At 69.7% G+C, this 40,745-nt stretch carries 33 protein-coding genes and 2 pseudogenes; 19 read left to right on the plus strand and 16 right to left on the minus strand.

Features of this window, described 5'->3' with window-relative positions; genetic code table 11:
* Positions 1-9 precede the first annotated feature (9 nt).
* The 3 genes and pseudogenes from BZY54_RS04590 to BZY54_RS04600 all read left to right on the plus strand — a co-directional run bounded on the left by BZY54_RS04590 (position 10) and on the right by BZY54_RS04600 (position 2,269).
* Positions 10-1,104, plus strand: coding sequence for an O-antigen ligase family protein (locus tag BZY54_RS04590; RefSeq protein ID WP_244216964.1), 1,095 nt, complete (start codon positions 10-12; stop codon positions 1,102-1,104).
* A 259-nt stretch (positions 1,105-1,363) separates the two neighbouring features.
* Positions 1,364-1,553 (plus strand): annotated as a pseudogene (locus BZY54_RS04595) (transposase); the annotation flags it as partial.
* Between the two features lie 332 nt (positions 1,554-1,885).
* On the plus strand, positions 1,886-2,269 hold the full coding sequence (locus BZY54_RS04600) for a hypothetical protein (protein ID WP_086723249.1): 384 nt from the start codon (positions 1,886-1,888) through the stop codon (positions 2,267-2,269).
* A gap of 904 nt (positions 2,270-3,173) precedes the next feature.
* Here the strand turns inward: BZY54_RS04600 and BZY54_RS04605 are convergent.
* Positions 3,174-3,749 carry a TetR/AcrR family transcriptional regulator gene (locus tag BZY54_RS04605; RefSeq protein WP_158103811.1) on the minus strand — a complete coding sequence of 192 codons (576 nt, stop codon included), beginning with the start codon at positions 3,747-3,749 and terminating at the stop codon, positions 3,174-3,176.
* A gap of 137 nt (positions 3,750-3,886) precedes the next feature.
* Between BZY54_RS04605 and BZY54_RS04610 the strand changes: the two genes are divergently transcribed.
* Together BZY54_RS04610 and BZY54_RS04615 are read left to right on the plus strand one after the other, a co-directional pair.
* Complete coding sequence (locus tag BZY54_RS04610; RefSeq protein WP_086723251.1) at positions 3,887-4,501, plus strand: LmeA family phospholipid-binding protein; 615 nt, start codon at positions 3,887-3,889, stop codon at positions 4,499-4,501.
* A gap of 85 nt (positions 4,502-4,586) precedes the next feature.
* A complete protein-coding gene (locus BZY54_RS04615) occupies positions 4,587-6,836 on the plus strand; it encodes an MMPL family transporter (RefSeq protein WP_086723252.1) in 2,250 nt (749 codons plus the stop codon).
* A 77-nt stretch (positions 6,837-6,913) separates the two neighbouring features.
* On the opposite strand, the gene BZY54_RS04620 is transcribed toward BZY54_RS04615, so the two are convergent.
* Positions 6,914-8,098 carry a serine hydrolase domain-containing protein gene (locus tag BZY54_RS04620; protein WP_086723253.1) on the minus strand — a complete coding sequence of 395 codons (1,185 nt, stop codon included), beginning with the start codon at positions 8,096-8,098 and terminating at the stop codon, positions 6,914-6,916.
* Positions 8,099-8,261: 163 nt separating this feature from the next.
* Between BZY54_RS04620 and BZY54_RS04625 the strand changes: the two genes are divergently transcribed.
* Positions 8,262-9,584, plus strand: a complete 1,323-nt coding sequence (locus tag BZY54_RS04625) for an MFS transporter (protein WP_086723254.1) — start codon at positions 8,262-8,264, stop codon at positions 9,582-9,584.
* A 20-nt stretch (positions 9,585-9,604) separates the two neighbouring features.
* Here BZY54_RS04625 and BZY54_RS04630 read toward each other — a convergent pair whose 3' ends face one another.
* Positions 9,605-10,201: a TetR/AcrR family transcriptional regulator gene (locus BZY54_RS04630; protein ID WP_086723255.1), complete on the minus strand. Its 597-nt coding sequence runs from the start codon at positions 10,199-10,201 to the stop codon at positions 9,605-9,607.
* Positions 10,202-10,366: 165 nt separating this feature from the next.
* Between BZY54_RS04630 and BZY54_RS04635 the strand changes: the two genes are divergently transcribed.
* The 3 genes from BZY54_RS04635 to BZY54_RS04645 are packed head-to-tail and all read left to right on the plus strand — an operon-like array spanning position 10,367 to position 13,380.
* Positions 10,367-11,941: a class I adenylate-forming enzyme family protein gene (locus BZY54_RS04635; RefSeq protein WP_086723256.1), complete on the plus strand. Its 1,575-nt coding sequence runs from the start codon at positions 10,367-10,369 to the stop codon at positions 11,939-11,941.
* A gap of 25 nt (positions 11,942-11,966) precedes the next feature.
* A complete protein-coding gene (locus tag BZY54_RS04640; protein WP_086723257.1) occupies positions 11,967-13,163 on the plus strand; it encodes an acyl-CoA dehydrogenase family protein in 1,197 nt (398 codons plus the stop codon).
* Between the two features lie 25 nt (positions 13,164-13,188).
* The gene (locus BZY54_RS04645) at positions 13,189-13,380 is read left to right on the plus strand and encodes a hypothetical protein (protein WP_086723258.1); all 192 of its coding nucleotides are present in this window, start codon (positions 13,189-13,191) and stop codon (positions 13,378-13,380) included.
* A gap of 294 nt (positions 13,381-13,674) precedes the next feature.
* On the opposite strand, the gene BZY54_RS55290 is transcribed toward BZY54_RS04645, so the two are convergent.
* Positions 13,675-13,881 carry an AsnC family protein gene (locus BZY54_RS55290; RefSeq protein WP_425276260.1) on the minus strand — a complete coding sequence of 69 codons (207 nt, stop codon included), beginning with the start codon at positions 13,879-13,881 and terminating at the stop codon, positions 13,675-13,677.
* Here BZY54_RS55290 and BZY54_RS52795 point away from each other — a divergent pair.
* Entirely contained in the window at positions 13,807-14,139 is a 333-nt protein-coding gene (locus BZY54_RS52795) for a hypothetical protein (protein WP_341868668.1), read from the plus strand. The genes BZY54_RS55290 and BZY54_RS52795 overlap by 75 nt on opposite strands.
* A gap of 99 nt (positions 14,140-14,238) precedes the next feature.
* Here BZY54_RS52795 and BZY54_RS04655 read toward each other — a convergent pair whose 3' ends face one another.
* The 4 genes from BZY54_RS04655 to BZY54_RS04670 all read right to left on the minus strand — a co-directional run bounded on the left by BZY54_RS04655 (position 14,239) and on the right by BZY54_RS04670 (position 20,443).
* Positions 14,239-15,774 carry a sensor histidine kinase gene (locus tag BZY54_RS04655; protein ID WP_086723260.1) on the minus strand — a complete coding sequence of 512 codons (1,536 nt, stop codon included), beginning with the start codon at positions 15,772-15,774 and terminating at the stop codon, positions 14,239-14,241.
* On the minus strand, positions 15,771-16,511 hold the full coding sequence (locus tag BZY54_RS04660) for a response regulator transcription factor (RefSeq protein WP_086723277.1): 741 nt from the start codon (positions 16,509-16,511) through the stop codon (positions 15,771-15,773). Before BZY54_RS04660 ends, BZY54_RS04655 begins: the two co-directional genes overlap by 4 nt.
* Before the next feature lie 62 nt (positions 16,512-16,573).
* Positions 16,574-18,088, minus strand: coding sequence for a streptophobe family protein (locus tag BZY54_RS04665; protein WP_279634645.1), 1,515 nt, complete (start codon positions 18,086-18,088; stop codon positions 16,574-16,576).
* Between the two features lie 111 nt (positions 18,089-18,199).
* Entirely contained in the window at positions 18,200-20,443 is a 2,244-nt protein-coding gene (locus BZY54_RS04670; RefSeq protein WP_086723262.1) for an MMPL family transporter, read from the minus strand.
* A gap of 362 nt (positions 20,444-20,805) precedes the next feature.
* Between BZY54_RS04670 and BZY54_RS04675 the strand changes: the two genes are divergently transcribed.
* On the plus strand, positions 20,806-21,198 hold the full coding sequence (locus BZY54_RS04675; RefSeq protein WP_086723263.1) for a hypothetical protein: 393 nt from the start codon (positions 20,806-20,808) through the stop codon (positions 21,196-21,198).
* A 356-nt stretch (positions 21,199-21,554) separates the two neighbouring features.
* Positions 21,555-22,607, plus strand: a complete 1,053-nt coding sequence (locus BZY54_RS04680; protein ID WP_244216960.1) for a PP2C family protein-serine/threonine phosphatase — start codon at positions 21,555-21,557, stop codon at positions 22,605-22,607.
* Between the two features lie 531 nt (positions 22,608-23,138).
* Here the strand turns inward: BZY54_RS04680 and BZY54_RS04685 are convergent.
* From BZY54_RS04685 to BZY54_RS52800, 5 genes are all read right to left on the minus strand, one after another.
* Positions 23,139-24,041 carry a bile acid:sodium symporter family protein gene (locus tag BZY54_RS04685; protein ID WP_086723265.1) on the minus strand — a complete coding sequence of 301 codons (903 nt, stop codon included), beginning with the start codon at positions 24,039-24,041 and terminating at the stop codon, positions 23,139-23,141.
* Positions 24,042-24,103: 62 nt separating this feature from the next.
* A complete protein-coding gene (locus tag BZY54_RS04690) occupies positions 24,104-25,063 on the minus strand; it encodes a Dyp-type peroxidase (RefSeq protein WP_244216961.1) in 960 nt (319 codons plus the stop codon).
* A 560-nt stretch (positions 25,064-25,623) separates the two neighbouring features.
* Positions 25,624-27,393 (minus strand): flavin-containing monooxygenase, encoded by a 1,770-nt coding sequence (locus BZY54_RS04695; RefSeq protein ID WP_086723266.1) that lies wholly within the window; start codon positions 27,391-27,393, stop codon positions 25,624-25,626.
* Between the two features lie 168 nt (positions 27,394-27,561).
* Entirely contained in the window at positions 27,562-28,311 is a 750-nt protein-coding gene (locus tag BZY54_RS04700; RefSeq protein ID WP_086723267.1) for an SDR family NAD(P)-dependent oxidoreductase, read from the minus strand.
* A gap of 139 nt (positions 28,312-28,450) precedes the next feature.
* Positions 28,451-28,792: a helix-turn-helix domain-containing protein gene (locus BZY54_RS52800; protein ID WP_244216962.1), complete on the minus strand. Its 342-nt coding sequence runs from the start codon at positions 28,790-28,792 to the stop codon at positions 28,451-28,453.
* A gap of 136 nt (positions 28,793-28,928) precedes the next feature.
* On the opposite strand from BZY54_RS52800, the gene BZY54_RS04710 reads away from it, so the two are divergent.
* From BZY54_RS04710 to BZY54_RS04735, 6 genes are all read left to right on the plus strand, one after another.
* Entirely contained in the window at positions 28,929-30,182 is a 1,254-nt protein-coding gene (locus tag BZY54_RS04710) for an aspartate aminotransferase family protein (RefSeq protein WP_086723268.1), read from the plus strand.
* A 67-nt stretch (positions 30,183-30,249) separates the two neighbouring features.
* Positions 30,250-31,134: a fumarylacetoacetate hydrolase family protein gene (locus BZY54_RS04715; protein WP_086723269.1), complete on the plus strand. Its 885-nt coding sequence runs from the start codon at positions 30,250-30,252 to the stop codon at positions 31,132-31,134.
* Positions 31,135-31,257: 123 nt separating this feature from the next.
* Complete coding sequence (locus BZY54_RS04720; protein WP_086723270.1) at positions 31,258-32,787, plus strand: aldehyde dehydrogenase family protein; 1,530 nt, start codon at positions 31,258-31,260, stop codon at positions 32,785-32,787.
* Between the two features lie 29 nt (positions 32,788-32,816).
* Complete coding sequence (locus BZY54_RS04725; protein ID WP_086723271.1) at positions 32,817-34,646, plus strand: sigma-54-dependent Fis family transcriptional regulator; 1,830 nt, start codon at positions 32,817-32,819, stop codon at positions 34,644-34,646.
* Between the two features lie 81 nt (positions 34,647-34,727).
* A complete protein-coding gene (locus BZY54_RS04730) occupies positions 34,728-36,332 on the plus strand; it encodes an APC family permease (protein ID WP_158103813.1) in 1,605 nt (534 codons plus the stop codon).
* A gap of 51 nt (positions 36,333-36,383) precedes the next feature.
* Positions 36,384-37,325 carry a C-terminal binding protein gene (locus tag BZY54_RS04735; protein ID WP_086723273.1) on the plus strand — a complete coding sequence of 314 codons (942 nt, stop codon included), beginning with the start codon at positions 36,384-36,386 and terminating at the stop codon, positions 37,323-37,325.
* Between the two features lie 350 nt (positions 37,326-37,675).
* Here BZY54_RS04735 and BZY54_RS04740 read toward each other — a convergent pair whose 3' ends face one another.
* Complete coding sequence (locus BZY54_RS04740; RefSeq protein ID WP_086723274.1) at positions 37,676-38,218, minus strand: hypothetical protein; 543 nt, start codon at positions 38,216-38,218, stop codon at positions 37,676-37,678.
* A 105-nt stretch (positions 38,219-38,323) separates the two neighbouring features.
* Positions 38,324-39,109, minus strand: a complete 786-nt coding sequence (locus BZY54_RS04745) for a glutamate racemase (RefSeq protein WP_086723275.1) — start codon at positions 39,107-39,109, stop codon at positions 38,324-38,326.
* A 57-nt stretch (positions 39,110-39,166) separates the two neighbouring features.
* Here BZY54_RS04745 and BZY54_RS04750 point away from each other — a divergent pair, with 57 nt between their 5' ends.
* Positions 39,167-40,348, plus strand: coding sequence for a glycosyltransferase (locus BZY54_RS04750; protein ID WP_244216963.1), 1,182 nt, complete (start codon positions 39,167-39,169; stop codon positions 40,346-40,348).
* Between the two features lie 39 nt (positions 40,349-40,387).
* Here BZY54_RS04750 and BZY54_RS04755 read toward each other — a convergent pair.
* A pseudogene (locus BZY54_RS04755) lies at positions 40,388-40,745 on the minus strand (Tellurium resistance); the annotation flags it as partial.

Consider the following 40,745-nt stretch of genomic DNA (forward strand, 5'->3'; position numbering starts at 1 on the left):
GGGCGATGGGTGCGGTCCAGCGAGGTGACGTCCGTGGGCGGGGCGGACGGCGGAAGACGCGCGCACGACGAGCGGCGCAACGTTTCTGATGCCGCCGGTGTGGTGGTGCTGGGCGCCTGCGCCACCTGGTCGCTGGTCACGGGCACCCTGAACGAGGGCCGGCCCGAGGGCGTGCTGCTCGCCGTGCTGGCCGTGGCCGCCGGGTACGCGGCGGGCCGTATGGGCGGCGCGCTGCTGCCGGTGGCCGCGCCCTGCGCCGGGGCGCTGGCCGGTCCGGCGCTGGTGGTGGCCGTCCCCGGGCTGGCCGCGGGGCCGCGGTTCGCCGCCCCGCTGGGTCACGCCGGTGCCACCGCCGGCCTGCTGGCCCTGTCCGTGGGTGCCGCCTGCTGCGCCGCCTGGGCCGCGTCCGCCCCGGCCCTGCGGATCGCGCTGCGCGCCTTGGCCGTCGCGATCGTGCTGACGGCGGCCGTGCTCGGCTCGAGCAGCGGGGTGGTCTGCTGCACAGTTGTGCTGCTCTGCTCGCTCGCCGCGGGCCGGATGCGCCGACGCGGCCCCGGCATCGCGGGCCTCGCCCTCGTGGCGGCCGCGGTCACCGGGACTAGTTGGGCTCTTGCCGCCCGGATCCTGCCCGACGGGCTCACCGAGTCCCTGGAGGGCTGGCTGACCCCGCGCCGCGTCGAGCTGTGGCGGGACGCCCTGCGCCTCGCCCACCGAAACGCGGGCCTGGGTGCCGGACCGGACCGCTTCGGGGAGTTCAGTCCGACGGCGGCGCAGGCCCTGCAACCCGACGGCAAGCCGCACTCGGCGCTGTTCCAGCAGGCGGCCGAGCAGGGGCTGATCGGTGTGGGGCTGCTGGCGTTGGCGTACGGCTGGATGCTCTACGCGCTGTTGCGCACCGCGCGGCCTACGCCGCTCGCCCTCACCGCGGGCGCGGCGCTGACGGCGCTGGCGGTGATCGCCACGGTCGGTGACGCGCTGAGCTTCACCGCCGTCTCCGTGGGCGCGGGCCTCCTGGCCGGGATGGCCACGGCACACCCGCTGGCCGACGAGGCCGGCGCGACGGTGACGCGGGAACGGCCCGGGCGCGACCGGATGACGCCGTGACGAACCCCGGGCTGCGGTCACCAACTCCGCGATCATGAACGGTCGTGACCGACGACCAGGGTGTGCCTGCCCGCAGTCGGCGAGCCGGCCGCGGCTGCGGTGACGTCGTACCCCTCGTGTCGGGGGGAACACCCCCGGCCGGGGCAAGTCCCCGACACGGAAGGTCCCGAGCAGGCCTCCCCTGTCCTGCGCCCGCTGCGCCTTGAGAGTCCAGCGCGTGGTCCGCACGCCCGCTTCGAGCACCCCCTGCTCCGCACCTTATCTGCTCGGCTTCTCCACCCGCCGGGTCGAGAAGCTGGCTGACTCCCTCGGTGTCCCAGGTCAGCGCGATGGCCAAGCACCTGGACGAGCAGGTCACCGTGTTCCGCAACCGGCCGTTGGACGCCGGACCATACACGTTCGTCTGGATGGACGCGCTGACCCAGAAGGTGCGGGAGGGCGGCCGGATCAGGACCAGCCTAGTGCGGAGCGAAGTCCTCGTACCGGGGCGAGGCTTGGCTACAGCCTCACGCACGGACACGGTCACCGTCTCTCCGAACGCGCTCTTGACCGTGCTCTACCCGATCGGGCGGTACGTCCGACGGCCGGCCCGTCAGACCGCCCGCTCGCCACCGCCGTCGGCACTGCCAGCGCAGGATGTGGCCGACTACGCGACCGCCTCTGAGCCCAAGGGTCCGGCGGGCGGTTCGCGACCCAGGGCGGGGTTATCCACAGCCTCCCGCGCGAAGAGCCGCAGGGCCGTACGGTGCTGCTCCACTGATCACAAGCACGGGGGTGTGGCATGCCGTACCGGGTTGATCTCGCGTTCCAGGTCGAGGAGACGCTCGAGGAGCTTCCGGAGGAAGGGCGGCAGGAGGTCATGCAGACGATCGCCGCGGCGCTCGTCGAGACCGAGTCGCGGCAGGCGCCGGGCGGGCTGGATGGCGCGCTGCAGCACAGTTCGCCGGGCTCGCGCTTCACCAGATCCTTGCCCTTGCGATCGCGGACATCTGCGTCAAACGCGCACGATGACTGCGCTCCAGCTCCGGGCAGGCCGTCGCACGAGGTCAGGGCGCTGGCGACAACGTGGTCGATCGGTGTGCCGCCCGGTCAGCGTCGGCAACCCCGGCATATGGCGTACTTCGTGCGCTGGAGGGGCTTGGTTCAGGGATGTCGACGAACGTGATGCGGTGATGCCGCGGAACCTCCGTCACTTGTGCGGAGGACTGGCCGCGGGACAGCGGGAGCAGGCACGTGGCGGCCATTCCGGCCAGGATGAGGGCGCAGCTGGCCCATGCCGGAAGCGGCAGGTGCTCGTGCAGGAAGAGCATGCCTATAGGGCCGCTGCCAGTGGTTCGGCGAGGCTGAGGGTCCCGGCGGTGGTCGCCCGCACGCGGCTGAGGCCAGCGGTGAACAGCCATTACGCTCCCCGGTGCACGACAGCACCACCATCGCGTTGGTCACCTGGCTGGGGCTGGCCACCACCGCCGCCGTAGCAGGTGCCGGCAGCCACGCCAAGGAAGGCCAGGACGGGGCGTCTTGCTGAGTCTTGCTGACCTGCGAGGACAGCACCACCCAGAATGAACCAGCACGCCCGATCAAGGATTCGATTCCACTCCCGAACGCCTTCCAGTCGATGACCCTGCCGGTCGCCGCAACGGTGAGGTCGGGGATCCGTCACGTGCGTCGAACACGATCATCCGCGCCCTTCCATCTCGTTGCTGGCTCGGTGCCGAGTCGCGTGGAGCCCGGGCCACGGCTCGGTCACTCGTCCAGGCAGCATCGAGGCTTCGACAGGTTCACGCCGTGCCGCCAGGCGCTCCGGTACCCGAGGAGCGTTGTGCGCCGTGATGTCTTGCAGCTGGTCAAGTCCCCGGTCACGCTCCTCCATACGCGCCCGATGCGTGAGCGACTGCCCGGCGCAGGCCATCATGAGCGGGCCAAGCAGGAAGCCACGCGGCGCTGAGGCGCCAGGCGGCCCGCCGGTATCAGCCCGGTCTGCGGGATGCGGATGCGCGGCCGGTGGGGACCGGGTCGGCGGAGGTGGCCGGCTCGGCCTGAACGTGGAGGCAGCAGAGCAGGACGTCCCGTCACACTCCGCCGCTGGGCAGAACGGCGAACGCCTCGTGCAGGACTTGTGCGAAGTCCTCGACCGAGGGCGGCGGCCCGGTCGGCGCGCCGTCGCGGGTGGTAAAGGCGATCAGGGCACTGCGTATGGCGGCGACCGAGGCACGGGCCAGGACGGAGGCGTGCAGGGCGCGGGTGCGTGCCAGTTCGTCCGGTGACCGGCGTGCGAGACGGTCGGCGAGTGCTTCGGCTATGCCGTCCTCGAAGTCGGCGAGCACGCTGGTGCGCCGTGCGCCGGTGGACAGGGCGCGGGGCGGCGCGCCGACGAAGAGGATGCCAAGACCGCCGTCAAGGTCCTGGGCGGCAGCAAGCAGGCCATTGAGGACGGCGGTGTAAGGCGGCTCACTCGACGGGCGGCCGGCGATCTCCTTCGCGAGCAGCGGTACGAAGTCGAGGACCTCGGCGAAGACCAGGTCCTCCTTCGAGGGGAAGTAGCGGAAGAAGGTGCGTTCGGTCACACCGGCCGCCGCGGCGATGTCCTTGACCGTCGTCTCCTGGTAGCCGCGCTCCGCGAACATTCGGGTGGCTGCACGCAGCAAGCTCCCGCGTGTGGCGGCCTTTTTCCGGTCTCGCCTGCCCGTCTCCTGCACGTCCTGCTCCTCCACGCATTCATCCTGGCATGCCCGCCATCCGGGCTCGGCAGCACACTCACGAAAAGTGTCAGTCATGACAGTATGTGTATCGTGTCAGTCATGACACTTTCTGGTGGGCTGGTCTCCAGGCTGCGCTTGCGGCGCCGGCCTTACGGCAGAGGCAGTGGTCCAGGACCGGATCGCCGGTCGGCTCGCCGACCCTGGCCGGGAAGCGCCTCGGCACGAGACCGGCGGTCGGGCTTGGCGGCACGCCCGCGCTGTTGCAACTGGAGCGCGGCAGCCTCCCGGATGTCGAGCTGACGGCGCACGGGGTGTCCGCCCGGCACATGACCGGCCTCGGCATCGAGGCCCACCTCCGTAAGGTGCGCCGGAGCGGGAAGGGAAGCGTGGTCGATTCGTCCACCGTGACCGTCGACGTCAACTCCGCCTCCCTGGCCGGCGCCGGCGCGAGTCGCCCGAACAGCGTGGTGGTGCCCGGCCCCGTGAACGGACGGCTGGTCGTGCATCTCGGCCATGGCCATGCCGGTGCCCTGGCCGTCCCCGTCTCGCCTGTCCTGGACGGCCGGACGATCCGCGTCACGACCGGTCGGCCCACGTTCACAGGAAGTCCCCTCCCCGACGCCCTGACGAAGAAGATCACGGCCAAGGTCGCCCGCGCCGTGGCCCTGAGCGGCGGCCCTGCCGCCTTCCGTGCCTGACCCCGTACCGCCCGGCCCCGTACGCCGGTTCCTCGCCGGACGTGCCGCTCAACCCTGCAAGTCACCCTCAAGGAGCACTTTTTCCATGGCTTCCCTCCTCTACCGGCTCGGCCGCGGTGCCTTCCGGCATCGCCGGGCGGTGCTGGCCGCCTGGCTGCTGGTGCTGACCGCGGTGGTCACCTGCGTGATCACGTTCGGCGGCACGACCGACGACGAGTTCACCGTCCCGGGCTCACCGGCCCAGACCGCGATGGACACCCTCAAGAAGGAGCTGCCCTCGGCGGCCGGGACCAGCGCCCAGGTCGTCTTCGTCGCCCCCAAGGGCCACAAGATCACCGAGCCGCAGTACGCGAAGGCGGTCAGCGCCACCATGGCGAAGGCCGACAAGGCTCCGCAGGTCGTCGGCGTCACCGACCCCGTGCAGAGCAAGGTCATATCGCCTGACCGCACAGCCGCGCTCGGCCAGGTTCGCTACCAAGTCAGCCGCGCCGGCCTGCACGACGACAGCCTCACCTCGCTGGAGAAGACCACCCAGCCCGCAAAGGATGCCGGGCTGACGGTTGAGGTCGGCGGATCCGCGTACGGCAGCAGCAAGAGCACGGGCCACACCAAGGAACTGATGGGCGTGGCCGTCGCCCTCGTCGTCCTCACGATCACTTTCGGCTCGCTGTTCGCGGCCGGCATGCCGCTGCTGACGGCGATCACCAGTGTGGCCGTCACCCTGCTCGGCCTCTCGGCCCTCACCGGGGTGCTGACCATCTCCAGCACCGCGCCTTCCCTGGCCTCGATGCTGGGCCTTGCGGTCGGTATCGACTATGCCCTGTTCATCCTCTCCCGCCACCGCTCCCAGCTCGCCACCGGCATGGATACCGAGGAGTCCGCCGCCCGGGCCACCGCCACCGCGGGCAGCGCGGTCGTCTTCGCCGGCTTGACGGTGATCATCGCGCTGTGCGGGCTGGCCGTCGTCCGCATTCCGTTCCTGACCGTGATGGGTCTGGGCGGCGCCGGTGCCGTCCTCATCGCGGTGGGCGTCTCCACCACGCTCCTGCCGGCCTTGATGGGCTTCGCAGGTGAACGGCTGCGGCCCAGGCCGGGCTCGCGCGCCGCCCGCCGCGAGCAGGCCGCGCACGGCACCGGGCACGGCGGACGCCGCACGATGGGCGAGCGCTGGGGCAGGGTCGCTATCCGCCGGCCGCTGCTGACCCTGCTGGCCGTCCTGATCGGTCTGCTCGCCGTCGCGGTCCCGGCCAGGGATCTCCAACTGGCCCTGCCCGACAACGGATCCGCCCCCACGAGCAGCAGCCAGCGGCAGGCGTACGACACCATCTCCGAGAAGTTCGGGCCCGGCTTCAACGGGCCGCTCCTCGTACACGCCGACACCTCCCGCGCCACGGACCCGCAAGCGGCCGCCGCCACGCTCGTCAAGGACCTGAAGGCCGCCGACGGGGTCGCCGCAGTCGGCAAGCCTCAGGTCATCGACCACGGGGACGCGGCCGTCATCCAGGTGGTACCGAAGACCGGACCCTCGGACCAGAAGACGAAGGACCTCGTCCAGCACATCCGCGACGAGGCACCCACCTGGCAGCAGCAGACACAGGCCGAAGTCTCGGTGACCGGTACGACCGCCGTGAACATCGACGTCTCCGACCGGCTGGCGAGCTCTCTGATCCCCTTCGCACTCGTTGTCGTCGGCCTGTCACTGGTGTTGTTGCTGCTGGTCTTCCGCTCGGTGGTTGTCCCGTTGAAGGCCAGCCTGGGCTTCCTGCTGTCGGTGGCCGCCACCTTCGGCGCGGTCGTGGCCGTGTTCCAGTGGGGCTGGCTCGCGAGCGCGCTCGGCGTCGCGGAGACCGGTCCGGTGGTCAGTATCCTGCCCATCCTGGTGATGGCGGTGTTGTTCGGACTCGCCATGGACTACGAGGTGTTCATGGTCAGCCGCATGCGCGAGGCACATGTCCATGGCGCCGCACCGCGAGAGGCCGTGCTGGCCGGCTCGCGCCACGCCTCCCGCGTGGTCACCGCCGCCGCCCTCATCATGTTCGCGGTGTTCGCGAGCTTCTTCCCCGGCGGCAGCACCATGCTCAAGCCGATCGCCTTCGCCCTCGCCGTCGGCGTCTTCATCGACGCCTTCCTGGTCCGCATGACCCTGGTCCCGGCGGTCCTCGCGCTTGTGGGCAGGGCGGGCTGGTGGCTGCCGAAGTGGCTGGACCGGCTGCTGCCCGACCTCGACATCGAGGGCGAACGGCTGGCGGCGGATCGGCAGAAGGACCGCACCGACGGGCACGGTCCCGGTCTGCCCGTCGCGGTCGGCGGGGCCTTGCAGGAGGACCCGCACTGACAGAGCGGACGGCGCTGAGCCGACCGGAGTCCGTGGCCGTCACCCGGTCACGGACTCCGCTGTTTTCGGTGCTCGCTTTACGAGTTGAGGTGGACTCCGATGCGCACGAACGCCTGCACGAGCGGGACCGGCGGTACCACGGGTGACATGACCTGCGAGCCGAAGTGGACGATGACGAGGTCCAGGCCCGGCGAGACGAAGAGCCGCTGGCCGTGGATGCCGCTGGCCATGTAGGAGTCGTAAGGGTCGTTCAGGATCCACCACAGGTCGTGGTAGGAGAGCGTGGCCGGTGAGGCGGGAGGTGCGGCCGGGAAGCGGACCCGGCGGGGGTAGCCGTCGGGTACGCCGCTGGTGATCGTGCCGGCCACTTCCGCTGGGACCACCTGCCGGTCCCCCACCGCCCCGCCGCAGCGCAGCATCTCACCGAGCCGGGCCACATCGCGCGCCGTCGCGCTGAAGCCTCCGCAGGCGGCTTCGACGCCGTCGCCGTCCAGGATGTAGTACGCGTCCTCCTCCGCGCCGATCTTGGCCCACAGGAGGTCGCTGAGCAGGGCTGATGTGGTCAGGCCCGTGACCCGGCGAAGGACTTCCGCCAGGGTCTCCACGTTGCCGTTCTCGTAGCAGAACTCCTCTCCCGGGGCCCCGGTGGCGCGGGCCGTCAGGAGGTGCTCGCGAATGGTCGTAGGACCGCTGTAGCCGAACGGCCGCAGCTGAGAGGCGATCACCGCGTGATAACGCTGGGCCTCCATCGCCTTGTCGAAGCGGCGGCCCGCATAGCTCACCCGGGTGCCCATGTGCAGCAGGTCCTGCACCCGGGCGTCCCCGAAGGCAGTCCCAGCCAGTTCGGGGACATAGGCGGCGGCCGGGACGTTACGGTCCAGCAGCCCCCGGTGTGCCAGCGTCGCCGCGGCGAGGCCGAGGTAGGACTTGGCCGCCGAGGCGTTGAAGTGGGGCGTGTGCGCGTCGGCGCCGTGCAAGTAGCGCTCGTAGACCACCTGGCCGCGGTGCATCACCAGGAACGCGTCCGTCTGGACCGCGGCGAACAGGTCGGCGAGCTTGAGTGCGCCGGCGTCGGTGGTGACGAGGTCGAGGGCGTCGAGGTCGGCTTCACCGCGCGGCAGGGGACGTGCAGGCGCCTCGCCCCGCCAGACCCGTCGGCTAGGGGAGAGTTCGCGGCCCTGGGACGTGAAACGGCGAATCCAGCCCGGATCCGTATAGCCGCGGGTCCACATCAGATCACTCAGCGGGGCTGTCTCGGGCATGGGTCACTCCTGTTTCGGATCAGGTTTTGCGAGCGCGGTGCTCGTCGAGGCGTTGACCTCGCGGCTGTCCGGCGCCTAGGTTGCCAAATCAATCGATCGCTACCAGACAGCCTGTACGAGAACGTACTCCCATTTCAATACTCGAGAGCCGCAGGAGTGCCCGATGGTCAAGCCGCAGTTCCGACCCGCCCTCCGCCTGGATGCCGCCGGGCCGCCACCGGATCCGCGGACCGGCCGTCGACGGGCCTGGGCGGTCGCCGCGCTGATCGTGGCGTTCATGCTGGTCAACTACGCGGACAAGTCCGTCCTGGGACTCGCGGCCGTGCCGATCATGAATGAGCTGCACATCAGCAACAGCACGTACGGCCTGATATCGAGTTCGTTCGCCCTGCTGTTCAGCGTCTCCGGGCTGGTCGTCGGGTTCGTCTCCGCGCGGGCCTCCTGCCGGGTGCTGCTGTTCGTCATGGCCGGCGTGTGGGCGGTGGCGCAGCTGCCCGTGCTCTTGGTGGCGTCCGTGCCGGCGCTCGTGGCCGGGCGGGTGCTGCTGGGTGCGGCAGAGGGGCCGGCGGCGTCGATGTCCATGCACGCGTTGTACAAGTGGTTCCCGGAGGACCGGCGGGGCCTGCCGTCGGCGTTGCAGATCAGTGGCGCCGCGCTGGGCACGCTGATCGCCGCGCCGGCCGTGACCTGGCTGATCAGCGCCTTCGGCTGGCGCTCGGCCTTTGCCGCGCTGGCCGCGACCAGCGTGGTGTGGAGCCTGCTGTGGTGGCGGGCGGGGCACGACGGGCCGTACGGCCATGAGCCCGCGCACGGCGCCGCGTCCGGCACCGGAGAGGCGACCCGGCCGCCGTACCGCGCCCTGCTGCTGAACGGCACGGTGCTGGGGAGTATCGCGGGGGCCTTCGGCGCCTCCTGGGCCCTGGCCCTGAGCCAGGCGTGGCTGCCCGTCTACCTGCGCACACAGCTCGGCATGTCACCGGGCCGGGCGGCCACCCTCATCAGCGGCGTCTCGGCGTTCAGCTTCGTGCTGCTGCTGGCGGTGTCCCCGCTGGTGGACGCACTGAAGCGGCGCGGGGTGTCGAGCCGCTGGTCGAGCGGTGCGCCGCAGGGGATCGCGGTCGCCGTCGCCGCGCTGGCCATGGGGGCCTTCCCCTTCGCCGACGCCCGGCCGCTGCTCCTGGTGCTGCTTACGGTGGCGTTCGGCGCGCACGCGATCGCCTTCCCGCTGCACTACATGACGACGGCCGCCGTCGTGCCGCCCGCGCAGCGCGGAGCGGTGTTCGGCATCGTCGCCGCGACCGGCACCCTGCCCGGACTGATCACGCCGTATCTGACCGGACGCCTGCTGGACTCGGCACCCACACAGAGCACCGGATACACCCATGCGTTCCTGGTGTCCGCCGCCGTGATGCTGGTCTGCGGGCTGGTCGCCCTGACCGCGATCCGGCCCGATCGGGACGTACGGCGGCTGGGCCGGACGCGCTGAACCAGTGGGTGGGTGCGGGCTCAGGCCAGCGACTCGAAGCCGCTGGCCCAGTACCGGCCGTGCAGCGCCAGGTCGAGCAGCATGCGGACGACCTCCTCCGCCGGCAGGGTTGGGGTGTCCTGCTCGACCCACCAGCGCAGCACCGCGATCTGCTCCCCGACCCACACGCGGGCCAGCAGCTCGGGGTCGATGCGCGGCTGGACAGCGTTGCGTTCCGCACGGGCGCGGAACTCCTCGGCCGTGGCCCTGGCGCAGGCATCCACGAACATCTGCAGTGGCTTGCCGTCGCCCTCGCCGCGCAGCACGATCCGGTACAGATCACGCTCCTCACGCGCGTGCCGCAGCATCTCCAGCACCGGCTTGCCGGTGAAGCCGATCGCACTGTCGGCCACCGCGGGCGCCAGACGCTCGGACAGCTCGGCGAGCAGGTCCGCGGTCACGCACGCGAACAGGTCCTCCTTGTCACGGAAGTGCGCATAAAAGGTCGCGCGTGCCACATCCGCGCGCTCGGTGATGTCCTCCACCGTCAGCGCCGTGAAGCCCCGCTCCAGAACCAGCTCCACCAGGGCTGCCCCCAGCACCCGCCGTGAGCGTCTGGTCCGCCTGTCCTCCGCCATGCACCCTCCTCGCCTGTCACGCACGGTCATCGCGCTGTGTGCGCGCCCAGTCTAAGAGACCCTTGACACGTTAGAAGTTATTGAACAACCTGTCTGAAACTGAGCGAGATGTAAATCTAAAATCTACGGACGTGTCTTCGGACCTCATCTACTGAGTAGGCCCTCATGAACCTCGGCATCTATCTGGCGCGCAGCGCTCGCCACTGGCCCCAGGCTCCCGCCCTCGTCTGCGGGGACCGCTCCTGGACCTTCACCGACCTGGACCGGGCGGCCAACCGCCTCGCCTCTGCCCTGACCGCCCGGGGCTTCGGCCCCGGCGACGCCGTGGCCTCCCTCGCGTGGAACCGCGGCGAGCTGGTGGAGGTCGAATTCGCCCTGTACACGGCGGGATTGACGCGTGCGCCCATCAACGCCCGGCTCGGCCGCGGCGAGATCGAGCACATCCTGCGCTACGCCCCTGTACGTGTCCTCGTCTACGACGCCGCCCACCGCGAGGACGCCCTTGCCGCGATCGCCGCAGCCGGCACGGACTGCCTGCCCGTCCTGCTCGACGGACCGGACGCACCGGACGTTGCACAGTCGGGTGAGCTCTCGTACAGCGCCCTGCTGGCCGAGGGTGACGAGGCAACGGTCCGCGTCGAGGTCGACGAGGACGCTCCCTGCGTCCTGAACTTCACCTCCGGCTCCACCGGCGCGCTCAAGGCCGCCGTGCAGACAGTCGGCAACCGCCTCGCCAACATGCGCAAACAGCTGATGGCCGACGAGTCCCGCCCCCGTCCCGGCACCCGCTACCTCGCCTGCGGCCCCATCACCCACGCCACCGGCATGGGCCTGCTGGCCGGGGTTTTCGGCGGCTCCACGACCTACGTCCTGCCGGCCTGGAGCCCGCAGGCCTTCCTGGAGACGGTCGAGAAGGAACGCATCACCGCGACCTTCCTGGTGCCGGCCATGCTGAACATGGTCCTCGCCCACCCCGGCGCCGCCGGCCACGACCTGTCCTCGCTGACGAGCGTGCGCATCGGCGGCGCGCCCATCTCACCCCAGCGCCTACGGGACACGGTGGAGTTCTTCGGACCGGTCGTCGCCCAGGGCTACGGGCTCGGCGAGACCACCAGCGTGGTCGCGGGCCTGAGCAGCGAGGAGATCGCCCGGGCGGTGAAAGAAGACCCGGAGCTGCTCCAGTCCTGCGGACGGGCGTCGTACGACACCGAGATACGCGTCGTGGACGAACCGGGCCGGGAACTGGGGCCGCGCGAGGTCGGCGAGGTCATCGTGCGCGGCCCGGACTGCGTACGGGAGTACTGGCAGGAGCCGGAGCTGTCCGCGGAGACCTTCCGCGACGGCTGGGTGCACACCGGCGACCTGGCCTGGATGCGGGAGGACGGCTACCTCTTCCTGGTCGACCGCAAGAAAGACATGATCATCTCCGGCGGCTTCAACATCTACTGCACCGAGGTCGAGGCCGCCCTGTACGAACACCCCGCCGTGCAGGAAGCCTGCGTGGTCGGTGTGCCCGACGAGCAGTGGGGCGAGGCCGTCAAGGCCGTCGTCGTCACCCACGCCGGCACGACCGCCACGGCCGACGAGCTGATCGCCTTCTGCGCCGGTCGGCTGGACCGCTTCAAGAAGCCCCGCTCGGTCGACTTCGTTCCCGAGTTGCCCCACAACCGCAACGGCAAGCTCGACCGCAAGGCCGTACGCGAACCGTTCTGGGCGAACACCGCCCGCCGCGTCAACTGATCACATTCTGTTCGGAGCCCCCGCCGTGACCTTCTCCCTCCGCCCCACCTACGACGACCCGCGCACCGCCGAGCTGGTCGACCGCCTGCGCGACTACCTCGACGGCGAACTCGCCGACCACGAACGCGAACGCGGCCTCACCCACGCCACCCGCCTCACCCGCGCCGACCTCGAACAGGTCTGGCGCCGCAGCCGCGAACTCGGCTTCTACGGCATCCACCTCCCCCAGGAGTACGGCGGCCAGAACCTCACCTACGCCCAACTCGCCGCTCTGAAGGAGGAGATCGGCGCCAGTGGCCGCGTCCTCGCGCACAGCGTGCTCGGCGACATGGGCGGCCCGCTGCGGGCGGGCGACATCCTCAAGCACGCCACCGAGTACCAACTGGACAAGTACCTGCTGCCGCTCATCCGGGGCGAGCGGGCGTGCTGCTTCTCCCTCACCGAGACCGACGCCGGCTCGGACGTCCGCTCCATGCGGACCGTCGCCGTACACGACGGCGACGGCTATCGGCTGACCGGGCACAAGGTCTTCTCCTCCGCCGGCCCCTTCGCCGACTTCGCGATCGTGGTCGCCCGCATGGCCGGAACCGGCGAACAGGAAGGCGACAAGCCACAGTTCTCCGCCTTCCTCGTGGACCTGGACAGCCCCGGCTGCCGGGCCGAGGACGGGGCGACCCCGATGTCCGGCGAGCACATCGAGAGCGACATCGTCCTGGACGACTGCTACGTCCCCGCCGCGAACCTCCTCGGCGAGGAGGGCAAGGGCATGCGCATCGCACTCGGCCGGGTGACCACCAACCGGCTCCTGCACTGCCCCACCGTGCTCGGCGCCACCCGCCGCGCCCTCGCCCTCACCCTGGACCGCACCCGGACCCGCAAGGTGGCCGGCGGGCAGCCCCTCCTCATGCTCCAGGCCATCCAGCACAAGGTCGCCGACATGGCCACCGAGTTCTACGCCGCCCGCTCCATGACCTACGCCGCGCTGGCAGCCCTGGACGCAGGGCGCGAGGCGCACGCGGAAGCCTTCATGTGCAAGCTGTTCGTCGCCGAGTCCGCCTTCCGCATCCTCGACGAGGCCGTCCAGATCCACGGCAAAGAGGGGCTGACCCAGGGCAACGAGATCGAGTACCTCTTCCGCAAGATCCGCATGTTCCGTATCCTCACCGGCACCTCCGAGATCCAGCGCAACGGCATCGCGAAACTCCTGGCCTTCAACCACTGACCCCACGGCCCTCGAAGGCACCCGCATGACCGCCCCACCCCCGCGCTGGTCTGCCCTGACCGGCAAGCTTGTCCTCGATCCGTACCCAGGCCCGTCGACGGCCCAGGCACGCTTCCCGGTCTCCTTCGGCGCCGGACTGCACGCCTTCCGCCGCCCGGCGCCCACACTGGGCGAACACACCCTGGACCTGCTCGACGCCGTCGAGCCGTCCGGCTGAACTCAACGCGGGGTCGGCTCGGCCCACGGTGCGAGCGGAACGGGGCGACGCCGCGGCCGCTCGCGTCGAAGAGCCTGCCCATGCGCTTGGCCGTGCGCAGCGCGATCGTGCGGTCCTGGACGAGTACGGCCGGGTGCCGGGCGGCGAGCTCGGCCTCCAGCCGGTGGACCTCCTCGGCCGAGCGCAGCCAGAGCGTGACCAGGAGATTCTGTCTGCCCACCGTGGTTGCCACGAAGCGTACGCTGGGGACGACCGCCAGATGACGGGCGACCGCCCCAACTCCGGCGCCGGAACCTACGCCCAGAGCGAGACGGTCACGGGGCGTTCGAAGAGCGGACCCGCCACATCGCAGCGCAGGGCTGCCTCTCCGCTGCCGAGCAGGCGTTCGGTCCGGCGGCGTGCAGTGGCCGCGCTGGTGCCTGCTACTTGCGCGAGCTGATGCCAGGCCAGGCGGCCGTCTCGCCCCAGCCCGGCGAGCAGCCGCCGGTCACGGCCCGTCAGTTCCGCGCCGCACTGAGCCTGCCGCTGATCCTGCTCGGCGGCCTCGCCGACCTCGCCACGGCTCGGCAGGCCATGTCCGAGGGCTTCGACTTCGTAGCCATGGGCCGAGCCCTGCTGCGCGAACCCGACCTGGTCAACCGCTACACGGCAGGAACCAACAGCACGTCCCTGTGCGTCCACTGCAATCGCTGCATGCCCACCATCTACAGCGGCACCCGCTGCGTGCTCGTGAACCCAGAGCTCGCTCCCCAGCGTTGACCCGACATCCCCGCATCACCTCAACGCGTTGTGTAGCGCATTGTGCCGGTCCCCGATCAGGTCGGGGACCGGCTCTCAGAGCAACCCTCGTGTAGGGGCTCAGTGACGTGACGGATCGAGCAGGGGAAGCATGATGCGGAAGATGCAACCTTGGCCCGGGGTGGTGTCGAGGGTGAGGTGGCCGCCGTGGGCGGTGACGAAGGCGTGGGCGATAGCGAGGCCGAGACCGGAGCCTCCGGTGGTGCGGGTGCGGGAGTCGTCGGTGCGGTAGAAGCGGTCGAAGACGCGTTCGCGCTCGGCGGGGGTGAGGCCCGGCCCCTGGTCGGCGACCTCCAGGACGGCGTGGGCGCCGACGGTGCCGACACCGATACGGACGGGGGTACCGGACGGGGTGTGGGTGACGGCGTTGCCGATGAGGTTGGTGACGACCTGGCGGAGGCGGGCCTCGTCGGCGACGGCGGGTGCCGTGGCGGGTTTTCCGCCACCGGGTCCGGTCAGGGTGACTGGGCGGGTGGCGTCCAGGGCGCGTATGTCGTGGAGGGCGTCGGCTGCGAGGGTGCGCAGGTCCATGGGGGCGAGGTCGAGCGTGAAGGCCGGCTCGCGGTCCGCACCCGTGCCCGGGCGGTGGGCGTCCTCGTCGAGGCGGGCGAGGAGGAACATTTCCTCGACGAGCCGGGTGAGGCGTTCGGACTCCTCGGCGATCCGGGTCATGGTCTGGTCGACGTCCTCGCGGGTGGGCAGAGCGCCCATGCGGTAGAGATCGGTGTAGCCCTTGATGCCGACGAGGGGCGTGCGCAGTTCGTGGCCGGCGTCGGCGAAGAAGCGCCGTGTTCTCGCCTCGGCCTCCGCGCGGGCCTGGAAGGCGGAGTCGATGCGGCTGAGCATCTGGTTGAGGCATGCGGTCAGGCGTCCCACTTCGGTGTGGGGGGCGGCCAGTTCGGGGACGCGGTGGGAGTAGTCGCCGGCGGTGATCGCGGTCGCGGTCTCTTCGATCCGGGTCAGGGGGCGCAGTCCGGAGCGGACGGCGAACCAGCTGGCGGCGGTGAGGGCCGCGAGGAGGGCGGCGCCCACCGTCAGAGAGAGGTTGCGGGTCTTGGTGATGGTGCGGTCGACCTCGTCGAGGGAGGTGGCTACGACGACGCTGCCCCGGGTGTCGGTCCGCTCGGGCGGGACGACCTGGGCGGGCTGGGCGAGGGCGATGATCCGCCAGCTGTGGCCGCCCTCGCGCGCGGGCACGGTGAAGGGGCGGCCCGCGTGGGCGAGGACGTTCGCGTGGTTGAGGGCGGGGAGTTGGGGGCCGCCGCCCGGTGGCGCGGTGCTTGCGTCGAACGCCCTGCGTGTGGAGCCGTTGGCGTCCAAGTAGGTCACCGTGGTGTCTCCGAGGGCGCTGAGGACCTGCACGCTCGGCGGTGTGCCGGTCGCGGAGGGTGGTGCCAGGCGGGCGGCGATCTGCCCGGTCAGGACGAGCCGGTCGTCGACCCGGTCCTGTAGATAGCCGTGCAGGGCCGTGGTGACGATCACGCCCGTGCCGACGAGGCCAAGGGCGACCAGGGCAATGGACAGGCACAGCAGACGGGTGCGCAGCGACAGCCTGCTCGGACGGGCCCCGGGCAGCCGCAGTGGGGCGCCCTTCATGGCCGGGGCTCGCGGATCACGTAGCCGACGCCGCGGATGGTGTGGATGAGCTTGGGCTCGTCCGTGTCGACCTTGCGGCGCAGATAGCTGATGTAGGTGTCGACGATGCTGGGGTCGCCGCCGAAGTCGTACTCCCACACGCTCTGCAGGATCTGGTTCTTCGTCATGGTCCGTTCGGCGTTGGCCACCAGGAAGTGCAGGAGCCGGAACTCGGTCGGGGACAGCCGCACGGTCCGCCCCGCCCGGGTGACGTGGTGGCTGTCGGGTTCGAGCGCCAGGTCGCCGACGGCGATCCGGGCCGGTTGTTCGCCCCGGGTGCGGCGCAGCACCGCGTGGATGCGAGCAATCAGTTCTTCGAGGTCGAAGGGTTTGGTGACGTAGTCGTCGCCGCCGAGGCGCAGACCGTGCAGCCGGTCCTGCCGGTCGTCGCGGGCGGTGACGAAGAGAACCGGCACGTCGCCGCCACGGCCGGGGCTGGGTGAGCGAGGCTGGTCTCGCAGGCGGCGGATCACCTCGAAGCCGTCCAGGTCGGGGAGCATGACATCAAGCAGGACGAGATCGGGTGTGCGCCGTGCGGCCAGGTCGAGGGCCTCCTGCCCGGTGGCGGCGGCGTCCACGTCGAAGCCGGCGTAACGCAGCGCGGTACGCAGCAGTTCCCGGACGGTGGGCTCGTCGTCGACGACGAGCAGGTGATCGCGGCGACCCCCGGTGTGCGCGGGAGGTGTCGGTGCCGGCATGGTGTGGATCGCCGCCTTCACGAACAGGGCTGAAAGGGTCTTTCCAGGAGATCACACGGCGCTTACGAGACCGAATCGGACGAAGCCCGGGAGGCGGAGCGGGCTCCGACGGGCCGCCGGGTCGCGGTGCCGGGCGGCTGTGCCGCGCCGTTGCGGTGCCGGGCCCGTCGGCTGTGCAGGCGGCTGCCGCCGTACGCGCCGAGCACAGCCAGGACGAACCCGGTGAGCGCGGACAGTCCCGGATGCGCATCGAGTCCGGCACTCAGACCGCCCATCTCGTTACCCATGAGACTGATGCCGATCCGCAGCGATCCCCCGGCCACCGACGGAAGCACCAGGGCAGCGATGCCGACCGCGATGCCCATGCGTACGGCGATCTCCGCGTGGCGGTCGAGGACGGCCTCGGAGTCCTCCCGCGGGGTGCGCGCCGGGGTACGGGCGGCGGCGACGTACCCGGCGACCACCACAAGCAGCAGCATGAGGAGTATGCCGATCAGCCACAGCGGCACACCAGCGCCGGACCAGGCGCCGAGGTTGACCGACCTGTCCCTGCCCGCCGCGCCGCCCTGGGCTCCGCCGCCGAGCATGCCGAGCATTCCGCCGCCGTCGGACCGCAGGCGGTACACACCCGCCTCCCAGGAGGTGCCGAGGCCGGCGGTGAACAGCACGACGATCAGGTTGGGGCCGGCGAGCAGGAGGATGCCCGCCGCCTTGGCCGCCTGCTCCCGGCCGGTCAGGACCGCGGCTCCGGCCAGGAGCGCGACGGCCGCCGCCGAGCAGCACAGCACGGCGGCGATCCCCGTCAGGGTGGAGGCGACAGCGTTCCACTTCAGCCGCAGGCGGCCCAGGGCGAGGGGGCGCGGCAGTGTCGTACGGCGGGCCGCGACACAGCCGACGGCGAGCACGAGGCCCACCCACAGCAGGGCGAACAACGCGGTCGCCACGGCATCGGTCTCGAAGGTCACCGAAGACAGCCCCGAGGCGAGGCCCCCACCGCCACCGGTGAACCGGCTGAACGCTCCGGCGGAGGCGCCCTTCCCGAACCGTTCCGTCACGCTCTCAGGCAGCCGGGCCGTACCCCGGGCCATCGCTGCGAGCACCGGGAAGACCACCGCCGTGGTCACCACCACACCGCCGCACCGGGCCCACAGCATCGCCGGGGCGGGCCGCTGCCGCCGGTACAGGGGCCGGAAGAAGACGACCGCCAGGACGGCCGTGCCCAGGAACGTCAGCGTGAGCGGCGTCAGTGCCGCCTCGCCGGTCAGGCCGAGATGCAGGCCACCGCCACCACCCAGTCCCCCGAGCAGCCCGCCGAGGCCCCCTCCGCCGAGTCCGCCGGCGTCGGCGGACTCGGCGGAGGGGACCGACTCCATGGTGACGCCGCCACCGACGGCCATGCTCACCATGGTCGGCACGAGGCGGGAGACGGGCGCAATCGTGCCCGCGCCGAGGACGGCCAGTGCCGCCCATGCGGCGGCGGCCATCGTCACGACGGCGGCCACGACGGAAAGACCTCCTTCGAGGGCATGACGCCAGAGTGAACCGGGAGGAGCGGAGGGCGACGGGGAGGAGGACACGGGCGGGCTCCTGGGGGGAGAGATGCAGGGGTATGCAGCGGCAGGAGGGACCTGCCGCCGCCTGGACACGAACACGTCCGGGGCCGCGAAGAGCCCCGTGGCGGAGGGGATTCAGCCAGCGGAGCCACTGCCGCTTCCCGCGGATTCGACGACGGAGTCCGGGCCGTCACCATGGGATGCCCCGACGGCCGTCACCGTGGGCTCGCCCGGGTCTCGTTCGATCCGCGCGCCTTCCACGTCGAGGTCGGGGACGAGCCGGTCCAGCCAGCCGGGCAGGCCCCAGGCGCGTCGGCCGAGCAGGGCGAGGACTGCCGGAACGACCGCCATGCGGACGACGAACGCGTCGAGGAGGACGGCTGCTGCGAGCCCGAAGCCGATGGTCTTGAGCATCTGCTCGTCGGAGCCCATGAACGAGGCGAAGACCGAGATCATGATCACGGCAGCTGCGGTCACCACCCGCGTGCTGTGCTCGAATCCGCTGATCACGGAGTCCGACGGCGACTGCCCGTGCATGTACGCCTCGCGCATCCGGGTCACCAGGAACACCTCGTAGTCCATGGCGAGGCCGAAGACCACACCGACCATGAAGATCGGCATCATGGACATCACCGGTCCGGGTTCCGCGACCCCGAAGAGGGACGCCAGCCAGCCCCACTGGAAGACCGCGACCACCGCGCCGAGGCCGGCCAGGACGGACAGGAGGAAGCCCAGTGCCGCCTTGAGCGGCACGAGGAGGGACCGGAAGACGACGATCAACAGCAGGAACGCCAGACCCACCACGAGTCCGAGGTACGGAAGCAGGGCGTTGGACAGTTTCTGCGAGACGTCCACGTTCATCGCCGTTGTGCCGGCGACCAGGATGTGGGCGTCGCTCTCGTTCGCAAGTGCCGGGTCGCGCAGTGCGTGCACGAGGTCGGCCGTCTCGGTGCTGGCCGGTGAGGTGGCCGGGACGACGTTAAGGACGGCGGTGTCGCCGGACTCGCTCAGCCGTGGCTGTCCGACCGCGGTGACGTCCTTCCTGCCACGGACATGCCCGGCGATGCTCTGGGCGGCCGACTGAGCGCTGTCGCCGTCCTTGGCCTGGACGACCACCGTCAGCGGACCGTTGAAGCCCGGCCCGAAGCTTTCGGCGACCATGTCGTAGGCCCGGCGCTGCGTCGTCGTGACGGGTTTGCTCTCGTCGCCCGGCAGGCCCATTTCCAGGGAAACCGCCGGCACCGCGACCACGCCGAGCAGCACGGCACCGCCCAGGAGCACGGCGACCGGACGCCTGACGACGAACCGGGCCCAGCGCACGCCCCTGCCCGACCGTGGCAGGCCGTCCTTGTCCCTCCCCCGGCGCCGCGGGCGGGCCGGGCCGATCCGACGGCCGCAGATCCCGAGCAGCGCAGGGATCAGCGTGACGGCTATCAGCACCGCGATGACGACCGTGCCGGCCGCGGCGAGCCCCATCTGCGTCAGCAGCGGGATGCCGACCACACACAGTCCCACGAGGGCGATGACCACGGTCAGACCGGCGAACACCACCGCAGATCCCGCGGTACCCACCGCGTGCCCAGCCGCGTCCTCACGGCTGCGGCCACGAGCGAGTTCGGCGCGGTAACGTGAGACGACGAACAGGGCGTAGTCGATGCCGACGGCCAGCCCGATCATGGTGGCCAGACCCGACGTCGTCGAGCCGAGGCCGAGCGGTTGCGCCAGCGCCCGGATCGCCAGGCCACCGATTCCTACTCCGAGTACGGCGGTGAGCAGGGGAAGGCCGGCCGCCAGGAGTGAGCCGAAGGTGATGACAAGCACCACGGCAGCCACCGCGAGTCCCAGGGCCTCCGAGGAATGCCCGCCCGCCACCGTGTTGACGGCGTTGCCCCCGACCTCGACGGTCAACTCCCGCGAGCGTGCCTGATCGACCGTGTCCTGCAAAGCGGTGCGTGAGTCCTCCTTCAGTTCCGATGCGGGAACCTGATAAGAGACCTGTGTGTAGGCCGTGGAGGCATCCTTGCTCACCGACGCGCTCACGTACGGGTCGGAGACCCGCGCGACCTGGGGATCGCTCCCAAGCGCCCGGACCGTCGCCTCGATCGCCTGCCTGTTCACGGGGTCGGTGACCTTGCCATCCGCCGCCCGGAACACCACCCGAGCCGTCGCACCGTCGGCATTCAGCTCCGGGAAGCTCTTGTCCAGCAGGTCGTACGCCTGCTGCGCCTCCGTACCGGGCATCGAGAAGTCATTGGGGGGCGCCGCCGGAGCCCTCCCGGCCAGCACCGCCGTCCCCACGAGCAGAACCACCCACAGCAACGCGACCAGCCAGCGCCTCCGGAAGGAGAACCGGCCCAGCCCGGAAAGGAATGAGGCCACAGCAAGGGCTCCAAGTCAGGTCGAGGCTCCCCGGAAAGCCGACGAGCATGCCGTCAGTGCGGCATCGACGCTGTCAGCACTCCCTGACCACACCCGGAGAGATTCTGGGAGCTTCCTGAGCACTCCGACCGCCACCGTGCGACCTAAACAGCAGAAAGCGGGCATAATCCCGGTCATCACACCGTGATGCACAGAAAGCTCTTCGACACTGCCCCGTGCACGCGCGATGCGTGAGCGGACGGCCAGGCACGAGGCGTCACGAGCTGGATCGTGTACGAAACCGCCTGGCACGACCAGGCAATCGAGCGGCTGGCTGGGGGCACGGCGGCCGAGGCGATGGACCATGTCTGGCGGGAGCATCTGTGAACCTGACCGCCCTGCCTGAGCCTGCCGTGGTGCTGGCCGAGACCGACGGGGGCGCCCTGGAGCATGCTTACGGGACGGCGGAGGACACCCCCGCGCAGCTGGTCGCGCTGTTGGACGGCGACCAGCGCGTGAGATCCCAGGCCCTGGACCACCTGCACCACGTGGTACACCACCAGAACGCTCTCTACGTCGCGACGGTCCCGGCCGCGCTCTACGTGGCTGGGATCCTTTCCGACCCGCGCACCGCCCTGCCCGTCGACAAGAGGCCCCGCGACTTCCCTGGGCCGATGCGAGCCGAGTTGCTGGGGTGGCTTAACTCGGTGGCGGACGCCGCCGACGACCAAGCCGAGGCGACGATGCGCCGCTTCGGCTTCCCACCCGAGGATTAACCTCCGTTCGTCCGAACTCGCGAAATCCGGACGCTGCCCTTCTCTGCCGTCTCCATCTACTTCGACGACACCCACACGTGCGTGAAGCGGCCCTTGCCGCCTGCGTCCTGCTGCTGGACGACCTCCGCCTGCACCGTCATCGGAAAATGGAACCGCACGCTGTGGTCCTCGTGTCAGATACTGATGTTGCTGCTGTGGACGCGCACGAGGTTGGTCCAGTCGCTGTGGGTCGGGGTGCGTCGGAGACTGGGACTCGATGACGATCCGCCCAGGAGCACAGGGGCAGCAGGGTAATGACAGGCGACCGCACATCTCTGGTCAGGTGGAGTCGATGGCCTTCTCTCCTGCCTGCCGCGGTGCTCCTCGTCGCGGTCGTCGTCGACGTACTGGCCCCGTCAGGGTTCAGCGTGTTTCCGCTGCTGGCGGCCGCTCCCGTACTGGCCGCCCCCGTGTACTCGTTGCCGGGCGTAATCGCCACCGGCGTAGTGACGGAGCTGATCGGGATGGCCGTGGCGTACGCGAAGGGCGTCGCCCTTACCGAATACTCCGTCCGGTTCACGAGCGTCGTAGTCCTGACCGTTCTTGCCGCGATCCTCAACCGGGTCATGGCCAAAGAGCGGAAGCAGTTGAAGGACACCCGCGAGGTAGCCGAGGCCGTCCAGCGGGCGGTGCTCCCCATCCCCCCCGAGCGGGTCGGGCCGCTGGCCGTGGCCTCCCGGTACCGGGCCGCCGCGAAGGAGGCTGCCATCGGTGGCGACCTCTACGCCATCCACCCCACACCCGACAGCGTTCGGATGATGATCGCCGACGTGCGGGGGAAGGGACTGGGCGCGGTCCGAACCGTCAACAGGCTGCTCGGCGCCTTCTACGAGGCCGTGGCTCACGTCCCCGGCTTGACCGATGTGGTCGACCGTTTGGAGGAGGTCATGCAGAGGGTCGATGCCGAGGAGCAGGAGGGCTCCGAGTCCTTTGCCACCGCCGTTGTCATCGACGTCCCCAACGACGGCTCCGCCCTATACGTGATCAATCTGGGACACCCCGCGCCGCTCCTCCTCCACCAGGGCCGCGCGAGTCCGCTGGAGCCGTCTGCCCCGTCCCTGCCCCTGGGCCTGGGCAGCCTGGGCCGTACCCGGGTACCGGTCGATCGGTTCGCCCTGCCGCACGACGCGACCCTGGTGCTGTTCACTGACGGCCTGGTCGAGGCACGCGACCACCACGGCACCTTCTACAATCCCGTGCCATTCCTGTCCCGTCCCCTCCCAACGGACCCGGGTGTGATCCTGGACGCTCTCATCGCCGATCTGACCCGGTACACCGAAGGACGCCTGGACGACGATGCCGCCCTCATGGCCGTTACCCGCCGGCCGGACGCGTCCGACGGCACTCACAGAACTCGCTCCGGCACCTGAGGAGTGGCCCAGCAGTGCCCGGCACTCTACTGGGCCACGACGGCGGTGTGATGCCCTTGAACCGACACCGTAGATCCTTGACTTCGCAGCCTTGCATGATCAATGTTGGACTGCGACTTCGGCGGCTACGATGATCAGCCCAAGCACGAGGTTGACGCCCCCACGGACGCCACCGCGAGGTGAGAGGCACCGGCCCGGACGGCCGCGGCGCTGGCCCAGACGACTCACTTCCACATACACGCCGGGCAGGTGCACGGCGCCCGGGTCGATCTCGCCGGGCTCGACCAGTCCAGGGCGTTTAGGCCATCCTTTGTGGGCTTCGCGGGCGGCCGCGGTCCACAGCCGGTGCAGCGGCCGGGTGGGCAGGCCCAGGGCGCGAGTGACGCTGAAGGCCCCGTGCGAAGGGCCTGCGGCCGGGGAGATCGGTGCCGGCGGCTGGCAGCGCCTGGCCGCGTCCTCACCGGTCGACCCGTTTCCCAGGCTCATGTGCCCCGGATGTGCCCTCTGGGGCACGTCCCCGGCAGGGGCTCGTCATTGCCAGCCATCCGTACGGGCGTCCGTCTCCACTGTCGTAGGAGTACTTCGCCGCCTGCTGAGCAGCGTGGCGATTGGCAGGGCCGCTGCCAGCCCGCTGAGTAGGATCGCGGCGAGCGCCCCGAGGATGGCGGGCTGGTTGTCGAAGGCGATGCCGATCGCGGCAAGCGCGGGACCGGCATTGCGCACCGACGCGACGCCGCCCATGGTCGTGCGGCGCACGGGCGAGCCCGTGGCCAGCAGCGTTCCTACGGCGAAGGCAATGGCCGAGAGCAGGAACCCGGCGAGGAGGGAGAGGGAGCCGAGGAGCGCGACGAGGCCCCGCCAGTTGCCGAGCAGCATGCCCGCCAGCACGATCAGGAACGTGACGTTGGAGACTGCCGCCGCCGGGCGGTGCCACGACCCTGCGGTGGGCTCGGCGTAGCGGCGTATCAGCAGGCCGATGGCGAAGGGTACGAGTTGCAGCAGGGCCACGGTCCGCACCAGTGCTCCCACGTCGAGGGAGACGCTGGTGCCTACGTCGGCGGCGGTCAGGAGGCCGTTGACGGTGGGGGCGAAGGTGATGCTGCCGACGGAGGCGAGCAGCACCTGCATCGCCGCGCCGCCGACGACGTCACCGGTTTGCACCATGGCGAGTTTCGCCCCGAAGGGGCCGCCCGGGGAGGCGGCGACCAGGATGAGCGCGATGAAGGAGGCGGAGGGGAGGCTGAACAGCGCGCCGATGCCCCAGCCGAGCAGCGGGACGACCACCATGTTGGCGGTCAGCGCCAGCAGCAGGAGCGGGACGTTGGCGAAGACGCCGCGCAGTGCCGATACGGTGGCGCCCAAGCCGGCGGCGAACATGGTGGCCGCGATGAAGATGACGGTGACGGCGTTGAGCACCAGGTGCAGGGTCTCCATCAGCCTTCCCCCGGGCGGCGAAGCATGTGGGGACGGCGCCGGGGCGGCTCGTCGCCACGCTGTCAGTCGTGCAGGGCGCCGAGCCAACGCAGGGCGGTCAGACTTGGCAGGAAGCAGTACTCGCCTCCTCGGGTGACGACGAACCGCGGCAGTGGGGCAAGGCGCAGGCGCAGCGGCCGCCGGGGAATGGTGAAGCTGTCGGAGCCGTCGTGGGACCCGGTGACGGGGTCTTTGGCGTTGTTCGCGCCGAAGAAGACGCCGTCGTTCATCCACTGCGACTGGACGAACTCGAACTGCCGCCCCGGACGCGCGCCGATGAAAGCGAACATCAGGCCGCGGTCGGCTCCGTCGTCCTCCAGTACCCCCTCGGGCAGTGGCGGACCGTAGACCGCGCCGCGCCGGATCATACGGTGCAGTCGCACCACTCCTGCCACCGCCGCGTCGCGGGGGTTGGCCCGGCGGATGTGGCAGCCGCCGGGTGTCGTGAATCCCGCCGGATCGTCGCTCTCGTACAGGAAGGTATTACGGCGGTGCGGGTCGGCACCGAGCGCGGGTTCATCGCCTTGCGGCGCCAGCGCCAGGGGAGCTCCACTGCGCCAGCGCCCCATGATCTTCGCGGCGATCAGTTCCTCGTCCTCAGGTCCGGTGGAGTTGTCCTTCAGATAGCGCCGGAACTCGGCGACCTTCTGATGGAGCTTGCGGAAGACCGCGTAGCTGCCGTTGCGGCCCAGCACGGTGGGCTGGGGGCTCTGTATGCCGCCGAGCTCGTCCCGGTAGCCGAGGACGAACTCACCGGCCTTCAGCGGCACTTCCAACTGGTTGGATCCCGGTATGCCACTGCCTTCGACGGCCGGATGGCTGACCCCGTCGCGATAGCCGAAATGCTCGGACTCGGTGGGCAGCGCGTAGCAGTCCTGCCGCCATATCGCCGTCACGCCGGACAGTTGGTCGTACGCCGTGCGGGCCCGGTCGACGGCCGCCCCCAAGTGCGCGGGGTCGGGCGCGACCGCTGTGAGCACCACGTGGACGTCGGGGCTGCCCAGCGGCGCTTCCCAGTGCTCCGGGCTTACCTCCGCCCGGCCAACGGGCCGGGATCCTCGTCATGGTCACGGCCGTACACCCGGCCGCGCAGCAGCTGCTCATCGCCGTTCATACCGTCCAGCCTTTCAGCCGCCACCGACAACACGGGCTTGCCCAAAACCACCCCGGGACTTACCCACGCCGCCTACTCAACTCCCTGCTCCTGGCACTCACGCTCCTCGCCTTCGGCCTGCCGTTGGACGGCGACGGCCCGACTCTGGGCGCCCGAGGGCGCCTGCGTAGCCGGTCACGCGGGCAGGGTGGGACTGCCCCCCGCCCGCCACCACACGGACCAGCGCCGCGCTGACATTATCCACGTCAAGATCCGGACTCTGGCGCAGGCTTCGTGATGGCGTCGTCCAGTGGACCAGTCGTCAAGTCTCGTTCGTCGGCGGTAGATATCTCCGTGGTATCCGGACGCCCTGGAGATGGCCGTCGACGTCGTGGTCCGCGCGTTGCGGTGGGCGAAGTCCACCGCAACGCCCCTCGGGAATGCGCGAGATCACTTCGCGGAGGTTTCAGCCTCCTGCGCCGCGATCTGAAGCGCGAGGAGCTTCGAGTAGAAGCGCCCGTCGCCGACGGACAGCGAGATCATGAGCCAGAGGCGATCGATGCCGCAGTCGCGCCACAGCAGGCCGTACTCGCGGTCCTCGCCCACGTCGGCGAAGGCGCCGAGCTGATCGGCGATGTCGTCGCCGAGCACGTGGCGCACAATCGTCGGCGCGCCGTTGTAGCCGGTGGCGAAGATGACAAGGTCGCCGTCGAGAACTCTGCCGTCGGCGAGCTGAACACCCGTCGCCGTGAGGCGCTCGACGCTCCCGTGCTCGAGCGCGATCGTACCGTCGGCGATCAGCTCGGATGCGCCGGCGTTGTAGTAATAGCCCGTACCGTTCAGGCCATAGATGAGGCCGAGAGCGCCCTGGCCGCCTGGACCGTCGTTGAGCTCGAATCCCGCGGCGGTGAGCGACTCGAGCAGCTCGCGGTCTGCGGCATTCGCGGTCTCACGCTGCTGTGCGCCGAAGTACTCGGGCAGGGCCCCCATCGGCGTCGCCGCGTTGACGAGATCCGCGTCCTCGACGGCGTACCGGCCGCTGACATGATTGCCGTGCATGACCTGATGGAACGTCTCCGTGTTCATCACGAGAGTCCCCGAGCGCTGAATCATCGTCACATCGGCGCCGTGCTCGGCCAGGTCCTGCGCGAGATCATGCCCGCTCACTCCCGAGCCGACGACGATCGCCTTCTTTCCGCGCCAACCCTGGTGCCCCTTGTAATCGACGGCGTGGATGAGGGTGCCTTCGAACTCGTCCCGTCCCCGCAGCTCAGGCAGCCGCGGCTCGGCATTGATGCCCGTCGCGAAGACGAAATGCCGCGGCGCGAGGTGACGGCGGGTGCCATCGGGACGAACGACGTCCATGCCCCACGTGCGAGTCGTCTCATCGAAGCCGACCTTCTCGACGCGCGAACCCGTCCACACGTTCAGGTCGAGAAGAGTCGCGTAGCACTCGAGGAAATCGGCGAGCTTGTCCTTGGGAGTGAACTTCGGCCAGGTGGGCGGGAACGGGAGGTACGGGAAGGTGTCGGATTCGAGGGGCGTGTGCAGAGCCAGTGAGCTGTAACGCTTGCGCCAGTTGTCGCCGACGCGATCATTCTGCTCGACGATCAGAGCGCGGATGCCCAGAGCACCGAGGCGCGCGGCGAGCATCAGACCGTTGTGACCCGCGCCCAGGATGACGACGGCGGGATCGCCGTTCATGAACTCGGGGTCGCGCTGCTCCGCCCAGCTGGCGCGGTCGAATCGCGGGCCGTGGACGCGACCGGCAGGGCGGTCGGCTCCGACGCGCTCGGTGTGCGAGTCGATCGCGTCGAGCACGAGGACGAAGGCGGATGCCTCCCACGCGCCTTCGCCATTCCTGGCGAGATACACGTAACCGTTGCCGTTGCCCATCGCGTTCGAGAAAGTCAGGAACGCCTCGGCGGAATCCTCGGTCGTGGTCGGCTCGGTACCCGCGCGGACGGCGAGCTCGCGAGGCGCAGCCGTATCCTCGCCCCCGAGCAGCGCGATGATCTCGTCGCGGCCGACGCCGTTGCGGAAATCCCACGAGAGCGCGAGCAGGTCGCGCGCGACGGCGTCCGCCCGGAAGAGCCCCGCGAGGGTGTCGGCATCGCGCGAAGCGATGGCTTCGGAGAGCGCAGTGAGCCAGAGCGACACGGCCTCGACACCTGCGACGTCGCGGACAGGAGCGGTGGCCTGGACGGCGATATCAGTCATTGATGATGGTCCTCCGAAAGTGAAACGGATGCGCGTCTGCCGCGTACCGCTGTCGTGTGCGGCGGTACGCGCGCGACTTTGCGTCCATCGTTCGCCAGTGCGTGCGGCGGCACCGTGCCACTTTGGGACAGACGGGTCGGCTGTGAGCGAGACGATGGGCGACGCGAGCTACTGCGCGGTGTAGCCGCCGTCGATGAACAGGTCGGCGCCGGTGACGTAACTCGCCTCGTCACTGGCGAGGTAGAGCACGCCGTAGCTGACCTCGATCGGCTGCGCCGCGCGCTTCATCGGCGTGGCCTCGCTGAACTCGCGATTCGACTCCTCGCCCTCTTCCTCCGCCATGTGCGTCATGACAAGACCGGGGGAGACGGAATTGACCCGAACGCCGCGGCCCGCATACTCCATCGCGGCCGCGCGGGTCATCATCTTCACGGCACCTTTGGCGGCTTGGTATGAGAATCCGCCCGGATTGCCGACCGTGCCATTGATCGAGCAGGTGTTCACGATCGCGCCGCCACCGCTGCGCTCGATGGCGGGGGCGCCGTGCTTGATGCCAAGGAACACCCCCTGCTGGTTGATCGCGGTCATGGTCGTCCACGCGGCAACGTCTTCGTCGGCGACGGATTTCATCGTGCCGACGATGCCGGCGTTGTTGATCAGGATGTCGACTCGGCCCCAGCGCTGCTCGGCAGCCGCGATGACGGCCTCCCACTCGCCTTCTTCCGAGACATTGAGGTGCATGTAGTGCACGTCGTGCCCGGCGTCCCGCAGCTCGGCGGCAACCGACTCGCCGACCTCGTCGAGCACGTCGGTGAGGAGGACCGACGCTCCCTCGGCGGCGAACAGTCGGGCGTGCGATTCGCCCTGCCCTCGCGCGCCACCTGTGATGATCGTGACCTTGTCCTGAACCCGGCCCATGCCGCTCTCCGATCCGTGTTGCGTGTCTGGGATCCGCACGGATCCCGGTTGCCAGGGGACACTACCGGCGTGAGCGAGCCCCTTTCTGTCCCAGATGTGGACAGTTGGACTCGGCGAAGAGCGCCATTCCGGGCCTGTCTCACGGAGAATGGCGCCGAAGTGCGAGGGAGCTTGATACGGACACAGGGCTACGCGGGAAGACCGTGATGGTGACGGGAGTGGCGTCGGGGCAGGGGTTCACGACCGTTCGCGCCCTTCCGGCTGAGGGAGCGGCGTCACGGCCTCGTCGCTCTGGTGGAAGGACGGTTCGGCGCGCTGTGGCGGGGCGCCCGGAGCGCTTGCGGTCGGACAGGGCAGCCAGTCGGTTCCCGGCGAACCGGTTGCGCCAGGTGCGGACGGTGTCCAGGTGCAGCCCGGTCTCCCGGGCGATGCGGGCGGTGATGACGAGATCCGTGGCCGTCGAGCATGCACGTGACAACATCCGCGCGAACTGTCTGTGTCCTGGTGGTGTGCGGGCGCCGATGGTCGCGGATTACTTCGCGGCGGATACACGGCGTTGTGGCGTTGTCCCAATTTCGGACAGTTCGCGGTGACGATCAGTTCCTAGCCTTGCCGGCATGATCTCCGAATCGAACGTCGTCGACGGCCCGCACGACGCACACGCTCGCCGCAACGCCAACGGGCGGCCTATTCTTCCCGGCGGATACGGCCGCTCGGCCTATCACGTCGGTCGGACCCCGACCTATGCGGTGCGGGGCGAGGGCTGGCGGCTCTGGGATGATTCGGGTCGCGAACTCATCGACGCCAATGGGAACTTCACGACCCTGATCCACGGCAATGCCCACCCCGAGATCGTCGAGGCGGCCGGACGCGCCATCTCGCAGGGATCCGCCTGGGGTATCCCCAACCTTCCCGAGTGGGACCTCGCCGAGGCCATGATCTCGCGCTTGCGCGGGCTCGGCCAGATCAGGTTCACGAACTCGGGCACCGAAGCCGTGATGTCGGCGATCCGAATCGCGAGGGCGGCGACGGGGCGCGACGGAATCGTGATGACCAAGGACGGCTACCACGGCTCGTCGGACACAGTCCTCCTCACGAGCGGGCCGTCCCGCGGTGTGCCGAGCGCGGTCGAGAAGGACGTGAGCCTCGTCCCTCTCAACGACATCGACGAGCTGCGGCGGGTGTTTGAGGCGTCGGACGAGACGGTCGCGGCGATCATCCTGGATCTCCTCCCCAACAAGGCAGGGCTCGTCGGTGTCGACCAGCAGTTCGCGGCTGAGGCGCGTGCGCTTGCGACCAAGCATGGAGCGCTTCTGATCATCGACGAGGTGATCAGTCTTCGCCTCAGTGTCGGCGGGCTGAGCGGGATCTACGGCATCGTCCCGGATCTACTCACCGCGGGCAAGGTTATCGGCGGCGGCTTCGCGATCGGTGCGGTCGCCGGGCGGGACGAGGTCATGGACATCCTCGACCCGTGGAAGCCGGGCAGCCTGGCCCACTCGGGGACCTTCTCCGGCAATCCCGTCAGCGTCGCTGCGGGCGCCGCCGCTCTGCGGCTTCTCACCGCTGAGGAGATCGACCGCATCAACGCGCTCGGCGATACGGCGCGCGAGCGCGCGTCGAAGGAGCTGGAGCCGTTCGGCTGGGAGGTCAGGGGGCGTGGATCGTTGTTCCGTGCGTTCCCGAAGGGAGCGCGAAAGGTCGCGGCCGATCTGCAGCAAGCATTGTGGTGGGCGGCGTACGACCGCGGTGTCGTGCTCTCGTCGGCGAACCTCGCGGCGCTGTCGACGCCGATGGATGCCTCGGTGGTCGAAGATCTCACCGACCGCTTGATCGATGCCGTCGCGCACGTCTCCGCTGCGACGAGCTGAACAACACAGCTCTTCGCGGCACCTCGTCGATCACGTACGAACGACGCAATCAGGAAGGTCATCACGCATGCGTCTTGTCACATATCTCAATGACGGCTCCTGGCGCGCGGGGGCGATCATCGATGGTCACGTCGTCGACGCGGAGCGGGCCCTCGTCGCGGCTGGCCGCGACAGCATCGGAACCGCACCGACGATGCGCGCGCTGCTCGATGTCTACGGCGCAGATCTCGATGCCGTCGCTTCCGCGATTGCCGGCACGCCCACCGGCAGCGCCGCCGACATCGGACCGCTCAATGAAATCACGCTCGGCCCGGTCGTCGCCGACCCGGAGAAGGTGCTCTGCATCGGTCTCAACTACGGCGATCACGTGGCCGAGACAGGGCGGTCGCTGCCGCAGTACCCCGACGTATTCACGAAGTTCCCGGGCACGCTGATCGGCGCGAACGACGCGATCGGCGGTCTCGACGTGACCGAACAGCTCGACTTCGAAGGCGAGCTCGCGATCGTGATCGGACGCGAGGCCAAGAATGTCTCGGCCGACGACGCCACGAGCGTGATCGCCGGAGTCTCGATCCTCAATGACATCACCGCGCGAGACCTGCAGTACCGCGGTACCCAGTGGGTCGTCGGCAAGTCTGTCGACGGCACCACACCCGTCGGCCCCGATCTCGTGACCCTCGACGAAGTCGGCGACGTTCAGGCCCTCGACATCTCGACCCGTGTCAACGGCGCTGTGAAGCAGCACTCGAACACACGTCACATGATCTTCCCGGTGGCCGAGATCATCGCGTACCTGACCCGCACGATCACCTTGAAGCCCGGCGACATCATCGCGACTGGCACTCCCGACGGGATCGGTGCGAAGCGCACACCCCCGGAGTGGCTGCGCAGCGGCGACGTCGTGGAGGTCGAGCTCCAGAACGTCGGGACGCTGCGCAGCGTCGTCGCCTAGGAACGACGAGAGCCGGGGGCCTGTCCCACCTTGGGACAGTCGCCCGGCAGGTGTCGTTCCTAGGCTCGACGAGAGCATTGAAGACGGTGCGGAGCATCCCGCCCAAAGAAGGAGATACAGGCGATGACGAACGAGGCGCAGCAAGCCTTCGTCGCGAACGTGACCGAACGACGCAAAGGCGCGCACCCCACCGTCCCGCACATCATCGCGGGCGTGGAGTATTACGACGGTCCGCTCATCGAGCGCCGCGACCCCAGCCACCCCGACGTGATCGTGAGCGCCTGCCACGACGCGCCGGATGAGCTTGTGCACAAGGCTGTCGAGGCGAGTCGCAAGGCGCAGAAGGAATGGGCGCGCGTGCCCCTCGCTGAGCGCATCGAGCGAGTCAGCCGCGCCATCCCGTACATCGAGGCGCACATCGAGGAGTGGGCCGTCCGGGTCGCGCTCGAGATCGCGAAGCCGTATGCCGGCTCGCGCGCCGAGGGCGCCGAGGTGCTCGATATCGCCAAGTTCTCGACCAAGTACGCTTCGGCTCCGGGTGCCTTCGAGGATGCTCGCGAGACCGACCCCGCGGGCTTCGCGAACGACTCGGTTCTGCGTCCCTACGGGGTCTTCGGCATGGTGACGCCGTTCAACTACCCGATCGTGCAGGCGGCAGGTCCGACGATCGCCGCGCTCATTGCCGGCAACGGCATGGTCGTCAAGACCGCAGCCGATGGTCCGTGGTCGGGCCACGCGGTCTATGAGTTCTGCGAGGTCATGAACCTCCCCGTCGGCCTCGTCAACATCATCCATGGTGCAGACGGCCCCGGCCGGGCACTCGTCGCCTCGGACCTCGACGGCATCTGCTTCACCGGCTCCGTGGCCGTGGGCCGCTCGATCATCCGCGACTATGCGGCAGGCCCGTACAGCCGTCCCGTCATCGCGGAGATGGGCGGTAAGAACCCGGTCATAGTGACCGATGACGCAGACCTCGAGGAGGCGGCGAAGGGCATCGTCTTCTCGGCGTTCGACATGAGCGGCCAGAAGTGCAGCGCACTCTCGCGCGTGCTCGTGACGCAGGGCGCCCACGACAGGCTCGTCGAGCTCGTGAGCGAGCGTGTGAAGGAGCTCAAGAACGGCGATCCGATCGATCCCACGGTCTTTGCGGGGCCTGTCGTTTCGCCGGAGGCAGTCGACCGCTACAACAAGATCGTCGACGTCGCGAACAGCGCGGGCTTCCGGGTCGAGACCGGCTCGACCAAGGGCGAGGGCTATCTCGTTCCGGCGACGGTCATCTCGGGTGTTCCCGCCGCGCACGATCTCGCGACGGTCGAGCACTTCCTGCCGGTCTTGACGATCAGCGAGGTTCCTGACTTCGAGACCGCGCTGAGCGTCGCGAACGACACCGACATGGGACTCACCGCGGGCATCTACACGGGCGATCTCAACGAGGCGCGGACGTTCCTCGCCGAGGTCGAGGCCGGTTGCGTCGACGTGAACGTCCCAGGTCACGCGACCACCGGCTGGTGGCCCGGGCCCCAAACGTTCGGCGGGTGGAAGGGCAGCGGATCGACCGGAAAGCAGGCCCTCGGCAAATGGTACGTGGGTCAGTTCGCCCGCCAGCAGGCACGTAAGCTTCCTCGCGAGCTGGAACACCTGCTGACGTACTGAGCCGACCCGTTGCCAGGAGGGAGCCTACGATGACATCGATCGCACAACCGTTCGATCACGCCCCGGTCGTGCGCGTGGGCGCGGTTCCGGACGCGCAGATCCATTCGCTCCGGGAGCAGTTCATCTCCGACCCGCTCGCGACGGATCTGAGCAATCTGCGGCCCGTCATCGCTCGCTCCTGGCAACGCAGCCTCGCATGCAACGTCGGCACGAATGCGAGCTTCCTCGAAGCGTCGGAACCGCGCGCCGACGAGCAGCTCCTGCTCGCGGCCGGGCCCGTGCTCACCTATCTCGAGCGGCTCAGCGTGGACATCGGCGGGTCCGTCATACTGGCGGATGCCGATGGCACGCTCGCCGTATACCGAGGCGATCTCGGCGAGCGCCGCAAGGCGGAGCGCATCTTCCCGACTCTCGGGGGCCGCTTCAGCGAGGACGTCGCGGGGACCAACTCCGACGGCACCGTGCTGGAGGAAGGCTCAGCGGTACAGGTCTGGGGCCCGGAACACTTCAACGAAGCGCTGCAGAACAGCTACTGCACGTCGGTGCCGATCCGGGATCCTCTGCGCCGCTCGATCCGCGGCGTTCTCAGCCTCATGCTTCCCGAACACATCGCTCGCGACACGGATCCGCGGTCGGTACTGATGACTGTGCACGGCGCGGCCGCCGACATCACACAGCGGCTCGCCGACCGGCTCGTGGCTCGCGAGCAGGCGCTCATGTCGGAGTACGTGCGCGAGGCGCGCAAGCGGGGTGCCGAGGCGGTCATCGCCATGGATGAGAGTACGACGATCGCCAGTCGCCAGGCGCTCAGCATGCTCGATCAGAGCGACTTCTCCGTCTTGTCGGCGATGGCGCGAGAAGCAAAGCGGGGCGAGCCGACGCAGCATCGGATCAACGTGAGCGCGGGGCACGAGGTCCTCCTGCAGATTCGGCCGATGGAGCTTCCCGAGTTCGGCTCCAGAGGCGCAGCCATCATGCGCGTGCAGGTGCCGCGTGAGGAACGCCGGCGCGCTCTGCCGGGCGCCACGTCGGTGCCGCAGGTCGAGTCCTTCGAGGGGATGATCGGCACAAGCCGCTCGCTGCGACGTGCATTGGACGCGGCGAGCACCGCGGCGAGTCGACGCATGCCAGCGTACATCGTCGGTGAGACGGGCACGGGGAAGAAGAGCCTGGGACAGGCGATCGCATACCGGATGTCCGACGAGGTCGTCGTCTTCGATTTCGCTCGGGAGAGACACTCCGCCGACGTGATCGAGGAGATGGACGCCGCGCTCGCACGAGGCGAGGCCGCCGTGTTGCACCGCGTCGAGCGCGCCTCCGCACCCGTCCGCGATGAGCTCGCGGCTCTTCTCAAGATCCTGGAGCAGCCGCAGCTCGTCCTGACCGTGGGCCACGTCTCCGATGAGATCTTGCCGATTCTGTCCGGTTTGCGCGGTATCGAAGTGTCCATGCCCGCATTGCGCGACCGTAGGAGCGACATCCCTGAGCTGACGGAGCACTTCCTGCGCAACAGCGATGGTCATGTGCGTCGGCTCTCCACGAAGCTTCGCGACGCGCTCGTCGCGGCGGACTGGCCGGGCAACGTCGGTCAGCTGCGTGAGCTCGTCGAGTCGATCTCGTCGCGGGCGGAACTGGAGGAGGCGCGGCTCGCCGATCTCACGGATGTGCAGCTGCGAGCTCTGAACACTGCTCGACTCACGCGGCTCGAGGAGGTCGAGCTGCAGCAGATCCGAAGCGCTCTCGCCGAAGCGGGCGGGAATCGCGTGAAGGCGTCTGCGCTGCTCGGCATCGGCCGCTCGACGCTGTACCGCAAGATCGAGGCGTACAAGGGACGCGGGTTCAATCTCGACCTCGGCTAGCGCGGATCCGCATGTCGCCGATGCGTGACAGGGTGCCCCAACATGGCACAGTCCCGGGGCGGGTGCGGCGCTGAGGATCACATGAAGCCGCTCTGGGTGGGAGCGGTGAACATCGGATCGCGCCGCCGTCACCTACGGGTGCGGTGGGCCCAGCACACATCCGGTGAGTGTCAGCGTCGACCGCGCTCGCCCGCGAGGAGCAAGCATATGAATGACAATCCGAAGACCAAAACGGTCCCGTCGCCCGAGCGCGTCGACGACCACGACGTCAGCCCGGCGGGGAGCTATCAGCTTCGCGGTCGGATGGGGACTGTGGGGCTCCTGTTCACGGTACTCGCATTCACCGCGCCGCTCGGCGTGGTGTTCGGCTTCGTCTCCGTGAATATCTCCTTCGGTATCGGCGTCCCGATCGCATTCATCGCCGTCGCGGTCCTGATGGCGCTCTTCGCGGCAGGGTTCACGGCGATGACCAAGGCAGTGCCGCGCGCAGGCGCCTTCTACACCTACATTCGCGAGGGGCTCGGACGCCCGGCCGGCCTCGGCGGGTCGTTCCTGGCGCTCGTGACGTACGGCTTCAACGTGGTGTCGTGCATCGTCGTCTCCGGGATCTCGGTCAACAACCTCCTGCGCGCCTTCGCAACCGGCCTCGACACCCCGTGGTGGCTGTGGAGCCTCATCATGTTCGCCGCGGCGTGGATCCTCAGCTACTTCAGCGTGGAGCTATCGGCGAAGGTGCTCTCGGTGATCCTCGTCATCGAGGTCACGGTCGTGTCGATCTTCGACATCGTGATGTTCGTCAACGGCGGCCCGGAGGGGAACTCCGTCGAACCGTGGAACCCGGCGAACCTCATCACGCCGTCGATCGGCGTGCTACTGCTCTTCAGCATCGGCGTGTTCAATGGCTTCGAGGCGACCGCCGTCTATCGCGACGAGGTGCGAAAGCCGAGCGTGACGATTCCGCGCGCCACGTTCATCGCCGTCATCTTTCTCGGTGTGTTCTACGCGATCTCCGCGTACGGCCTGATCCTCTCCGCGGGCACATCGAACGCTGTCGACGTCGCGGCCGGCGATCCCGCGGCGATGATGCCGAACGCGCTCATCCAGTACCTCGGCGTCTGGGCCAACCAGATCGTCTCGGTCCTCATCGTCACCAGCTACTTCGCCTCCGGGCTGTCGCTGCAGAACATCCTGTCGCGGTACACCCACTCGCTCGCCGTCGACGGGATCTTCCCCCGCTCGATCGCCAAGGTCCACGACAAGCACGGCTCGCCGCACCGTGCGGCTGTCACTGTGGGCGCTGTGCTGCTCATCGTCATGATCGTGCTCATCGCAAAGGGGGGCGACCCGAACGGCCTGTATGCCGCGGCCGCTGGCGTCGCCTTCTACGGCATGCTCCTTCTGCTCGCATTCACCGCGATCGCGATCATCGTGTACTTCCGTCGCAATTCGCACGGCATCTCGTTCTGGCGCACGCTCATCGCTCCGACCGTCGCCCTGATCGGAATCGGCTTCGCCCTCATCACGGCGTCGTTCAACATGGAGCTGCTCGTCACGGGCGGGCCGGTCCTGCTGACGATCCTCCTGCTGATCCCGTATCTGTCGATCATCGTCGGCGTGATCACGGCGGTCGTCCTTCGCCGCCGTAACCCCGACACCTACCAGCGCATCGGTCGTGCGGTCGACTGAGCAGACCGCCATCTCACATGCCTGTCTCATCTTCGCTAAAGGAGCCATCCCGTGCCCGACACCGCCACGCTGCTTATCACGCCGCACCAGTTCCCCGATCTGGAGCGAGAGAAGCGTCTTGCCGACGAGTTCGGTCTCGAACTCGTGGTCGCAGGCGACCAACAGGAGCTCACCGCCGCGATGCCACATGCGCGAATCGTCATGGTGACCCCCTACGGTCGCGTCGGCGCAGCGGAGTTCGCAGCGATGGAAGGGTGCATCGGGGTGGTGAGGTACGGGATCGGCTACGACAACATCGATGTGTCGGCTGCGAAAGAAGCCGGTGTGCCGGTGAGCATCGTGCCCGATGCCTCGACGGAGGAAGTCGCATCCCACGCCTTCGCGCTGGGGCTGGCTCTCACACGTCGGATCCCCGCGGGGCAGGCCGCGATCTCGGCGGGGAAGTGGGCGGGCGCGGTCCCCGCGGACCTTCCAGTTCTGAGCAAGCTGCAGGTCGGCGTTGTCGGTATGGGTCGTATCGGTCGCCACGTCGCGCGCTGGTGGTCTGCCGTGGGCGCCGATGTGAAGGCGTACGATCCGATCGCTCAATTCGACGATGTCGCGTCGGCGCCGGTCGACGAGATCATCCAGTCGAGCGATGTGATCACGCTACACGTACCGCTGAACGATGAGACGCACCACATGATCTCGCGCGACTCGATCGCACGTATGCGCCGGGGCGCTGTCGTCGTCAACGTGTCGCGTGGCGGTCTCATAGATGAAAAGGCGCTGGCAGATGCCTTGCGCGATGGGCATCTCGGTGGCGCTGGACTCGACGTCTTCGAGAGCGAGCCGCTCGCAGCGGATAACCCGCTTCGAGACGCACCCAACACGTTCCTGACGCCGCACTCGGCCTGGAAGTCGCGGTCGTCGCTCTCGGCGCTGCAGGACGGCGCGGTCCGCCGCTCTCGCAATCTGCTCGGCGGTGAGGAGCCTCCTGACCGCGTCGCGTGACGTTCGACCGCCGCGTCGGCTGATTCGACTGTGCCCCGAGAGCGTCTTGCTCTCGGGGCACAGTCATCACGGCTCGGGACTGAAGGCCCGCCGAAGAACGTCCATGCGGTGGACATGGCCATACAGGGCATGAAACCGACGTTCAGATTCTTGCTTGGCACAGCGGTACAGCGTCCACTGCAAGGCTCGGACCTTGTCCGAAGGACGGCCACCCGGTCCGGCGGGGTCCTCCTCCCCGCGGGCGGACCTTGTGTCGTCGACGGGTGAAATGAGGTTCTGGATCACTTTTGGTGCCAGAGCCACGGAGGGTCGCGGCGGCGTCCCGGACCTCGGCGACTGCCCGGAGTCGCTCAGACCCGGCCGGGTGCCGGCGGGCGCAGACGGTCCCTGATCACGCGTACCGCCGACTCGGCGTTGTCCACGGTGATCGTGAACGTGTGGCCGTCCCACAGGCGCAGCACGACGCCCTCGCCACGGCGTACGACGACCGCGGTGCCCTTCTCGGGCCGCCAGCGGTAGCCCCAGCCGCCCCAGTGGCGCGGGGTGACGTGGGGGACGAACTCGGCGCCCGCCACATGGGCGAGCGGGATGCGCCGGCGCGGCAGGCCGATGTGGCCGCAGCGCACCTCCAGAGTCTCCTTGTCGACCTTGAGCGCGACGTGGACGAAGGCGAGGGTGCCGAAGAGGACCAGCAGCCCGGCGGCGATACAGCCCACGACGGACATCACCAGCGGGGCGATCCCGGAGCTCCAGGCCGAGTCGACGGCCAGTTCGATGCCGAGCGCCAGGCAGGCGGCGCCGACGAGCGCCAGCAGCCACTGGAAGCGATTGGTGGCGCGGCCCGTCCAGACCTCGGGGTGCGACCCGTCCTCGCTGCGGGATTGGTCCCTCATGTCAACGAGGTTACCCAGGTTTCGTCCGGCGGGTAGCGCGTCGCACACGGGGAGTGTTCCACTCCGGCTCATTCGTGCCGGGTGTGTCCTGCGGGTGACCTTGGCTCAGCGGGCGGGGATGGCGGCCTGGAGGAGGCGGCCTTCCGCGTACGCCAGGGCCGGCGCGGGCAGTGCGCCCTCCCGTCCGTTGAGCAGCACTGTGACAGTGCCGTCGGCAGGGGCCTGCGGCTCGGGCCGGGCACCGATCCGGCGCAGGGCCTGGGCGGCGACGGCCCCCGCCGAGCCGTGCAGGACCAGCGGCGGGCGGTCCGGCCGCTGCACGGCGGCCCGGATGCGCTCGGCGACCAGCTCGTAGTGGGTGCAGCCCAGGACGACGGTCGTCACGTTCTCGGGGGTCAGCCCGGCGGCGGCGGTGACGGCCTCGTCGATCGCCGCCTGGTCCGCGTGCTCCACGGCCTCCGCCAGGCCCCAGCAGGGCACCTCCGTGACCGGCACGCCGTCGGCGAAGTCACGGATGAGCCCCTGCTGGTAGGGGCTGCCGGTGGTGGCGGGCGTCGCCCAGATGGCGACGGGACCGCCGCCCGCGGCGGCCGGCTTGATCGCGGGTACCGTGCCGATGACCGGCAGGTCCGGTTCGAGGCGGTCCCGCAGGGTGGTCAGCGCGTGCACGGTGGCGGTGTTGCAGCCGACGATCAGGGCCTCCGGGCCGTGGGCGGCGGCGGCCTCGGCGACGGCCACCGCGCGCGCGGTGAGGTCCTCCGGAGTGCGTGGACCCCAGGGCATGCCCGCGGGGTCCAGGGAGAGCACCAGATCTGCGTCGGGTCGCAGGCGCCGCACCGCGGCGGTGGCCGCCAGCAGCCCGATTCCGGAGTCCATGAGCGCGATCTTCACCCGGCCACGATAGACGATCCCCTCGTGACGGCCGGTCGGGTGGGGCAGACTGCGGGGGTGAGCGTGATCGTGTGGACCGCCGTCGCATCACTCGCCGCCTGGCTGTGGCTGCTGCTCTGCCAGGGCTTCTTCTGGCGTACGGACGTCAGACTGCCGCCCGGGGCGGATCCGGCGCCGGACGACTGGCCGGCCGTCTGCGTCGTGGTGCCCGCGCGGGACGAGGCCGCCGTGCTCGGCGGGAGCCTTCCGTCGCTGCTCGCCCAGGCGTACCCGGGTCGGGCGGAGGTCTTCCTCGTCGACGACGGCAGCTCCGACGGCACCGGTGAACTGGCCCGCGAGCTGGCGCGGCGCGTCGGCGGGCTGCCGCTGACGGTGAGCTCGCCGGGCGAGCCGCCCGCGGGGTGGACGGGCAAGCTGTGGGCCGTGAAGCACGGTATCGGCCTGGCACGCGCGCGTGGCCCCGAGTACCTGCTGCTGACGGACGCCGACATCGCCCACGCCCCGGACAGCCTGCGCCGTCTGGTGGCGGCGGCACGCGCGGGGGGCTTCGACGTCGTCTCGCAGATGGCCCGGCTGCGCGTGGAGTCGCTGTGGGAGCGGCTCGTCGTACCGGCGTTCGTCTACTTCTTCGCGCAGCTGTACCCCTTCCGTCGGATCGGCCGCAGGGGTGGGCGGACGGCGGCGGCCGCGGGCGGCTGCGTGCTGCTGCGCGCCGAGACGGCCGAGCGGGCGCGGATCCCGGACGCGATCCGGCACGCGGTGATCGACGACGTGGCCCTCGCCCGGGCCGTCAAGGGCAGCGGCGGGCACATCTGGCTGGGCCTGGCCGAGCGGGTGGACAGCGTGCGCCCGTATCCGCGCCTGCACGACCTGTGGCGGATGGTCTCGCGCAGCGCCTACGCGCAACTGCGCCACAGTCCGCTGCTGCTGCTCGGCACGGTCGCCGGGCTGGCGCTGGTGTACCTGGTGCCTCCGGTGGCGCTGGTCGCGGGCCTGGCGGCGGGCGCCGGGGCGGCGGCACTGGCCGGTGGCGCGGCGTGGGTGGTGATGACGGCGACGTACGTGCCGATGCTGCGCTACTACCGCCAGCCGCTGTGGCTCGCTCCGCTGCTGCCGTGCACGGCGTTCCTCTATCTGCTGATGACGGTGGACTCGGCGGTGCAGCACTACCGGGGCCGGGGTGCGGCCTGGAAGGGCCGCACCTACGCGCGTCCGGACGCCATTTCCGAGGAGGGCTGACCGCTCACCGGCGGCCTGCCACCGGCCTCGGCCGGCCGCTCACTTGCGGCCGGGCGTCCAGTTCATGCCCCAGCCGTAGGCCTGGTCGATCGTGCGCTGCGGGCTCACTCCGCGCGCGGGCACCAGGTAGCGGGCCTCGCGCTGGACGACCAGGTCGCCTCCGGTGTGGGTGATCAGGGCGAGCGCGCACACCGTGGAGGGCACCGTGCACTCGTCGAGGGAGAAGTCGACGGGGGCGCCGTGCTGGGGCTGGAGCGTGACGGTGGCGTGCAGGTCGGCGAAGGAGCGGGCGCCCTCGTAGATGGTCACGAAGACGAGGATGCGGCGGAAGTCGTTCTTGTGGTCGAGGTTGATCGTCAGGTTCTCGCCGCTGGCCACGGCGCCGGTGCGGTCGTCG

This window comes from Streptomyces carpinensis, assembly GCF_002154505.1.
In the GTDB taxonomy this organism is placed as follows: Bacteria; Actinomycetota; Actinomycetes; order Streptomycetales; family Streptomycetaceae; genus Streptomyces; species Streptomyces carpinensis.

Bases quoted from the DNA above. Each gene is read 5' to 3' on its own strand.
- BZY54_RS04620 (WP_086723253.1), bottom strand. From the start codon at position 8,098: ATGCCCGAGACAGCCCCGCTGAGTGATCTGATGTGGACCCGCGGCTAT.
- BZY54_RS04630 (WP_086723255.1), bottom strand. From the start codon at position 10,201: ATGGCGGAGGACAGGCGGACCAGACGCTCACGGCGGGTGCTGGGGGCA.
- BZY54_RS04720 (WP_086723270.1), top strand. From the start codon at position 31,258: ATGACGAACGAGGCGCAGCAAGCCTTCGTCGCGAACGTGACCGAACGA.
- BZY54_RS04600 (WP_086723249.1), top strand. From the start codon at position 1,886: ATGCCGTACCGGGTTGATCTCGCGTTCCAGGTCGAGGAGACGCTCGAG.
- BZY54_RS04685 (WP_086723265.1), bottom strand. From the start codon at position 24,041: ATGGAGACCCTGCACCTGGTGCTCAACGCCGTCACCGTCATCTTCATC.
- BZY54_RS04740 (WP_086723274.1), bottom strand. From the start codon at position 38,218: ATGAGGGACCAATCCCGCAGCGAGGACGGGTCGCACCCCGAGGTCTGG.
- BZY54_RS04645 (WP_086723258.1), top strand. From the start codon at position 13,189: ATGACCGCCCCACCCCCGCGCTGGTCTGCCCTGACCGGCAAGCTTGTC.
- BZY54_RS04715 (WP_086723269.1), top strand. From the start codon at position 30,250: ATGCGTCTTGTCACATATCTCAATGACGGCTCCTGGCGCGCGGGGGCG.
- BZY54_RS04730 (WP_158103813.1), top strand. From the start codon at position 34,728: ATGAAGCCGCTCTGGGTGGGAGCGGTGAACATCGGATCGCGCCGCCGT.
- BZY54_RS04655 (WP_086723260.1), bottom strand. From the start codon at position 15,774: ATGAAGGGCGCCCCACTGCGGCTGCCCGGGGCCCGTCCGAGCAGGCTG.
- BZY54_RS04625 (WP_086723254.1), top strand. From the start codon at position 8,262: ATGGTCAAGCCGCAGTTCCGACCCGCCCTCCGCCTGGATGCCGCCGGG.
- BZY54_RS04725 (WP_086723271.1), top strand. From the start codon at position 32,817: ATGACATCGATCGCACAACCGTTCGATCACGCCCCGGTCGTGCGCGTG.
- BZY54_RS52800 (WP_244216962.1), bottom strand. From the start codon at position 28,792: ATGTTGTCACGTGCATGCTCGACGGCCACGGATCTCGTCATCACCGCC.
- BZY54_RS04615 (WP_086723252.1), top strand. From the start codon at position 4,587: ATGGCTTCCCTCCTCTACCGGCTCGGCCGCGGTGCCTTCCGGCATCGC.
- BZY54_RS04635 (WP_086723256.1), top strand. From the start codon at position 10,367: ATGAACCTCGGCATCTATCTGGCGCGCAGCGCTCGCCACTGGCCCCAG.
- BZY54_RS04700 (WP_086723267.1), bottom strand. From the start codon at position 28,311: ATGGGCCGGGTTCAGGACAAGGTCACGATCATCACAGGTGGCGCGCGA.
- BZY54_RS04660 (WP_086723277.1), bottom strand. From the start codon at position 16,511: ATGCCGGCACCGACACCTCCCGCGCACACCGGGGGTCGCCGCGATCAC.
- BZY54_RS04695 (WP_086723266.1), bottom strand. From the start codon at position 27,393: ATGACTGATATCGCCGTCCAGGCCACCGCTCCTGTCCGCGACGTCGCA.
- BZY54_RS04710 (WP_086723268.1), top strand. From the start codon at position 28,929: ATGATCTCCGAATCGAACGTCGTCGACGGCCCGCACGACGCACACGCT.